This is a genomic window from Dinghuibacter silviterrae, from assembly GCF_004366355.1.
Lineage (GTDB): Bacteria > Bacteroidota > Bacteroidia > Chitinophagales > Chitinophagaceae > Dinghuibacter > Dinghuibacter silviterrae.
This window is the reverse complement of sequence record NZ_SODV01000001.1, coordinates 686628-743227: the sequence shown is the minus strand read 5'-3', so window position 1 is coordinate 743227 and position 56600 is coordinate 686628. Positions and strand designations below refer to the sequence as shown.

The following is a 56600-nucleotide window of genomic DNA, read 5'->3' as shown; positions in this document are numbered from 1 at the left end:
CATGAAGACGCTTCTACGCCCATGGCCGTGATGAATGTCCTCTACGACGTGGGGGCGAGGGATGAAAACCCGGACAAAACGGGTTTTGCCCACCTTTTCGAACACCTGATGTTTGGAGGGTCGGTGAACATCCCGGACTATGACGAGCCCCTGCAACGGGCGGGTGGAGAAAATAATGCCTATACCACCAACGACCTGACCAACTATTACCTGCAGCTGCCGGCGGACAACCTGGAAACGGCCTTCTGGCTGGAAAGCGATCGTATGCTGAGCCTGGCGTTCAGCCCGGACAGCCTGGAAGTACAGCGTAAGGTGGTCTCCGAGGAGTTTAAAGAGCACTACCTGAATAAGCCTTACGGGGACGCCTGGATGAAGATGCGGGAGATGGCGTACAAAGTACATCCCTACCGGTGGATGACCATCGGCAAGGAGCTAAGCCATATCGAAAATGCCACCCTGGAGGATGTAAAACGCTTTTTTTTCGCCCACTATCTGCCCGTCAATGCGATCCTTGTGGTGGCGGGAAAAGTGACCGCCGACGAAGTTCGCCGGTTGGGTGAAAAGTGGTTTGGCCCCATCCCCGGCGGAACGCCCTATGTCCGCGAGGTACCCCAGGAACCTATACAGCGGGAGGCCAGACGTGCATCGGTGGAGGCCAAGGTTCCCCTGGACGCCTTTTATAAATCCTGGCATATGCCCGGCCGGACCAGCACCCGCTACCACGCGGTGGATTTGCTCACCGAGGTCCTGGGCGGGGGTGCTTCCTCCCGTCTCTACCAGGCGCTCGTGAAGGAGCAAAAGCTTTTCAGCAATATCGAGTGTTATCACTTCGGTACCATGGACCCCGGCCTGGTGACCATAGAAGGAAAGCTGGTCAAGGGCGTTTCGCTGGAGACGGCCGAAGCCGCGGTGGAAGAAGTCCTCGCAAAAGTCAGGGAAGACGTGGTACCTGCCAGGGAGCTGGAAAAGGTCAAGAACAAGACGGAAAGCATGATTGCCTTTGAGGACATGACCGTCACCAACCGGGCCGCCAGCCTGGCGTTTTACGAACTTTTGGGGGACGCCGCACAGATGAATCAGGAACTGGACAAATACCGGGCTGTGGAAGCCGGCGCCCTCCTGGAGGAGGCCCGGACGGTCTTTACGCCAGAGAACAGCAATACTCTTTACTACCATGCTCAATAGAACGCAAGCCCCCCGGCTGAAAGACGCCGTCGATTATAGCCTGTCCCTGAAACCCTACCGCTTTTTCCGTTTGACCAACGGGGTGGAGGTCTATGCGGTGGATGCAGGTCCCCAGGATGTGCTCCAGATGGAAATGGTTTTTGATGCGGGCAACGCCTTTGAAAACCAGGCGCTGGTCGCGGCTTCGACCAATTACCTGCTGAAAAACGGAACCGCAGGAAAGAATGCCTTTGCCCTCAACGAACACTTCGAATACTATGGGGCCTACCTGAACCGGCACTGTTACGGGGATACGGGTAACCTCGTGTTGCATACCCTTACAAAAAACCTGGGCGAGCTCTTGCCGGTGATGCGGGAGATCCTTACCGAATGCACCTTCCCGGATGAAGAGCTGAACACCTATCGTCAGAACATGCTCCAACGCCTGGCGGTGAACCTCAAAAAACCGGATTTCGTGGCGGGCCGTTTGATCGACGTATCGCTTTTCGGCCAGGACCATCCGTACGGCCGGTTTAGCACGCCGGAAGGATACGCAGCCCTTCACCGGGACCTGTTGGTGGATTTTTACCAACGCCACTACGTCCACGGCCGCTGCCGCATCTTTGTGGCAGGCCGGGTACCCGCGGATATAGACAGCCTGCTGGAACGCAACTTCGGGGACCTGAGCCTGTCTTCGGCGCCGGTCGCGCGCCGGGATTTTGCCATACACCCCGCTACCGAAAGGGTGTCCCATCTGGTCAACGACCCCGAAGGGATACAAGGGGCGATCCGGATCGCCAGTCCTTTTCCGGACAAACACCACCCCGACTTCTCCAAAGTGCAGGTGCTGAATACCGTCTTCGGAGGATATTTCGGGTCCCGGCTGATGAGCAATATCCGGGAAGAAAAGGGCTATACCTACGGGATCCACAGCTACCTGCAGGGGTTTACCAATGTAGGCGCCTGGATGATTTCGACGGAAGCCGGCCGGGACGTCAGCGAAGCCGCCGTCAAAGAAGTATACCACGAAATGGAACGGCTGCGCGAGGAGCCCGTGGAGGAAGAAGAGCTTCACCTCGTGCGCAATTATATGATCGGCACCTTGCTGGGTGACCTGGACGGTCCCTTTCAAATCATCGGGCGCTGGAAAAACATCATCCTGCATGGATTGGACACCGGCTATTTCGACAGGGCGGTGGAGATCACCAAAACGATCACCGCCGCGGAACTGCAGGAGCTGGCACAGAAGTACCTGGTGCCGGAGCGGTTTTATGAGCTGATAGTGGTCTAAAGGGCGCCACCGGCGCCCTGCCCGAAGGGCCATCATAAGCGGTGTTGCGGCGGCGGGCTAATTTGTCCTTTTAGCCCGCCGCCGCAACTCAACGTTGGCGATTAGCACGTTTATTGTTACATTCACCGCATGGTGAAGTTCATTCTCAAGATATTCTTCACGGCAGCGGTGATCCTCGGGTTGGCGCGTTTGCTACCGGGGGTCAAAATCGACTCCTACTGGACGGCCATCATAGTGGCGCTGGTCCTGGCCGTGTTGAATGCATTTATCCGTCCCATTTTGATCTTCCTCACCCTTCCGGCGACCCTGGTCACCTTTGGTTTGTTCCTCTTCGTCATCAACGCCGGCATCATATTGCTCGACGCCTATTTTGTACACGGCTTCCATATTGATAATTTTTGGTGGGCCCTCGTCTTCAGTATTTTGCTGTCGGTGATTCTGTCGTTTTTCGACGGGTTGGAGAAGCAGCAGGAACACAAGTCGGAATAGCCCGCGCGGCGCTCGCCGCCGCGCCTCAAAAACGTTGATGCTATATGTTTTTTGACCGCAAGCACTGGTCGGATGAAGCGCTGGTCCGGACGTACCGCGCGCTCGTGTTGCCCCGGATGATCGAGGAGAAGATGCTGATCCTGCTCCGGCAGGGTAAAATCAGCAAATGGTTTAGCGGCATCGGCCAGGAAGCCATTGCGGTGGGCGCGAGCCTCGCGCTGGAACCGGACGAATGGATCATGCCCCTGCACCGGAACCTGGGCGTGTTTACCACCCGGGAAATGCCCTTGTCAAAATTGTTCCACCAATGGGAAGGGCAACCCGACGGCTACAGCCGGGGACGGGAAAGAAGCTTTCACTTTGGCAGCAGGGAGCACCATATATGTGGGATGATCTCCCACCTCGGACCCCAGATGGCGGTGGCGGACGGCACGGCCCTGGCGCACCGGCTACAGGGAGCGCCCAAAGTATCCCTGGCCTTTTGCGGGGATGGGGGGACGAGCGAAGGCGACTTTCACGAAGCCCTGAACGTGGCGGCGGTCTGGGACCTCCCGGTCATTTTTATCATCGAAAACAACGGCTACGGTCTGAGTACCCCTGTCCGGGAGCAATACCGTTGCGCCCAACTGGCCGACCGGGCCAAAGGGTACGGGATGGAAGGCGTGACCATCGACGGGAACAACGTCCTTACTGTCCTGGATACCATACAAGGCGTCCGGGAATACTGTATCCGGGAGCAAAAGCCCTACCTGGTCGAGTGTATGACCTTCCGGATGCGGGGGCATGAAGAGGCCAGCGGGACCAAATACGTGCCGCCGGAGTTGTTTGCGGAGTGGACATCAAAGGATCCCGTAGCGAATTATGAACAGTTTCTTCTTTCCGCCGGTGTGCTGGATGCTTCGGGCGTGGACCGGATCCGGGGGGAGATCAAAGAATATATAGAGCGGGAGCTGGCGGCCGCCGCCTCCGGTGACGATAGCCTGGCGCCTGCTGCTGCGGAGCTGGCGGATGTGTATGCGCCGGCCGTTGCGGTCGAGGCCGTGGTCCCGACCACGATTGTCGGTGCCCCGGTCGCTGCGATCCCGGCAGGTGTAAGCCTGACGCCGGATGCGGCCCCTGCTGCCGCCGCCCCCGACCGCGGCGTGGATAGCCCGCCTGCGGAAGGCCGCTCCAAGCGCTTTATCGACGCCATCTCCGAAGGCCTGCGCCAGTCCATGGAAGGCCACCCCAACCTGGTCCTGATGGGCCAGGACATCGCCGAATACGGCGGGGCTTTCAAGATCACCGAGGGCTTTGTCCAAACCTTTGGCCGGGACCGGGTGCGGAATACCCCGCTTTGTGAAAGCGCCATCTTAGGGGCCGCCCTTGGGCTGAGCCTGGAAGGGTTTAAGTCCATGGTGGAGATGCAGTTTGCGGACTTTGTCAGCGTGGGATTCAACCAGATCGTCAATAACCTCGCCAAGATCCACTACCGTTGGGGCCAGCCGGCCGACGTCGTCGTCCGCCTGCCGACCGGGGGCGGGGTGGGTGCCGGTCCCTTCCATTCCCAGAGTACCGAAGCCTGGTTCACCCACGTACCGGGTCTCAAGGTCGTATATCCCTCCACGCCTTATGACGCCAAGGGGCTGTTGATCGCCGCCTTCAATGACCCCAACCCGGTCCTTTTTTTCGAGCATAAAGCGTTGTACCGGAGCGTCAGCGGAGAGCTCCCGGCCGAGGCGTACGCGTTGGAGATCGGGCGGGCGCGGGCGGTGGTTACGGGGTCCGAAATCAGCATCATCACCTACGGGGCGGGTGTCCACTGGGCCCTGGAGTATATGCAGGGGCGGCCCGACGTGTCGGTCGATCTTCTCGACCTGCGGACGTTACTGCCCTTGGATGTCGACGCTATCCGGGCCTCTGTCGCCCGGACCGGGAAGGTGCTGGTCCTTCACGAAGCGACCCTGACGGGCGGGGTGGGGGCGGAGGTGTCGGCCTGGATTGCGGAGCATTGTTTCGACCTGCTTGACGCGCCGGTGATACGGTGCGCTTCGCTGGATACGCCGGTGCCGTTCCGGGTGGAGCTGGAGCGGCAGTTTCTCGCCAAGGCCAGGCTGGCAGAGGCGGTCGAACGGTTGCTGGCGTATTAAAAGGCGCCGCGAGGCCGCGGGCGCCACGGCGCCAAAGGTCTGCTATCCGAGGACCGTCTTCTCTATCACCTCCGGAAAATACCGGTGCTCCAACGCCAACACCTTAGCCGCCACGGTAGCAGGTGTATCCTCGGGCGTAAGGTCGCAGGTAGCCTGGAAAAGATGGGTGCCATGGTCGTATTGTTCGTCGACCAGGTGGATGGTGATCCCGCTGACGGGGTCACCGGCGGCGACCACGGCTTCGTGGACGAAGTGACCGTACATGCCCTTGCCGCCGTATTTGGGCAGAAGGGCGGGGTGGATATTGATGATGTGGGAAGGAAAGGCAGCGATCAGGGGGGCGGGTACTTTCCATAAAAAGCCCGCCAGGATAATCCAAGCTATTTGATGGTCAATGAGTTCGGGAAGATAAGTGTCACCCCTGAAAAAGCGGTCACGTTCGATCAGTAGGGTGTCGATGCTGGCGGCGGCCGCGATGGCCAGGACACCGGCCCCCGGTTTATTGCAAACGACCAGGGAAACCCGGATGCGGGGATGATCCCGGAAGTGGTCGATAATCTTTTGGGCGTTTGTCCCGGAACCGGATGCAAAAATCGCAATGTTAATCATCGGGCAAAACTAGGATCGTCTGTTGTACGCGGTTTGTAAAAATATTGTCATTTAATTGTCACGATCACGTCGGAAAATCGTCATGAAACGGTCGTTCATTCGTCATAGAAACGTCGGAAAATGCCTTTGCACGAATAGGACAAATTGCTTATGTAAATCCAAAAAATCCGCTGAAACCCGCATGAACACTGAATAAATTTTTTTTAAAATATGTGAATAGTTTGTCAACATCGTCCCCTAATTTTGCACAGCGTATCGGAAATATTCCAAATTCTTTACGATTCAAGTGTTTATGTTCCAAGATCGTACTATCCTACAAAAATCTCTCGCAGCATTACTGGTTGGTTGTCTTTTTTTGGTCGGCAATGTCCACGCCCAGGATGCCTCCAAGGGAAAGACATTGTTCCAATCCAACTGTACTTCCTGCCACGCCATCAATAAGGTGGTAACAGGGCCCGCCCTGGCGCACGTAGAAGACCGTTGGCCGGACAAAAAGGAATTGCATGCGTGGATTAGGAACAACGCCCAGGTTTTGGCCAGCGGTTATCCTTATGCCGTTGCCCTAAAAGATCAGTATAAAGTCGCGATGAACGTCTTTTCCGATTTTACGGACAAGGACGTCGACGATATCCTGGCGTATATCCGGGGCGAGCAGGACAAGCCGGTATCGACCCCAGGCGGAGGCGGTACAACGACGACCACGACGACCGGTGAGGGCGGCAGCAACAATTCCCTGCTGTTCGGCATCATGACCCTGGTCCTCGCGGTGATTGCCCTGATCCTTCTCCAGGTGAACAGCAACCTCCGCAAGCTGAGCGACGACAAGGAAGGCATCCGGCGCGGGGAACCCGTTCCGTTCTATAGGAACAAGGCGTATATCGCGCTTGTCGTGGTTGTCCTCTTTATGATCGGCGGCTACTACCTGGTGCAGGGCGCGATCGGTTTGGGCCGTCAGCAGGGCTACCAACCGGAACAACCCATCTTTTACTCCCATAAAGTACACGCAGGGGTCAACCAGATCAGCTGTCTGTACTGCCATAGCTTCGCTACCACCGGCAAGCACGCCAACATCCCCTCTGTCAATGTGTGTATGAACTGCCACATGAACATCAGCGAGTACTCGGGCACCGCCGGTCAGCTGTACAGGGAAGATGGTACGGAAGTCAACGGAACGGCCGAAATCCAAAAGCTATACAGCTACGCCGGCTGGGATCCGAAGACAAGGGCTTATACGGGCAAGGGTCATCCCATCGAGTGGATCCGCATCCACAACCTGCCCGACCACGTATTCTTCAGCCACGCCCAGCACACCAACGCGGGTAAGGTACAATGCCAGACCTGCCACGGCGAAATCCAGAAAATGGATGAGGTTCACCAGTTCGCCCCCCTGAGCATGGGCTGGTGTATCAACTGTCACCGCACGACGAAGGTGCAGTTTGCCGACAACGGGTTCTACAGCATCTACGAGAAGTTCCACAACGACATCCGCGACCATAAGATCGACAGCGTTACCGTCCAGATGATCGGCGGTACCGAATGTCAGAAATGTCACTATTAATCCTTTTGACTGATATACATATGCAAAAGAAAGAGCACTGGCAAAGTTTTGGACAGAAAACCGGTTCTGAAGCTTTCAATCAACTGGCAAAGGATGAGTTTCAAGAAAGTTTGCCGTTTGCAGGACCCGAAGACGAGGGACTGCTGGACGGCAAAACGCCCCGCAGGGACTTCTTGAAATACTTAGGTTTCAGCACCGCGGCTGCGGCGCTGGCGGCCAGTTGCGAGATGCCCGTCCGCAAGTCCATTCCCTTCCTGAACAAGCCTGAAGATATCGTCCCCGGAGTAGCCAACTACTACGCCACCACCTACGTACAGGACGGCGACATCGTCCCGGTGCTGGCAAAGGTCCGCGACGGCCGCCCCATCAAGGTCGAAGGGAACGAACAGTCTTCGGTCACCAAAGGGGCCACCACCGCCCGTGTTCAGGCGTCGGTGCTCAGCCTCTATGACGTCAACCGCCTCCGGTCACCCCGTCAGGGTAAGGACAACGAGCCTACGTTTGAAGCCGTCGACAAAAAGATCGCTCAGGCGCTGGCCGACAACGGGAGCAAGCCCATCGTCCTGTTGACCAGCACGATTGCTTCCCCGACCATAAAAACAGCCATCGACGACTTTACCAAAAAATATCCTTCCGCCCGCCAGGTAACGGTGGACGCCGTTTCCTACAGCGGTCTGCTGCTCGCTGCAGAGGCTACTTACGGCAAGCGTGTGATTCCTTCTTACCACTTTGAAAAGGCCAAGGTCGTCGTCTCCATCGATGCCGACTTTTTAGGTACCTGGCTGAGCCCGGTGGAATTTACCCGCCAGTATGCGGATGGCCGCCGGCTGACGGATGCCCACACGGACATGAGCCGTCACTTCCAGTTCGAAGGGACTTTCTCCATGACCGGGGCCAACGCGGACGAGCGTTATACCTTCAAACCCTCCGAAACCGGTGCGGTGGTGCTCGCGCTCTACCAGGCGCTGGGCGGTGCCGTTAGCGCTCCCGCGATACAGGACGCCCGTTTGAAAGACGGGATCGCCCAGGCTGCGAAAGAACTGAAGGCCGCCGGCGGGAACGCCCTTGTCGTTGCCGGTAGCAACGACAAGAATGTACAGATCGTCGTCAACGCCATCAACGAACTCATCGGCGCACCGGGCAAGACCATCGACTGGGCTAACCCCGTCAACTACCGCGCGGGTATCGACGCCGACATGGTAAAGCTGGTCGACGATATGAATGCCGGGAGCATCGGGGCGCTTTTTATCTACGGCCCGAACCCCGCCTATAATTATTACCAGGCCGACAAGTTCATCTCCGGTCTGAGCAAGGTACCCCTGACGGTATCCTTTAGCCAGATCCTCGATGAAACGGCTGTCCTTTGCCAATATGTGCTCCCCACCCACCACTACCTGGAAAGCTGGGGGGACACCGAAGCCAAAACAGGGTACATTTCTTTCCTCCAACCGACGATCGCCCCCTTATTCAAGACCCGTGCTTTCGCCACCTCCCTGCTGAAGTGGAGCGGCAACGACGCGGATTATGAAACGTATTTCAAGAATTATTGGGTAGCCAGGCTGGGCACGATCGAAGCCTTTGACAAGGCGCTTCAGGACGGTGTGCTGGAACCTGCACAGGAACCCGCCATGGCTGGTGGTTCGTTTGTCAGCGGTTCCGTTAGTGCCGCGCTCTCAGCCCTGGGTCAGACAAAAGCCGGCGGCCCTGTCGAAGTCGTCCTTTACCAAAAGGTATCGATTGGTGACGGCGCCCTGGCGAACAACCCCTGGCTCCAGGAAATGCCCGACCCGGTGACAAAGATCACCTGGGACAACTACGCCATCCTTTCTCCCAAACTCGCCGCCACCATGGGGATCACCCCCGGTGACCACTACGAAGTGGAGATCAACAAACCCACCGTCGACGTAAAGGTGGGGGATAAAACCTACAGGCTCGCCGCCATCATCATCCCCGGGGTACACCCGAATGTGATCGCGGTTGCCCTAGGGTATGGACGGGATCCCAAGATCGGCCGGGCCGGTGGCGGGGTCGGTCAGAACGCCTACGCTTCCGTGGGCTATGACGGGACAACCTTCTCTTATGCGGCGACGAACGCGTCCGTGTCCGCAGGGGGCGATACCTACAAGATTGCACAGACCCAACTCCATAATGTATATGAAGGCAGGACGTCCGTCATCAAGGAAGCTACCCTGTCTACCTTTACCAAATCCCCCGAAGTCTTCCAACAGCTCGACAAAGAACTGGAAGAGGACTATAACGGCGACTTCCGTGAGCAGGGTTCGCTCTATCATGACTTCGACGTCTACGACCGCCCCGGTATGGCCTGGGGAATGAGCGTGGACCTGAGCGCTTGTATCGGTTGCGGCGCCTGTGTGGTGGCCTGTAACGCGGAGAACAACGTACCCGTGGTCGGCAAGATCCAGGTCGCGAAGGCGCACGAAATGCACTGGATTCGTATTGACCGTTACTTCAGCGGGGATATGGAAAACCCGGATGTGGTCTTCCAGCCGATGATGTGCCAGCACTGCGACAACGCCCCTTGCGAAAACGTCTGCCCGGTAAACGCCACGAACCACTCCACCGAAGGGATGAACCAAATGGCCTACAACCGTTGTATCGGTACGCGGTATTGCGCCAACAACTGCCCCTTCAAGGTTCGCCGCTTTAACTGGTATGACTGGCTGGGTTCCGACAGCTTCCCCGACAACCAGCAACCCCTGGTGGACGAAGGCTGGATCGACCCGATCCTTACGGATATGAACGACCCGCTGAGCCGGATGGTGTTGAACCCCGACGTCACGGTCCGCGGCCGCGGTGTGATGGAGAAGTGCTCCTTCTGCGTACAACGTCTCCAGGAAGGCAAGCTGAATGCGAAAAAGGAAAGCCGCCCGGTGCGCGACGGCGAAATCAAGACCGCCTGTATGCAGGCCTGCCCCACCCACGCCATCGTATTCGGGAACGTCAACGACAAGTCCAGCCAGATCTATAATCTTCGTAAGAAAGAGAACAAGAACCGGGTGTACTATGCGCTGGAAGAACTGCACGTATTACCCAACGTCAACTACCTGGCCAAGGTGCGCAATACGGATCGCGAGGTGGGTATGACCATGGAAAAAGAAGCATAATAAGAGAGCTATCATCAAATAATAGAGCCCAATGTCTTTGTTAAAGTACGAATCAACGCTCAGAGAACCTTTAGTGGACGGTGATAAGGACTATCACCAGGTGTCGGAAGATATCTGCCGGCCTATAGAGGTAAAACCAAGGAAGTCATGGTATGTAGGTCTTAGCATCGCCGTTCTTCTCTTGCTGTTCGGGGTCTATTCCATTTACCGGGATGTGACTTACGGGATCGGCCAGTGGAACCTGAACCGGACGATCGGTTGGGGCTGGGACATCACCAACTTCGTGTGGTGGGTCGGTATCGGTCACGCCGGTACGTTGATCTCCGCGATCCTCCTGCTGTTCCGCCAGGGCTGGCGGACGGGGGTGAACCGCGCAGCGGAAGCCATGACGATCTTTGCGGTGATGTGCGCCGGCCAGTTCCCGATCTGGCACATGGGCCGTGTGTGGATCGCCTTTTTCGTCATGCCTTATCCCAATACGCGCGGTCCGGTATGGCCGAACTTCAACTCTCCCCTGCTCTGGGACGTGTTCGCCATCTCGACGTACTTTACCGTATCCCTTCTGTTCTGGTATTCGGGTCTGCTGCCCGACCTTGCAACCCTTAGAGACAGGGCTAAAACCAAATTCCGCAAATCTTTCTACGGGATCGCCTCCTTCGGCTGGTCCGGTTCGACCAAGCACTGGCAGCGTTTCGAGGCCCTGGCCCTGGTGCTGGCCGGTCTGTCCGCCCCCCTGGTGTTGTCGGTGCACACCATCGTATCCATGGACTTCGCCACCTCGGTGATCCCGGGTTGGCATACCCAGATCTTCCCGCCCTATTTCGTTGCGGGCGCCATCTTCTCGGGTTTCGCCATGGTACAAACCCTGCTGGTCATCACCCGTAAGGTCCTTGGTCTTGAAGACTACATCACGATCGGTCACATCGAGGCCATGAACAAGGTCATCGTGATGACGGGCTCCATCGTGGGCTGCGCCTACCTGACCGAGCTCTTTATCGCCTGGTATTCCGGCAATCCTTATGAATATGCCGCTTTCTACAAATACCGTATTGCCGGTCCGTATGTATGGGCGTACTGGACGATGATGACGTGTAACGTGATTTCTCCGCAGCTCTTCTGGTCGGCAAAACTGCGCCGCAACATCCAATTCACCTTTATCATGAGCGTGGTGGTCAATATCGGGATGTGGTTCGAACGCTTTGTGATCATCGTTACGTCCCTATACCGCGACTACCTGCCTTCTTCCTGGTCTACCTTCTACCGGCCGACCATCTGGGAAGTCGGGTTCTTCATGGGGACCATCGGGCTGTTCTTTACCTGCTACTTCCTGTTTGCCAAATACTTCCCGGTCATCGCTGTGGCGGAAATCAAGGCCGTCCTGAAAACCTCCGGGGAGAACTACAAACGGGGTATGGAAAAACTGGAACAGGAAAGTGTGGATGAGTTTATTCACAATAATGTGTCGCACGAGCACGGGCATTAATATATAAAACCGAAAGTCTGAATTATGGCAATCAAAAAGTTCGTTGTAGGCAATTTTACCGATGAGGAGGTCCTCTTCCCTGCTGTAAAGCGGGTGCGGTCCGCCGGGTACAAGATACACGACGTATATACGCCCTTTCCCATACACGGCCTGGATACCGCCCTTGGTCTTCGCCAGACCAGCCTGCATACCGCGGGTTTCATCTACGGCATCACCGGTACGACCACGGCCCTGTGCGGGATCAGCTGGGTCTTCGACGTGGACTGGCTGATGAACATCGGGGGTAAGCCCCACATCCCGCTGCCGGCGATGATCCCCATTACATTCGAGTTGACGGTGTTGTTTGCCGCCGTGGGTATGGTCTATACCTTCTGCTGGCTGTGTCAGATTGCCCCCGGTGTAAAAAAGCACGTGTTCAACCCCCGTTCCACGGACGATACTTTTACCATGGTGATTGAGTGCACGGAGCATACGAATGTGGAAGAGGTCAAGGCCTTTCTGCATACGGTCGGTGCGGCGGACATCAACGTACAGGAAGCCGAAGCCGGCTGGTGGTGGGGCACCTATGATAAAGAACAAGTTTTGTATAAAGAGGAGCTGGCCTAAAACATAAAACAACGATGAAGACGACAAATATCATTTCCAGCGTTTTGACGGGCGCCCTGGTGATCGGCCTCGCAGCCTGTAGCGGTGTGCAGCGTAATCCCGGCCGTATCTATATGCCGGACATGACCTACAGCCGTGCCTACGAGACCTATGCGTCTACGGAAGACCTGAGCAAGGAAGGCGTACACTTCGACCATCAACCGGTACCCGGGACCATCGCCAGGGGCGAGGAAATGCCTTTCCTCATCGCCAAGGACGCCCCCGGTGATTCCGTGGGTTATGTAGCTTCCAAAGCGGTGAAGGATCCCCTGGGTCCCCTGGACTCCGCCGACATGGCCGAAGCAGGACGTTTGTTCAACATCAACTGCGCCATCTGCCACGGTTCCAAGCTGGACGGCAACGGACCGCTGTACAAGGACGGTAACGGACCTTTTTCGGCAAAACCGGCCCAGCTCGTCGGAGGTGCCCAATACACGAATATGCCGGAAGGCCAGATGTTTTACTCCGTTACCTACGGGAAGAACATGATGGGTAGCTATGCTTCCCAGCTGACCCGCAAGCAGCGTTGGATGGTCATTCAGTATATCAAATCCCAACAAGCCGCCGCCTCCGGGGGTGGTGCAAAAGTGGACAGCACGGCTACAGCAAAGAAATAAAACACGATCACGTATAAAAGTATTTTAGAAGATGAAGGAACAATTCACCATACCGGCACGTTTAAAAACCTGGTCCCTGGCGCTGATCGCGGTGGGCGTGCTGACCTTGATCCTGGGGTTTATTTTCCTGCACCCGTTCTACAACGGGCCGGAGCAGCATTATGAAACCACCCGCTTCTGGGCCAGCCTGATCCAGGACAGCACCTTCTTTTTCCTGATCTCGGTAGCGGCCTTCTTTTTCATCGTGGCCCATACCCTCGCCATGGGCGGATGGCAAACCCTGATCCGCCGCGTGCCCGAAGCCATTTCCGGTTACATGGTCGTGGGCGGGATCATCCTGGCAGTGGTTTTCTTTCTCTATATTTTCGTAGCAAAAGACCACTATATATACACCTGGAAGGATCCGGGTACCGACAAGGAGCTCTTACGCAAGCACGGTTTCCAGGGTCCGGCCTTTTTTGTGGTTTCCTCCATCATTTTCATGGGTGTATGGATCCTGGCCAGGATGGCCTACCGGAAAAATTCCATCGCCGAGGACAACGGCGCCTTTGGGGACAGGAGCTACTTCCGCAAGTCCGTTACCATCTGCGCGGTTTTTGTGGTCTTCTACGCTGTTGGTATTTCTTCCGCTCCCTCCTGGTTGTGGCTGATGAGTATCGACGCCAAGTGGGCCAGCACCATGTACGGCTGGTATACCTTCGCAAGCACTTGGGTATCAGCACTGTCCTTGATCACTTTGTTCGTCATTTACCTGAAAAACCAGGGCAAGCTGGAGCTCGCCAACGAGGAGCACCTGCACGACCTGGGTAAGTATATGTTTGCGTTCTCCATCTTCTGGACGTATCTGTGGTTCGCACAGTACATGCTGACCTGGTACGCCAATATACCCGACGAAACGACCTACTTCGGCATCCGCCTCTGGGGTTCGTTCCGCCCGATCTTTTTGCTGAATTTGATCATTAACTTTGTGTGTCCGATCCTCATCCTCATGACCCGGGACGCCAAACGCAACTATGCGATGATGACGTTCATGGGTGTGCTGATCCTGTTCGGGCACTGGCTGGATTTCTACCAGATGGTTATGCCCGGTCCCCTCAAGGACCACGCCCAGATGAGCTGGTATGAGTTCGGTATCCTGGCCGGTTTTGTAGGGACGATCATCTTAGTGACCGCCAAGCAACTGGAAAAAGCTTCCCTGGTCCCCAAGAACAGTCCGTTCCTGAAAGAAAGCATTATACACCATACTTAAAAATAATTCAGATAGTATCATGTCATTCCTCCTGATTGCAACGGTTATTCTGGTTTTCGTAGTGATCTTCCAGATCGCTAAGGCCAGCGAGTATGTGAGTGTACTGAAAGGCGAAGACAAGACACGGGAGCAAAACAACCGCATCAACGCCTTCCTGATGCTCGCCTTCCTGATTCTCGGGCTCATTGGGGTGTGGTGGTGCAACGACCTGTTGTACAAAAAGACCCTCCTCCCCCTGACTTCCGCATCCAAGGAAGGGATGGACATCGACCGGATGTTGTGGATCACCCTGGCCATCACGGGCGTGGTGTTCATCATCACCCAGATCCTGCTGTTCTCCTTCGTTTACCGCTTCCAGGAAAAGCCGGGCAAAAAGGCCTTCTTTTTCCCCCATAACAACAAGCTCGAAGTCCTCTGGACCGTGGTTCCGGCCGTGTTCCTGCTGGTCCTGGTCGTTTTCGGCCTGAAATACTGGTTCCACATCACCGGTGAGGCGCCGAAAGACGCGATCGAGATAGAAATTACCGGGAAACAGTTCAACTGGATTTACCGCTACCCCGGGAAGGACGGCAAGTTTGGGAAAACCTACTTCAAAAATATCAGCGACGCCAAGGGCAACCCCCTCGGTCAGCTGTGGGACGACCCCGCCAACCAGGACGACATTGTCGTCACGGACCTGACGATGCATATCCCCGTCAACCACCCGGTAAAACTCATCATCCACTCCCGTGACGTGATCCATGACGTGGGGCTGAGCCAGTTCCGGATGAAGATGGACGCGGTCCCCGGTATCCCGACGACCTTGTGGTTTACGCCCCAGTTCACCACCGATGAAATGAAGCAGAAAACGGGGAATCCCGACTTTGTATACGAGATCTCCTGCGACCAGATGTGCGGCCCCGGCCACTTCGGGATGCGCGGCATCATCCAGGTGGACAGCGAAGCGGATTATAAGAAATGGCTGGACAGCAAAAAGGCCAACTACTATAGCGTGTTCCCGGAGAAGGCGCCTGGTGCTGCGGCCCCGGCCGATACAACGAAAAAAATTGTGGCAACTATAAAATAAGACGATCATGAGTAACGAAGCCATCCTTCAGCACGGACAAGCGGTGAGTACACACGCTCACGAGGTCCACGAGCACCATGAACACCATGAGACGTTCGTCACTAAATATATTTTCAGCCAGGACCACAAAATGATCGGCAAACAGTTCCTCATGACGGGGATGTTCTGGGCCGTGGTGGGTGGCTTGTTCTCCGTGATCTTCAGGCTTCAACTGGGTTATCCGGATCAACACTTTCCCTTCCTGGAAACCCTGCTGGGTCACTGGGCAAAGGGCGGCCGGCTGCAACCCGAGTTTTACTATGCACTGGTCACCATGCACGGGACGGTGCTGGTGTTCTTCGTACTGACCGCCGGTTTGAGCGGCACCTTCGCCAACTTCCTGATTCCCCTGCAGGTGGGCGCCCGCGACATGGCGTCTCCCTTTATGAACATGTTGTCCTACTGGTTCTTTTTCCTGGCTTCGGTCGTCATGTTCGCCTCCCTCTTTATCCAGACGGGTCCCGCCAGCGGTGGCTGGACGGCCTATCCCCCGCTGAGCGCGCTCGGCGGAGCGTCCGATGGTTCCAAGGCCGGTATGGACTTCTGGCTGATCGCCATGGCCCTATTCGTGGTATCCCAGCTCCTGGCCGGTCTGAACTATATTTCCACGGTGCTGAACATGCGGACCAAGGGGTTGAGCATGACCAAGCTCCCGCTGACGATCTGGGCCCTGTTCTTCACCGCCGTACTCGGGGTATTGTCCTTCCCGGTACTGCTCTCCGGTTTCATCCTGTTGTTGTTCGACCGTCACGCCGGTACGAGCTTCTATCTGTCCGATATTTACTTAGCCTCCGGGCAGGTGCTTCCCAACGAGGGCGGCAGCGCCATCCTCTACCAGCACTTGTTCTGGTTCCTGGGTCACCCCGAGGTATACATCATCCTGCTCCCGGCCATGGGTATGGTGTCGGAAATACTGGCCGTCAACTCCCGCAAACCGATCTTTGGGTACATGGCGATGGTGGGTTCTCTGTTCGCCATCTGTATCCTGGCGTTCCTGGTATGGGCGCACCATATGTTCGTCACGGGTCTGAACCCCTTCCTCGGGTCGTTCTTCGTACTCCTGACGCTGTTGATCGCCATTCCTTCGGCCATTAAGGTCTTTAACTGGCTGACGACGCTCTGGCGGGGGAATATCCGGCTCACGCCCGGGATGATGTTCGCCATCGGTTTCGTAAGCCTGTTTATTTCCGGTGGCCTGACCGGGATCTGGCTGGGGAACTCTGCCCTGGACATCCACCTCCACGATACCTACTTCGTCATCGCCCACTTCCACATCGTGATGGGGGTTGCCTCCTTCTTCGGGATGTTCGCGGGGATTTACCACTGGTATCCGAAGATGTTTGGCCGCTATCTGAACAATACGCTCGCATATATCCACTTCTGGGTAACGATCGCGGGCGCCTATTGCATCTTCTGGCCCATGCACTACGAAGGCCTGGCGGGCATGCCCCGTAGGTATATGGATTACAGCAACTGGGTATCGTTCAAACAGTTTGCCGGTCTGAACGAATTCATCAGCGTGGTCGCCATCATCGTCTTCGCGGTGCAGATCCTCTTCCTCTTCAACTTCTTCTACAGCATATTCAAGGGTCGTAAGGTAAGGACCCCGAATCCTTGGAACGCCACTACGCTCGAATGGACGACGCCGATCCGCCCCGGTCACGGTAACTGGCCTGGCGAGATCCCCGAAGTACACCGCTGGGCGTATGATTACGGCAAGGACGGTAGGGACTTTATCCCCCAGACCGAACCTGTAGGAGCCAACGAAAGCGCGCATTGACACAGGAGCAGACGATCGGAGGGCATGGAGCCGCCGTTTGGGTGGCCGTGAAGCAGAAGTTAAAGGATTACCTGCAGCTCGTCAAGTTGTCCCTGAGCATCATGGTGGTGTTCAGCAGCGTGGTGAGCTATGAGCTGGCGCCCAACATCGTCAGCCTGAACTGGAAGATGGTCTTGTTGCTGGCCTTGGGTGGCATCCTGGTCACCGGTAGCGCCAACGCCATCAACCAGGTGGTGGAAAAAGATACCGACGCGAAGATGAAACGGACGGCGAACCGCCCGGTCGCGTCGGGAAGGATGAGTGAGTCTGAAGCCTGGGTATTCGCTTTCCTGGCGGGTGTCCTGGGGATTGGCATATTGCAGTTCTTTTTTAGCTGGCAGGCGGCGGCACTGAGTGGGTTGAGTCTTTTTTTGTACGCGTTTATCTATACGCCGCTCAAAAAGGTAAACTCCTCGGCAGTCCTCGTGGGTGCGTTTCCGGGTGCGTTGCCCTGTCTTATCGGCTGGGCGGCAGCCTTCGACACGGGGCCGCTGTTCAACTGGACGGGTGGTCTGATCCTTTTCGGGATACAGTTCCTGTGGCAGTTTCCGCACTTCTGGGCGATCGCCTGGCTGGCGCACGGGGACTACTCGCGGGCGGGGTTCAAGCTCCTGCCTTCCGATAAGGGTCCCACGCGTTTCTCGGCCGTTCAGGCGGTGATCTATGCCCTGGCGCAGTTCCCGGTCGGTGTATTGCCCTACGCCGTTCACATGAGCGGGATCGTGAGCCTGGGGATTGTGGCCCTGGCCAATGTGTTTCTCCTGGTGCAGTGTATACGGCTGCTCAGGGAAATGTCAGCGAAAGCGGCCCGGAGGGTGATGTTCAGCAGCTATATCTATCTGCCGGTGGTGTTTTTGGCATTGTTGTTTGATAAAGTGCATCAAGTAGTTAGTTAATGAGCGCAATACAAATGGGTACAGAAAGAAAAAGGTTGCATCCGCACAAGTTCACGTTGTGGCTGGCGATCGGCAGCATCGTTATGATGTTTGCGGGGTTGACCAGTGCCGTCATCGTGAAGCGCAACCAGGCGGACTGGCAGGGCTTTACCCTGCCGACCATTTTCTGGTATTCCACGGGGGTGTTGTTGTTGACGAGCCTGACGATACAGATGTGTCTGCGGGCGTTTAAGGAAAGACAGATGCGCCGGTACCGGCTCCTCCTGAGTCTGACTGCGCTGGGCGGCTTTCTCTTCGTGGGGTTGCAGTTCCGGGGTTTTGAAACCCTTTGGGCGCAGGGGTTGCGGTTTACGAATGACGTAGCGGTGTCCTTCCTCTACATCATTTTCGGTTTGCACGCGGTACACGTGCTCGGCGGTATTGTAGCGCTGGTCGTCCAGTTTGTCCGCGCCTTTAGCGGTCGCAGCCGGAACTACAGCGCGGTGCCCATCGAGATCGTGAGCGTGTACTGGCACTTCGTGGACCTGTTGTGGTTATACCTCCTGGTGTTTTTCATAATGATTCAATAATTTTGTAGACTTTAAAACTGAATTCATGGCAACTGCTGCAGTAGCGAACGTACAAACATCGTGGAGTGGAGGTAAGAGCCCCTACAATGTGAGTTATGGTAAGCTGATGATGTGGTTCTTCCTGATGAGCGACGCGTTCACCTTTGGCGCTTTCCTGATCTCCCTGTGGACGACCCGTTTTTCACTGGCTTCCTGGCCCGACCCGAATAAAGTATTCAGTTCCGCTCCTTTTATAGAAAGCGGCGCGCCGCTGGTCTTTGTGAGTCTCATGACCTTTATCCTGATCATGAGCTCCGTTACCATGGTACTTGCTGTGAACGCCGGTCACCATATGGATAAGAACGGGGCCGCCAAGTGGTTGTTCCTGACGATCATCGGTGGTCTTTGCTTTTTGGGTTGCCAGGCCTGGGAATGGAACCACCTGTTTCACGAAGGTGCCTGGTGGGGTCGCAATCCTTTCCCCAACAGGGATGGGACGGTCGCCAGCACTGCCTTTACCAACTACTTTTTCACGGTAACGGGCTTTCACGGTTTCCACGTATTCAGCGGGGTGGTCATCAACTGTGTGATCCTCACCAACATCCTCAAAGGAACCTACGATCGCCGCGGTCACTATGAAATGGTCGAAAAGGTCGGTTTGTACTGGCACTTTGTCGACCTGGTATGGGTTTTCGTGTTCACCTGCTATTACCTGCTTTAAATCATTTTTAATAAAGATCTTATGTCCGAGAATACACAAGACAATACGCACGAGGTATTGCACGAACACGAAGGTGGTATGACCATCAAGCGTATCTGGAGGGTTTTCTGGATCCTGTTGGTGATCACCATTGCTGAAGTAGCGTGGGGCAGCATGGTGAGCCATCACATCCCCGAGAACCTGAAGTGGATCAATCCGGTTTTCTTCCTGTTCTTCACCTTCCTGAAAGCCGGGTATATCGTAGCCGAGTTCATGCACTTGCGTTATGAAGTGACCAACATGATCCGGAGCATCCTGATCCCCCTGAGCCTGTTTATCTGGTTCGTTGTTGCCTTCCTGGCGGATGGGGATTCGTGGCTGAACCTGCGGTCCAGGTATTCTCCCAGGGACGTACAAAAGGCGCCGACGGAGAAGGTGGAGACGGCACCTGCCGAACCCCTGAAATAGTGGCATTTTATGATATTGAAGAAGCCGGCCCTCTATAGCCGGCTTTTTCGCGTTTGGGCGGTATCTTTGCGGCATGAATAAAAGGTCGATGATCGTAATGTGTGTGGTGATCTTTGTACCGCTCATTTGCTATTTCCTGGTAAAGGCCTATAGCGAAAAGGCCCTGGTCATGCCCGGGCACTATATCGCGGACACGATCGTGGAGGTCACGGACCACGGCAAGCAGACGTTTGATACGGTCTGGCACGTCATTCCTGATTTTACGCTGACCAACCAGCTCGGGCAGAAGGTATCCTTACAGGACGCCAAGGGCAAGATTATCGTGGCGGACTTCTTTTTTACCCATTGTCCTTCTTTTTGCCCCACCCTGACCCGGAATATGCAACACCTCCAGCAGATGTTCCTGACCAACGATACGATCGTCCAGTTTGTTTCATTCTCCGTGGATCCCGAGCGGGACTCGGTTCCGGTGCTTAAAGAGTATGCGGACCGGTTTGGGGTGTTGCACCACAACTGGTGGATGCTCACGGGGAGCAAGGATTCGATCTATACACTCGCGGAGCGGGATTTCAAGGTGGCAGCCATGGACAGCGGGCACCAGAACTTCGTCCATACGGACCGGATGGTCTTGCTGGACAAGGACCGTTTTGTCCGGGGATATTATAACGGACAGGACACCGCGGATATGGCGCGGCTGGCGGGGGACATTGTGTTGCTGACCCTGGAGAAGAAAAAGAACGAGAAACGCAATCTTTTCAATAGAGAATGAAGAATAAGAACCTCACCCTCCCGATCATCATCGTGTCCGTTGCCGTTCCCCTGGCGGTGGCTTTCCTGATCCTGGTGCCATCGGTCAAGATAAACTTTGGATTCAATACCTCGGTATTGCCTCTTTTCCACGCGACCCTCAACGCCACGGTGGCCATCTTGCTGCTTGCGAGTCTTTGGTTTATCCGCCATGGTCAGGTGCAGGCCCACAAATGGACCAACCTGCTGGCGGTCGTCCTGAGCGCGATCTTCCTGGTGTCCTATGTGATCTATCACGCGTCCAACCCGTCTACGCTGTACGGCGACCTCAACAGGGACGGCCACCTGGATGACGCGGAAAAGGCAGCGGCGGGCGGTTTACGCTACGTCTACTATGTCATTCTCACGTCGCACATCCTTTTGTCGGGGATCATCATCCCCTTTGTCCTGTTTACGTTGCAACGCGCGTTCCAGGAAAAATTCGACAAGCACCGGAAGCTGGCGAGGATCACCTGGCCCTTATGGCTGTATGTGGCGGTAACGGGGGTGATCGTCTACGTCATGGTCAGCAAATACTACTAGCATCATGGGTAAAACGCACCAGTACAAGGTGGACCTCCTCTGGACCGGGAACCGCGGCAAGGGGACCACGGGGTATACCGTCTATGAGCGGGCCTTTACCCAACACGTCGCCGGAAAGCCGGATCTGCCGGGCTCTTCGGACCCCGCTTTCCGGGGTGACCCGGGTCGCTACAACCCGGAAGAATTGCTGGTGGCTTCGCTTTCCTCCTGTCACATGTTGTGGTTCCTTCACCTGTGTTCGGAAGCCGGGGTGTCTGTCGTCGACTATGCCGACCATGCCAAGGGTTTTATGGAAGAAACCGCGGATGGTGGTGGACGCTTCACCGAGGTGGTGCTCCACCCGACGGTGACCGTCGCGGAGCAGGCCATGGTCGCTAAGGTGGAGGCGTTGCATGACGCGGCCCACCACAAATGCTTTATCGCCAATTCGGTGAATTTTACCGTGCGGACGTTGGGGACGTGCACGGCGCTGGAGTAGGGGGCGCGCGCTCCCAATGGGCCCGCCCCGGCCCTTACGGCAGCTTCCGCACCGTGATCGAAGACGGATGTTTGGTGTCGTGGTAGAGCTTTATCGTAGCCGTCTTAAAATCCCCGGGCTTCGCCTGCGGAATATCCACAAAGGTTTGCGGATTCAAATCCACCAGGGGAAACCAGCTGCTTTGCACCTGCACCATAAGCCGGTGCCCTGCCTTAAAGGTATGGGCGATCGAGTTCAGGGCAAACGACACCCGCGTCGGCGACCCCGGGTCAAACGGCTCGGGGTGTTCCCAGCTTTTCCGGAACTTACCCCTCATCACCTCTGCCCGGACGAGCTGTTCGTACCCGCCGAGGGCTTTTTCTTCCGTGCTGGGGGCGGCGGCACCCTGAGGCTCCAACGGCAGTACGTCGATGACCTTTACGATAAAGTCGGCGTCCGTACCCGTGATAGACGCATACAGGTCTACGTCGATCTCACCGGTCAGGGTCATGTCGCTGGAAAGGACGTCGCTGGTATAGGTGAGGACGTCCGGTCGCAGGGCGGCAAACCGCTGGTCGGCGCCCATATAGTTGTTGTCCCGGCCGGATTTTACCCCATTGATGTAGGGAACAGGATGTGCGGGGTCGGAGACGTACGTATCGTAGGAGGAAGGGATCATGGGTTTGTCCGTCGAGAGGGTATGGGACGAGCCCATATACCAGGTCTGGGGGGTACTTTCATCCGGGGGCCAGGCGGTGAATTTCCGCCATTCGTTGGACCCGGTGACGAAAACCGTTGCCTTGTCCAGGTCCGGTTTGCCCGTTCCCTTCAGGTAGAAATTGAAAAAGTCGAGCTCCAGCTGCTGGAAGTACGCGCTGGTGTTGGCTCCGAACGCGTAATCCGCGTAGTGGCTCCATTCACCCCTGGCCCAGGCGCCGTGCGTCCAGGGGCCCATCAGGAGGTGGATGTCGGCTCCGGGGTTTTGTTTGTTCGCGGCCTCGAATGTCTTTAGGGCGCCAAACTGGTCCTCGGCGTCAAACCAGCCACCGACCACCAGGACCGCGGGCGTGATCCCCTTCAGGTGTGGGCGGATGTTGCGCGCCCGCCAATAGCTGTCGTAGGTGGGGTGTTCCAGGTATTCGTTCCAGATTTTGCTCTGGTTTTTGAAATAAAGGTCGTTGGCGTTTTTGACCGGACCCAGCTTCAGGAAAAAGTCGTAGGCATCGTCATACTTCACGTCGAACATCGAGGGATACTTCATCCAGGGTTCCGGCCGGGGATGGTCGAAGAAATTCATGAAGTCGAAGTTGTCCAACAGGAAAAACGCGCCCCGGTGGTTGGCGTCGTCCCCCACGAACTCGTCGGTGACGGGTGCCTGGGGGGAAACCGCCTTGATGGCGGGGTGCGCGCCCGGAAGAGAGGCCGACGCATAAAAGCCCGGGTAGGAAATGCCGTAAATACCCACCTTGCCGCTGTTGTGGTCAATATTCTTCAGCAGCCAGTCGATGGTATCATAGGTATCGCTGCTTTCGTCCACGTCCTTTTTGTTGCGCTTATTGTCGATGGCCGGCGTCATTTCCTGGAACTGTCCTTCGCTCATGTACCGTCCCCGGACGTCCTGGACGACGAAGATGTATTTTTCCCTGGGGAAAAAACGGCTGGGGCCCAGTCGCCGGGGAAAGCTATTTTCCCCGTAGGGGGCGCACGAATAAGGGGTGCGCATCATCATGAATGCGTGGTCCTCGGTGGTGTCATGGGGGATATAGATCGCCGTAAACAGTTTTACGCCGTCCCGCATCGGGATGCGGCGCTCGATCTTGGTATAGTTCGCCTGGATAAAGGCCAGGAGGGTATCAGCGTTATTTTGGGCACTGGCGATCAGGGGGCCGAGGCAGAGGGTCAGCCAAAGAATACGACGCATGGGCAATAGTTGATGGGAGAGCAATTTATGGTTTTCGAGGGACATCGCGCGGAGGCTTTGCTTGTCTCAGCTCAGTCCGCCGTGGCTCGGGCACATTTTCATACCCGAACGGGCAGTGCTTGCAGCCGCTGCCGCAACAAAACCCCCGCTTCAGGTGGTAGGTCTCCGTAAATACCATGAGGCCCTTCTCGTTGTAATAGAAGTCGGTTCCCTCAATCAACGGCATGTTGCAGCAGTTCTTTTAGCGCTTCGGCCCGCTGTTCGTCGAGCAGCGTCTCGCGCAGACCGAAACGGAGGTAGTGTACCCTTTTGGACCCGGCGATGTCCAGGCCTTCGTAATGGGTACGTATGGAAAGCTCCGGACTGACCTCGGCCCGGGCATAGATATTATCGGAGGATTCGTACAGCGGAAGGTCGTACAACCCGATCACCGTTTGGGTAAAGGCGTACAGGTCCGGTGAGTCCGTTTTGAGGTGCACCTGCCCGTCCGGACGGAGGAACTCGCGGTACTGGCGAAGGAATCGCGGATGGGTCAGGCGTTTTTTGGCCCTGGATAGCTGGAGCTGGGGATCGGGAAAGGTGATCCAGATGTCTTTGACCTCGCCCGGCGCAAAATACGTCGGCAGCAACTCGATCTGGCTCCGGAGAAAGGCGACGTTGGCAAGATTGTCCGCCAGGGCCTTGCTGGCACCCACCCAGATGCGGTTACCCTTGATATCCACCCCGATAAAGTTGCCCTCCGGGTACAGCCTTGCCAGCCCAATGGTATACTCCCCCTTCCCGCAAGCCAGCTCCAGGGTCAGGGGATGGGTATTGTGAAAGAAATCCGCCCAACGGCCGGGCATACCCTGTGGGTATTCCAGGACGTGCGGGAATTCTTTGATCGCGGCAAAACGGATCAGCTTTTTGTAGCCCATAGGGGGGCAAAGGTACGACCGCGGCGGTCTAAATGCTGTCTAAAAATGGAAGTGGTGCCGTAGCTTCTCGTAATAGCTGTACAGGTAGCACCCGGCGCAAAACCCCACCAGGGATTCCAGGAGGGCGAAACAGATCATCACGGTGGTCAGGCCGACGCTCAGAAGGGGGGACTCGAACACGTACAAACCGATGATGGCCAGGCTTAGGATGGCGCCGATCCTGGCCGCAAAAACCTTGGGCGCGGCAAAGACGGGTTTATACCGGTCATGGAAAAAGAAACGGTTGACCTGGACGGCGAGCCAACGCAGGGGGCTATAGCGGCGGAGTTCCCAACCCCGGAGGTAAAAGTCGAACAGGAGAAAAAGAGGGATGACCAACAGATGGGTGAAGGTAAAACTGATAGCCAGGACCGCTACCTCAAACGCCACGATCCTAACGACAGGTTCATTGATATGAGCGGACGGATTAGTCATAAGAAAGAATTGGACCACATCAAAGATAATAAATTTTTTGAATGTGGCCAAACAAAACTGCCCCCCTTAGGCCCCCGCAGGGGACCCCTAGGGCGCCACAGGCGCCCTGCCCGAAGGGCCATCATTAGCGGTTTTGCGCCGGCGGCCTAAATTGTCCAGTTAGGCCGCCGGCGCAAAGCAAAAAAGCCCTGTAAGAGAACTTACGCGGGCCTTTTTATCACCATCAGAGAGAGCTGTAGAGGGAGGACTCGAACCTCCACGGGGCGGTTAGCCGTAGCGCAATGTTGTGGTGGTCAACCCCAGTCGTGACTGTCGCAAGACGGACACGGCATTACTCTATGTTTTTCCCGAACTCCCCACCCCCGAGACAAGAGGGTATGTCTGCCAAATTCCATCACTCCACAGTATACAGAATCAAAAAGTCGTAATTTGCCAGTTTATACGAAAAGCGGTATATTTTTGTATCTTTTCCCGTAAAACCTCCAAATGACAAAACAAAACTAAAGGATTTCTCTGTTTCATTGGATAAAATTCAAGACAAATTTTAAAAGATTAGACATTTCTAAATTTAGGCCCTGCTTCATTGAGATTTGTCAAAAATAGCATCGTAAAATGAGCGGTAAATTGAATTTGGACAAATTGGACCTGCAGATCATCCATGCTATGATGGAAAATGCGGAAATATCCTACGCGGATCTGGGGAAGCAATTGTTCGTTTCCGGGGGAACAATACACGTGCGTATCAAAAAACTCCAGGAGTACGGGATTGTAAAAGGCACCCGTCTGACCGTGGACCTGAAGGCGTTAGGGTATGACGTCATCGCGTTCCTGGGGATCTACCTGGAAAAAAGCTCGCTCTATGACTCCGTGGCCAAGGACCTGGAAAAGATTCCCGAGATCGTCCGGCTGAATTATACGACGGGGAACTACAGCATGTTTGCCGAGATCGTGTGTAAGGACATCAACCAGCTCCGGTATGTCTTACACGATGTGGTCCAAAAGATCAAGGGGATCGAACGGACGGAGACCTTTATCTCGCTGGAGGAGAGTCTTAACCGCAACGTCCGTGTGAGCCTCGATTAAAAATATTATCTTACAGGTATGAGAACTATGCTTATGAAGATGCTGGGCGCCCTGTTGGTTTGCTCGGCCGTTGCTTGCGGAAAAGGCGGGGGCAGCACCCCGGAAGCCACCCTGGCGGTGACCACCACGCCCGCCGAAGGATCGACACAGGCCGCTGCGCCGGGTCCTACTTTTGCCCTGAATGTTACCATCACTTCCACGATGCCGCCGAAAGGCGTAACCGTTGCCATTACTGCATACGTGGATGGTCAGTCCAATCTGCCCTTCTTTACGCAAAGCGGCAGCACCACCACGGCGAGCAACAACTATACCATCACGAGTACGCCTGCGCAGGAGAGCTGCGTGGTGAGCATCACGGTAACGTCCAATACGAAATCGTCCAATACCTGGACGGGGACGTACCGGTATTCCATGAAATAGATCACGAACGCACGTCCATAGCGTCGCGCAACCCGTTGCCCAACAGGTTGAAGGCGAGGACAAGCACCATGATGGCCACCCCCGGCACGATGGCCAGGGAGGGGTTGTGGGTGATGATAAAACTATAGTTTTCCTTGATCATCAGGCCCCAGCTGGGTTGTGGGGGTTGCACGCCCACGCCGAGAAAGCTCAGACCGGCTTCGATGACGATGGCGGAAGCGAAGTTGGCCGCGGAGATGACGAGAACGGGTCCGATCACGTTGGGCAGGATGTGCCGGGTGATGATGCGGGCATCGGAAAAGCCGAGGGCCCTTCCGGCTTCGACGTATTCAATGTGGCGAAGGGCGAGGACCTGGCCTCGCAGGGTCCTCGCGACGTTGACCCACAGGGTCAGGCCCACGGCCACGAATACCTGCCAGAATCCTTTGCCCAGGGCAAATGTAATGGCGAATACCAGCAGCAGCGTAGGTATGCTCCAGACGATGTTCATAAACCAGACAATGACGTCGTCCGTTTTTCCCCCGTAATAACCGCCAAGGGCGCCTAAAAAGATGCCGATCGTCAGTGAAAGGGCGACGGCCACGAGACCGACGCTGAGGGACACCCGGGTACCGATGATCAGGCGGCTGAGGACGTCCCGGCCGAAGCGGTCGGTGCCGAGGTAGAAGCGCTGGGTGTACAGGTAGCGGCCGTTTCTGTACGGGTCGATGCTTTGCAGCGCGTACGCTTGTGGCTCGGTGAGGCCGTCGTCGATGTACTTATCGACATGAAGGGAATCGCCTGCGATGCTCCAGCGCGTGATGGGGACATAGATACAGGTATCGGGGGCGCCGCTCCAGAGCCGTTGTAAGAAATCAGTCCGACCGGCGGCGGGCCGCTTCAGGAGAAGAAATTGCTGGGTATAACCGGGCGGCTTGCCCCCGATCTCCACGACCATCCGATTGGCAAAAGGAGAGTGGTCAGGCGCCAGGAAATAGGCGAAGGCCGCGACCCCAAAGGCAAGGGCGATGACCAGGAGGCTGGCCATGGCTGCGCGCGGCAAACGGGTTATTTGACGTTTCGTCCCTTCCATTGATAGGACCCAAATTTACCCAGCCAGCCGGCAATAATGGTATAGGCAATGTGTACGGGCTCCGCCAAGGGGAATTTCCAGAGCAGGGATTTTTTTCCAAAGAAGACGGCCACGGGGTAGAGGTACCACATTTCCACGATGGTCTTGACGGCGATAAAGCCAAGCCAGGTCCTCCAAAGGCCAGGTATAAAGCACGCCGCCACACCTGCGGCGAGGAACCAGACATTCCAAAGGTATACCAGCGCCAGGACGGCGATGATGCGTTTGTCGTCGTATTTGTCGGCCTTGCTGGCCCAGCGGATCCGTTGGTTAAAAAATGCCTTCCAGGTCGGCATGGGTGCGGTCCGGATGATGGCGCCGGGGGATTTTAAAAACGAGATCCGGTCCGGGTAGCGTTGATACATCTTGTGCATCAGGAGCATGTCGTCCCCGGAGGCAATGGCGTCGATGTTCCGGAAACCGCCTACCTCATGGAAAACGGCCTTGCTGTAGGCTAAGTTGGCGCCGTTGCACATAGTATGGACCTTCCGGTACACCGAAGCGCCGGTGATCCCTTGGAGGGTCATGAAGTCGAGGGATTGGAACACCTTTAAAAAGCTGGTCTCGTCCATATACGCCACGGGGGCGGCTATAAAAACGGGTTGATGTTCCTGGTAAAAAGCCGCGATCAGGCTCAGCCAGCGGGGTTCCGCCAGACAGTCGGCGTCGGTGGTGACGATGAGCTCGCCGCGGCTGAGGGTGATGGCGGTGTCGATCGCCTTTTTCTTATAGGCATTCAGGCGTTCTCCCGGGCTAAGGTGATCGGCTAAGGTCAGGAGCCGTACATTTTTGTAGCGGCGCACGACATCGGCGGTACCGTCGGTGGAATGGTCGTCCACGACGATGACCTCGTACAACGCGGGCGGATAGTCCTGGGCAAGAAGGGTATCGAGCAACGCACCGATGTTGTCTTCCTCGTTACGGGCAGGGATGATGACGGTGATCGATGCGGCGGGCGTGAAGGAGGCCGGGACCTTGAATACAGGCAACGCCCGCCAGGCTTGCCGGTAAAATACCAGGCAGGCCGCGTATACCAAAAACAAGAACAATCCGGTCAGAAAAAATGCCATCCGTTGTAAAGTAACGAAATTAATCGGTGACGATCTGAAGACACACGGGGCTGAGCGCCACTGTCAGCAACTGGTGTCCCGCTGAAAGCTCCGTAAGGCGGCAATGCTCCCCCAGGCCTTCCTGGAAACGGTAGCCCTGGGAAGGTTGGATGATCCGGTCGTAGCGGCCGAAGATCAGCCGGACCGGGAGGCCTTGTGTGCGGATCCGGTTTTTGACGGCTTCCAGGTCGGGCCGGAACGTGCGCATACAGGTCCATATATCGTATAGTGCCTGCCGTTGGGCGGCCTCGCCCAGGTGGCGATGGACATACTTGACGATGCCGCGGTTGATCAGGTGGAGCGCACCCAGGGTGCGAATGCTTCCGAGGAACCAGGCCGGATGTTGCATCGTATACCGGAAAAGGCGGTTGCCCGTTTGGGTCTGGGTAGCCAGCCAATACCAGAAATTGACCTTCAATCCATCCGGCGCAAGCAGTACCAGGCGGTGGATGTTTTCCGGCCTGGCTTGTACGTAGGACAGACAGAGCCGTCCGCCCATGCTAAAACCGCAAAGGGTAAACGGCGTAACCGTGATTCGCCGGAGAAGCTCGTGCAAATGATCCACCGTGAACGGACCCTCCCACCGGCTGTCGCCATGAAGCGGAAGGTCGGGGGCATACAGGGAAAATCCTTCCGGGAGCGACCGGCCCCAGTGTTCAAAAGAAAGGGCCCTTTCCCCGAACCCGTGCAGGGCTATGATCACGCCCGGCCCCTGGCCCCAGCGGTAGCACGCAATGGCGCCACTCCCCAGGTGGATAACCGAACGGACGTATGTCATACAAAGAACGAATGTATTCATTTTCCCTAATGTCGTAGGTTTGTGTCTGTGAGAAAAAAACAGAAGATTCGCAAGTGGGTTCTTTGGCTGTTGCTCATTTTCGTGTTGGGTGTGGTGGCGTTGATCAATTATGAGTTGTGGCAATCGAAAGAAGACCGTTTTGTCCGTTACCAGGAATTCGGGACCGATATCCCGGTCAATTACGCCATACACGGTATCGACGTGTCCTGGCATAACGGCCGCATCAACTGGCCCATGGTCAAGTCAATGGAGGTCAGAGGGGTGCACCTGGACTTCGTGTTCATCAAGGCCACCGAAGGGTTGGGCAGGGTCGACGCCCAATTCCGGCGCAACTGGGAGGAGGCGAAAAGCGCGGGGATGATCCGTGGTCCCTATCATTTTTTCCTGGCGACGAAAAGCGGCCGGGCCCAGGCCGAAAACTTTCTGGCCACCGTCACCCTGGAATCCGGCGATATCCCCCCGGTGGTGGACGTGGAGGATACTTATGGTGTCAGGGATACCCTGATCCACCAAAGACTGCAGGAATGGCTGGACGTGGTACAGGCCAATACGGGGACAAAACCCATCATTTATACCAGCGTGGATTTCTACGACAGGCACCTGGGCAGGATGTTTGATGGATACCCTTTGTGGGCCGCCCATTACCTCCAGAAGGAAAATCCCCGGATTGCCCGGGACTGGTCGTTCTGGCAACACAGCGAATTCGGCCACGTCAGCGGGATCAACGCGGAGGTCGATTTTGACGTATTTAATGGGGATAGCCTGGCGCTGAAACAACTGTTAATGCCATAAACCGCGGCGCGCGGGCGCGCGCTTTTGATATATGCCCTCGGGAATAGAACCGGAAGTCACGAAGTTCATGTGGAGGATCGTTCGCACCCTGTCGGCCGGCCTCCTTTGGATGCTTCTCCAGGTCGTGGGAGGGATTATGCCCGGTTATGCCTTTGTCGAAGACCACCTTACCTGGGGAAACGTCTTGTACTACCTGGGGTTCCTGATCAGCCTCGGGGTGTTGATCTACTACTATTACAGGCTTTGGCGGAAGATGGGCGCCTAGCTCGTGTGGTCCACGACGATCTTCCAGTTGCCGTTTATTTTGTGGAAAAGGAGGGTGAATTGTCCACCCAGGTCTCCATTGGTGCGCGTTAGATGCCAGGCGCCGATCACGAAATAATAATCCCCGGATAATCTTTTCAATACCAGGTTGCTAAACGTCAGGGTGCCCATCGCCACCTTGTCGGGATACACTTTTTTATAGTGATCCAGGACGGGTTGCCAGCCGTAATTCGGTCCTTTGGGGCCAATAAAAATGAGGGAGTCACTTTGCCAGTAGCCTTGCATGAAGGCGGTGACGTCGGCGTTGTTCCAGGCAGTGACCTGCTGCGCCAGGACCTGGCGGATGGCCCCGTCGTCCGACGGAGCCTGGCGCGGCGCGGGCGTTGCGGGGCCGGCAGCGGCAGTCGGCCCGCCCTGGGCGCGGGTTGTTGCGGCCCACAAGGTCAGCAGGAGGAGTATTTTATACATCGCAGATCTCTATACATTTTTTGAGCGAAGCGATCTTATCCGGCACGGAAGGGACGAACTCCTGGGCCACGTGACCGGTGAATCCTGTGTCGAGAATGGCCTTCATAATGGCCGGGTAGTACAGCTCCTGGGTATCGTCGATCTCGTGACGGCCCGGGACACCGCCCGTATGGTAGTGGGCGATATACTGGTGGCTTTCGCGGATGTTGCGGATGATGTCGCCCTCGTCAATCTGCATGTGGTAGATGTCGTAGAGGAGCTTTAGGTTTTCCGAACCCGCGCGTTTGCAAAGTTCGACCCCCCAGGCGGTGTGGTCGCACATATAGTCCTTGTGGTCGATCTTGCTGTTGAGGAGCTCCATGACCAGGACCACCCCGTGCTTCTCCGCCAGGGGCAACAGCTTCTGCAGCCCGGTGATACAGTTTTTCATGCCGGTCTCGTCGTCCATCCCCCTGCGGGCACCGCTAAAGCAAATCAGGTTTTTGTACCCGGCCTTGGCGACGAGGGGGATCCACTCGGTATAATTCTTGATCAGGGCATCATGGAACTCGGGATGGCTGAACCCGTCGTATAAACCCAGCTCCGCCCCATTGCACATGGCGCAATAAATGCCGTGTTGCTGGAGGACCGGCCAGTCCTTCGGCCCGATGAGGTCGATGGCGCTTAGCCCTAACTGTTGGAGTGTACCGCAGAACTGGTCCAGGGGAATATCGTGGTAGACCCAGTAGCAAACGGACTGGTGGATGTTGTTCCGGAGGCCCAGGGGTCTGGGGGCCTTGTCCGGGGCGCTAAAAGCCGAAGCGCCAAGGGCGCTGATACCTGCTGACGTCATCAAGATATTTTTTATAGCCTGTCTGCGGGAAGAGGATTCCATCTGGAGAAATTGTGAGAGGATAAATTTAGTAACTTGTGTGGCGAAAATCAAAATAATATGAAGCAACTGATCGGTATCGTCTCGTTATTGGCATTGGCCGCCTGCGGAGGCAACTCGGGGGGAACACAGCCTTCGGCTCCAGATTCTTCCTCCGCTGTCGCCAAGGCACCGGACGCTTCCACCGGGACCGCAAGCGGCGCTGAACATACCGGTCACCCGGGGTACGGCATCATGCTGCAAAACGATTGCAAGACCTGTCACACACCCGACGCACCCAGCACGGGACCCTCCTTTGCCATGATTGCGGCACGCTACGATTCCACGAAAACAGGCACGGTAGAAAACCTCGCCAAGAAGGTTATTGCCGGCGGCAAGGGCAATTGGGGCCAGGTGCCGATGACACCTCACCCCAGCCTTTCCCAGCAGGACGCGGAAACCCTCGTCCGGTATATATTATCCTACAAGCAGTAAACCCTTGTCAATATGAAACGTTTCGTCCTTGTGTCCCTGGCGCTGGTCGCGCTGTCTGCCGCCAAGCCGGTCTCCACCGCCGTAAAGACGGTTTCCGGTGACTGGGTGTCCATTTTTGATGGCAAAACCACCCACGGCTGGCATACCTATGGTCAATCGACGGCGGGCTCCGCCTGGAAAGCCGCTGACGGTGTCCTCCACCTGGATGCCTCCTCCAGGGATGGCCGGGGTGACCTGGTCACCGATGGCGAATACGACAACTTCGACCTGAAGCTGGAGTGGAAGGAATCCAAGGGTGCCAACAGCGGGATCATGTTCGACGTCCACGAGGATCCCAGCAAGTATCAGAATACGTACGAGACGGGTCCCGAAATGCAGATCCTCGACAACGACAACCATCCCGACGGGAAGAATTTCAAACACCGCGCGGGCGACCTCTATGACCTCATCCCCTGCAAGGTACAAACGGTCAAACCGGTCGGGGAGTGGAACAAGGTAGAGATCCGCCTGAGGAACGGAAAGCTCCAGTTTTTCCTCAATGATACCGAAGTGGTGGCCACCAGGATGTGGACCGACGACTGGAATAAGCTGGTGGCCGGGAGCAAGTTTGCCAAGATGCCCGGTTTTGCCACCTTCCACAAAGGCCATATCTCCCTTCAGGACCATGGCGGGGATGAAGACGTGTGGTTCCGGGATATACAGATCAAGCAGCTTTAGGCGACGTATACCTCAGGTTGAGGTAGTGGGCTCCGACAATAAGCACGATTGCCGGAATCAGGAGCGCCACATGAAAGGTGTGAAAAACTTCTTTTAATACAAGGCAGGCAAAACCCGCCCCAAACAGCATCGCCGGCGTACTCCGCCGGTGATGTCGTTTATAACCGTGGCGAAGGGCGCTGGCCCCAACGACCCCCGCCAGGGCGATCATCCCGCCCTCAAACCAGGGATTGTGCAAAATTTCCCAGCCAAACAAGGGCAGGGCTGTCAGAAAAAGAGGCAAAACCGCGCAATGGATGGCGCAGGCGATCGACGCCGACATACCCAGCATATCCCAGTTGATTCGCATAAGGGGGCAAAGATATGAAAATGCAACTTTGTTGCAAAATACCAAAGGCTCGGCGACGGGCGCCCCGCGCCCTGCGGCGCATTTGTCGTAATTTTGTCCCATGGAAAAGAAGAAAAAAAGGATCAGGCGACTTTTATGGTACGTGGCGGGCTCGGTTGTTTTCCTTGCCATCTTTTGGATTGCCCTTTTTGCGGGTACGGACGATTATAAAGTAAAGTTGCCGGTCATCGCGGACGTAAAACCCTTTGCCTTTGTGGACCAGAAGGGGGATACGGTTACGGAGCGGGATGTGTTGGGAAAGGTGTGTGTCGTTTCCTTCTTTTTCACCACCTGTCCGGGGATCTGTCCCCGGATGAACGACAACCTCAAACACTGGGTGTACGAGCCCTTTAAGGAAGAACCGGATCTCCTGATGCTGTCCCATACCTCCGACCCGGAAAGAGATTCCGTGTCCAGGTTGAAAGTGTACGCCGACTCCATGGGTTATGACGATCCCAAACACTGGATCTTCCTCACGGGCACCAAAAAAGCGTTGTATGCCGCCGCGAGGGACAGCTACCACATCGACGATGAAAGCCACGCCAAACAAAAGATCGAAGACCAGTTCATCCACACCCAGCTCATTGCGCTCATAGATAAAAACGGACGCCTCCGCGGGATCTATGACGGTCTTACAAAGGAGGAGCTCGAAAAGCTTCAACGGGATATCAAAGCCCTGCTCAAGGAACCCAGTGGCCCGCGATTTTCCGGCGGTCTGTTCAACAACAATCCTTCGTGATGATGTCCTCCTCTGCAAAAGATGCACGTGCGCTTCTTAAGAAGCACGCTCTGAGCGTCACCGAAGGAAGGCTTCGTATCCTTGAACTCTTCCTCCGGGCCGGTGGTGCGTTGTCTCACGCGGACGTGGAAAAAGCGGATACCACCTTTGACCGGGTAACGGTCTACCGTACCCTCCAAAGCTTTGTCGAAAAAGGGCTTCTCCATACGATACCTACTTCCGAAAACAACGTGCGTTACGCCCTTTGCAATGACGCGTGTACCACGCACCGGCACCAGGACGACCATGTTCACTTCGTGTGCGATGTTTGCCGGAAGACGGTTTGCCTCGATCATGTTGCTGTGCCGGCCCTTTTATTGCCTGCCGGGTTTGTTTCGGAACAGGTGCAGGTCGTCGTCCATGGGGTCTGCGATCTTTGTGCGCGGCCGCGATAGGTTCACCCGTCTTCGATCGTTACGTCCCTCCCTCGATAGTTATTAGCGTGAACTATTCTCTTTGTGGTAATTTTTCCACAATCTTGTGGGCATATAACTACTTAATTCCACCGGGGTGCGGGGAGGATTGCTAAACAACTATCGTTGTGTAGCGAGGCCTCATTTTCTTGGGTGTTTCGGTTCTGCTACGCAAAAATAGTTGTTTAGCAATCCTCCCCGCACCCCTACGTCCCTGGCTTCAATTCATTGCTAAGTAGATTTACTAAATTGCTACAGCGTGTTAATTGCCTTACCGCCTTCGTGTGTTGATAGATCGTTTAAAATCCTCGTCTGTAGAGCGTTATAGCCAGTGAGCATACCATGGACCCGGGAGGGTCGGGGGGGCGCTCCCCCCCGATCATGATGTGGTTTTTGGGGGCGGGCCTAAGTTTTCCCAAATTAGGCCCGCCCCCAAAAACAAATAGTCCCGACGTAGAAACGCCGGGACTTTGGTTAAGGCTCTGATTAGTTTACAAATACAATTTTACTAATTCTTTTTGTATAAATTCAATTAAAGTTTTTATATGTTTTGGAGAAAAGTCAAATTGGAGTCCTGCTGAGGCATAGAGCTCCGGGAGGGTTCTCGTACCGCCCAGGCTAAGTGCCTGAATATAATTATCCAGTGCACCGGAAGGGTTCTCCTTGAACTGTTTCCACATCCCGATCGCGCCCAGTTGGGCGATCCCATATTCGATATAATAGAAGGGCACTTCGAAGAGGTGGAGCTGGCGCTGCCAGCTGCTGCCCCGGTAGTGTTCCAGACCGCTGAAGTCGACTACGTCTACAGTAAATTCACGTAGTATACGCAACCAGGCGGACTTTCTTTCTTCGAGGTTGTGCGTGGGATTTTCGTACACCCAGTGTTGGAATTTATCGATCGTAGCAATCCATGGGAAGATCGTAATAACACGCTCCAGCTGCAGGATCCGGGCTCTCCGAAGTTCTTCGGGGTCCTGGAAAAAAATATTCCAATGTTCCATGCTGAACAACTCCATCGACATGCTGGCGACTTCGGCGATCTCCATCGGATACTCCTTGAAAGCCGACAGCGCAAGCGGGTGGGAGAGGAAGGAATGGATCGCGTGTCCACCCTCATGCACCATTGTGGTGACGTCGTGCATCTGCCCGGCGGCGTTCATAAATATAAACGGGGCGCCGCTTTCCGCGAGGGGACAGTTGTACCCGCCGGGGGCTTTTCCTTTCCTGCTGTCGAGGTCCAGGTGGCCAAGCGTGTCCATTTTCCGGAGACAGTTTCCAAAAAACGGATTAAGGTCATCAAGACACTTCTCCGTTTTTTGTAGGAGTTCGTCTCCGTTTTTAAACGGATGCAGCGGCTCTTCTCCTTCCGGTACCGCCTCGGTATCCCAGGGCCGCAAGGTGTCCAGGCCGAGCCGGGTTTTCTGGCGTTCATACACCTGCCGTACAAGGGGAAGGATGTGTTGTTTGACCGCCTCGTGGAACTGGAAGCAGTCTTCCTTGTTGTAGTCGAAGCGGCCAAGCTCCGCGAAACGGTAATCCCGGTAGTTGGAAAAACCGGCATTTTCCGCCACTTGCTGACGCTTTGAGATGAGCTGGGTATACAGGTTGTCGAGGCTGTCCAGGTCTTGCAGCCGCCGGTCGTTGATGGCCCGGTAGGTGCGTTCCCTCATGGCGCGGTCGGGCTTTTCAAGGAACTTGGCGGCCTGCTGGAGGGTGTATTCCTGCCCATCCAGGACGACCGTCATCTTGCCCGCGATGGCCCCGTATTGTTGTTGGAGGACGTTCAGTTCGGCCTGTATGGGCACGTTGGCCTCGCGGAAGAGCTCGATGCTTTTCCGTACGTTGCGCAGGTACGTGAAATAGGTCTTCTGATCGAGCCCGGCGGTGAGGGGGCTGTCGATGAGCTTCCGGTTCAGCTTGTCGGCGTACGGCTGGAGACGGGGTTGTATCTCCATACAGAAAAAAACAAAGGCCTCTTCCAAGGCCTTGTTTTCCGTATCGCAGGTCATTTTTATTTGTCTCCAGCAGGAATCTTCGCTGACCACTGCCTCCAGTTCGCTCATGTCCCCGAGCCAGCGCTCCAGGTCTTTGTCCGTTGTCAGCGGCCGGTCCAGGAGGTCGATAAAAAAGGGCTCCAGGTGTTCCCAGTCCGTGACTTTGAAGTCCGCCGGCAGGAACCGCCGGGGTGTTTTTTGAATATCTGCGGTATAGGTCATAGCTATTTTTTCTTGGGAGCAGCCTTCTTTTTGGGGGCTTCTTCCGCGTCTTCGGATTTTTTCGCCGCGGGTTTTGCGGCTTTCTTTTTGGGGGCTTCTTCCGCCGGGGCTTCCGCGGAGGCGGCAGCTTCCGCCGGGGCAGCTTTGGCAGCCTTCTTTTTAGGCGCCTCTTCCTTGGGCTTTTCCGGCCCGGGTGCTTCCACTACCGCTGCTTCCACCTCGGCTTCGTCTTCTTCCTCAACGGCAGACAGCTTCAGCTCGACGCCGTTGCCGCTCAGCAAGGCGTACCACTTCACCATCTTCTTCATGTCGCTGTTGTAGATGCGCTCGAAGTCCAGGTCGGGGTACACCTTTACAAAAAAGGCCTTTACGGCGGCGGCGTCCTTGTCCGGGGGGAGGGTCGTACCGCTGCTTTCGATGGCCTTGAAAAGGTCTACGAGGTTGATATTTTCCCTTTTGGTGTATACTTCTATGCTTTCCAGGTGGGAGAAATTGTGGACCCGGGAAGAGACAAATCGGGTCTGTTGATCTTCCAGGGACTTGACGATGGCCCCGTCCGACTTGCTGCTCAGCAATTCGAAAAGACCGCCCAGTCCCGTAATGGCAATGATCCTGTTGTATTCCATATTGGTGAAATTTTGGCCGTGCAATATAATTTACATTGGGCAAACGGGAAAGAAATAGGCGCCCGCCTGTGTAATTGGGTCGGTACCTGCACCTTAACACCATGAGATGGACGCTTTGCCTTACCCTGATCCTGCCGCTGGGGGCCCTGGCCCAGGCCAGTCTGAAAAACATGCACCGGGATAGTTACGAAGAATTTGTATACCGCATCGACGCCGCCAAGGCCCAGTGGTGTATCCGTCATGACAGCATACCCCTGGATGAACTGCTGGAGGGAAAACCGTTTGCCGCCTTTCCCGCAGGGAGCGTTGACCGGAACCGGTTACCCGCCGGTCAGTATATCGACGTACGGGTGGTTGATAACCGGTTGATATCCGTGCTTTTAAGTATAACGGATCTGATGGTATACCCGGTCAGTGACGGCGGGAGAATGCGACTGATGGTGCGCCGGCGGGAGACCCCCGACAGCACGGTAGACGGGGCAGATGTCCGGGTGAACGGGCGGAAGGCGGTTTTCCTGGCTGCCGGCCATTGTTATCTGCCTGGCCGGGTGGCCGGTGGTTTTGTCCGGGTAGCCGTTCCCGGAGATACCACCTTTCAACTGCTGGAGCAGAAGGTGGAAGACCGGCCGTACCGCTACCGGCCTCGCGGGCAGGGCCCGTGGGCTAAGATCCGGCGGTGGTTCACGAAGAGCCATTACGGCCAGGCGGGTGTGGGGACCATGCTGTTTAGCCAGCCCAAGTATAAACCCATGGATACGGTCCGCTTAAAGGCCTATATCCTCGACCGTAAAGGCAGGCGTTGGCGTACACCGCTCGACCTGTATCTGGAGTATGTCCACGATGGCGCCCCGGTCAAACATCCGCTGGGTCTTAGCACGCCTGCGGTCCCCGGTTCGTTTGCATACGAATTCCCCTTGCCGGATACCCTGCCCAGGGATACCCGGTATACGGTTTCCTTCCGGAACCGGCGTGGGGAGGTTGTTTTCAAGGGCTATTTCTCCATCGAAGAATACCTGTTGAACCAGGTGACCGACTATCGGTTCCGGGCGGAAAGGACGACCGTCTATGCGGGTGATTCCGTCCGGTTACTGGCGTCCGCCTCCGACGCAAACGGCTTGCCTATCCTCGACGCCAGGTTCCACGTGGCGTTGCTTCGTGGCGAGGTGAGGGATTTTGGCCAGGACACCGTCTACGTACCCGACACGTTATACACCGCGGAAAAACCCCTGTCGACGGAAGGGGAAACCGTTTTGGGTAGCGATACGCGCAGGCTGCCGGAGGTGGTCATGGACCTACAGGCAAACGGGAGTATCATCGATGCTTCGGGCGAACGGCATGATCAAACCGACGACGTGACTTATGCACCCGGACAAGCGAAGCTGGACGTCCGCATGGAGGGGGATTCCGTGCTGGCCACTTACCAGGTCAATGGCCGGCCGGTGGCCCGGGACGGTTTTTTGCGCATCCAGGGCGTGGACTTGCCGTTATTGCCTGTCCACTATCCCGTGGCCAGAAAGGTGGAGCCTTTTGCGGAAAGCTATCACTTCTATATCGGTAAACCCGGCGCCTTTACGGATTCAACGGAGGACGAGCCGGAAGCCTACGAGGTGAACGGGTATCCCAATTGCAGGAACGATACCCTTGGATTCCTGCTGGACAACCCCAGGCGGGTCCCCGTGGCCTATACCGTGTGGATGGGAAACAGCGTCCTGGAGCGGGGCTGGAGCAATGACCGGGAGGTCAGCTGGGCGCGGCGTTCACCCCGGGTGCACGATACATACCAGGTAAGATGGACTTACATCTGGGGAGGGAAAGAACGAAAAAACGACCTGACGCTTCGGACTCCTTACCGTGTACTGACGGTGCATCTCGATGGGAAACAAACGATATACCCGGGTCAAAAGGATACCCTTCACATCAGGGTCACCGACGCCTGGGGCCGGCCCGATCCGGGAACCGACCTGACGGCCTACAGTTACAACAGCCAGTTCCAGGGCGCCATACACAACCCTTTCCTGACGCTTTTCGGCCGGTACCACAACCGTTCGCTGCACAGCCGGCCTGGGTTTGACACAGACGACCCCCAACCCGGACACTGGATACCGCTGGGAGCGCACCAGGGTTGGATAAAGCCCTTTGGCCTCGATTCTTTACCCTATTACAACATGCTTTATCCCCGGGCCGCCGGGTTTATGCTCAACACACACCTGCCCGACTTTATCCCAAAGATTGCCGTATACGTGGTCCGGAAAGGGGTCCCCCAGCGGATCTACCTGTTGTACCTCAACAAGCAACTGGTGTATTACGACGGCGTCACGGACCCGCTGCCGTACGTCTTCGACGTGCCCCCGGCGTATACCCGTATCGGGGTGCGTTTGTACGACCGATACCTGGAAATAGACAGCGTATATGCCCAACCCTTTTACCGCCGGGATGTCGTCATCGACCTCGATCATTTGCCCAAAATGGCCCGCTCCCGCCCCATGCCGCCCTACCTGACTTGGGAAGAGACGGACCTGTTGTCCGGCAGGCTCTGGCAAATGCAGTCCACAAGCCTTACCCAATATGGGTATATCTACCAGGGCGACCGGGGGACACAGCTCCGGCAAGGGAACCACCACCTGGTCGGACCCTTCGAACCCACGGACAGCCTTCGCTTTTTGGCGCCCGGTTTTTTTGAAAGCCACTTCCTGCTGGAACCGGTGTATGAATATATGTTGTCCCCCCAGTTCTTCCGGCTTGAAAAGACCGACCCCTTGCATCGTATCGGCGGTAAAGCCTGGCTTGCGCCACCGGGGAACGGGCAATGGGTGTTGGGGGATACCCTGACAGCTCCCCCCGTCCTGCATTCTCCCCAGGCCGGGCAGGAAGAGCGCTTTATCTTCCTGGAGGCAGGGCATACAAGGGAACAAAGGATACCCGGGTATGGCCAGTTGTTGGTCCGCTGGGACAAGGATACCGTGCTCCAGTACATGGTGCTATACCCGGAAAAGGAAGCGACGTCCCCATTGGTGCTTGGGCCGATCCGCGAAGCGATCGAAAACGTTGTCCCGGGTACCTATACCCTTTTGCTGGTGGATACGCATTTCCGGACCCTGGAACGTCAACACCTGCGTATCCTGCCCGACCAGTTGTTGTGTATGCACACCGAAGGGTTGTTGTTCCGGCCGGACAACCCGGTCATCACGCGTCTTGCAGACGAATCCCTGGAACGCCTAAGACGGCAGTGGGCCGCTGAAGTAAAAACACCGCTTCAGACACCCGCCGGCGAAAAGCCGGCGTATACGCCGGACTTCCCTGCGGGAACAGCCATGGTGTGGGGCCGGGTGATCGATGCACACGGCGGATTAGGGATTGCCGGCGCCAGCGTCATGGTCACGGGGACAAAAACGGGTTGTGTGACCGATGGCAACGGCTATTTCCAGCTGCGGTCGGTCCGGGCTGGCCGGCTGAGTCTTACCGTCCTGTCGGTGGGCTATGCGACAAACAGGCTGGACGCAGACGCCGTGGACAACGCCGCCCAACCGGTCATCGTCAAGCTCGATGTCCGCGACCAGGGGCTGGCGGATGTGGTGGTGACCGGGTATGGCGAACAGCGCAGAAGCCTGTCTTATTCGGTCACGACGGTAGCCGGGGTTTCGCTGGAAGGCCGCATACCCGGTCTGAACATCCAGGAAGCTTTGGACACCATTGCCCTTAAGGATGCGGGCGCAAAGGCCTTCCGGGATACGTTCCGGGATTATGGCTTCTGGAAGCCCCGGATCCTTATGGATGACAATGGCCGCGCAGCGGTCGAGGTCACGTATCCAGACAACATCACCCGATGGAGAAACTTTGTCGTGGGGATGGACCGGTACAACCGGATGGGGGTGGCGACGAGCCCGGTCATCTCTTTTAAACCCCTGGTGGCTTCACTGAGCACGCCCGCTTTTTTGGTGGAAGGAGACTCGGCGGACCTGGTCGGCAAAGTATTGAACTATACCAACCGGTCCTACCCGGTCCGTTCCGGTTTTGAAGAAGAGGATGCGGTGGATACCGTGGGAGGAAAATCCTCCGTCGTCCGTTTTCACAGGGTGGCGGGGACCGGGGACAGCCTCAAGGCAAGCTTTGTGTTACAGACCGGGGCCTACAAGGACGGGGAAGAGAGGCGGCTGCCGGTTTACCCGGTAGGGGTAAAAGAAACCGGCGGCCGGGTTTTCGTACTCGAAGGAGACACGACCGTCATTTACCCATTCACAGGCAGACCCGCGACCTTATATGCCCGGGGGAATATGCTCGACGTTTTGCAGGACAGGCTGCGCTACTTAAAGGAGTATCCTTATTTCTGTATGGAACAGACATCGTCTAAGCTGACCGGACTGTTGGCGGAGCGGCGGATGGACGTTCTTTTACACAAACGCTTTGACGGGGATAAAGACGTAGATGCTTTGGTCCACCGGTTGGAAAAGAACCAGCTCTTTTCGGGCGGCTGGAGTTGGTGGGGCGGCGGCAGCGCCAGCCTCCGGATGACTTGTTATGTCATCAGGGCGTTGCTGCCGCTGCGTAGCGACCCGCTGGTGGGGGTAGCCCTCCGGGAGGGCTTGTTGTACCTTCAAAACAGCCTTCCCTCCTTACCGTGGCGGCAATTGCCAGATCCATTGCGGACGATGGCGGAGGCCGGACATGTTATGGACTATACCCCGTTGATCCGGAAGATCGTTTTCGATTCCCTTGATCAGCACAACGGGTGGACGTATGTGCGCCTTTTGCAACGGCTGGGCCTTGACTACCGGGAACCCATGCAAAAACTTCTTCGAAAGGCCACGCCCGGTATGTTGGGCAGCATTCACTGGGGGGATGCGGACGGCAGGTGGTATGGCAACGACATCGCCACGACCGTGCAGGCCTACGAGGTGTTGTCTGCCGATACGACCCAACGGTCCTTGTTGCCTGCTGTCCGGTTGTTTTTGCTGGGCGATCACGCACCGTATGCGTACAACACGGTGGAGGCTGCTACCGTCGTCAGCACACTACTGCAGGACGCACTTGTCGCCAACCCCCGTTTGGCTACCCCCATCCAATTGCGGATCACCGGAGATACGACCTGTACCCTTACGCGTCTCCCCGCCACCTTTCAATACAGCGGGCAGCGTCCGCTCGTCCTTTCCAAAATAGGGGGCGGGACGGTTTATGCCACCGTTTACGAGGAGCACTGGAACCCCTCGCCCTTCAAGGTGGACAGCCTGTTTGCCGTGCACACCTCTTTTATACGCGACGGGAGGGAAACGAGGGCGCTGAAAGTGGGTGAACGGGTCAACCTCCGGGTCCGTATCGAGGTCAAAAAGGAGGCGGAATATACCATGATAGAGGTCCCCATCCCGGCGGGTTGTACGTTCGGCGACAAGCCCTTCGAGTACGAAGTGCATAGGGAATACTTCAAAGACAAGGTCGTCTTGTTCACCGACTGGCTCAGCCGTGGGGTACACGAATTCAATATTCCCCTGGAAGTCCGGTACGGCGGTCGGTTTACGCTCAACCCCGTCCGGGTGTCCTTGATGTATTTCCCGGTTTTGTATGGCAGAAATGCGCTGGAACAGGTGACTATAACGCACTAAAGGCGTCCAGGTATTCGCGGATATGGGCTTCTTTGTGCTTCAGCCGGTATTGCATGATGTAGCGGGGGTGGGGAAGCGGAACGATCTTTTCGAAAAAGTGGTGACGGCTGTTGAGCTTCTCCAGGTATTTGAAATTCTGTCCCCCACCCAGACAAAGAGCGACGGCGGTATTCATACCCCAGGACAGCTGTTTTCGGAGACAATCCACCGCAAAAGGTTCTATCGTTTTGAGGAGGTGGGTGTCGTCGTAATAGTTGAGGTTCTTCCCATCAAGGGTAAAACCCAACGGGCTTACGGAGGTGATGTACACCTTGCCGTAAAAGGCTTCCGGGCCACCGCAGGCATGTATCATCTCGTACATAAACACCGACGACAGCTCCTGCCGGGCCGGCCAGGGGTTGTCGATGCCGCAGGGGTCCTTGAGGCGGATGGGATCGGTAAACGGGATTCCCGTGGTGCCCGCCCCAAAGCGGCCGGGGTTGATTCCGATCATAAGGGTACGGGGGCCGCCGGCATAGAATTTCTTATAAAAAGCCTCGCAAACGGTCCAAACCTCCGGGTCCGAAAACGGGTACAGCACCTCCACGCCCTTCGGAAGTTTGCCTTCCCACGCGAGGTGGCGAAGAAAACCGAGTATGTGTGTGCTCAGCGCCATCAGTGCTCCGGTTCCACCTGGTGGGTCACCTTATCCGCAAACTTTTCGTAGCTGTCCTTTTCCACCTCGGTCACGATGAGGCGGTCTTTTTTGTGGGCGTGTTCTTCCGGGAAAACGACGAAGTAGCTGGTGTCTTTAAAATTTACCAGGGGTTGCACGCTTTCTCCCGTGACCCTGCGGTTTTCGATCCTGACCTGGACGCTGTCGGCCCTGAAGTGCAAGACCGCGTAGGAGGCATTGGGGAGCGACAGGCGCCGTCCGTTGATGTCCACCCTGATCTTTGCCAGGGCACCGATATACTGGCTGGGCCGGACGACGTATACGGTACGGGCGGGCAGGCTCGTGTCTTCCTGTGCGCTGGCGCGACAGGCGAGCAGCGTCAGGCCTATCAAAAGGATCGTTCTCATGCTAGTGTGCTTCCAACCAGTTTTCGCCAAACCCAACTTCCGCAATCACGGGCACGCTGTTGGGCAACGGCAGCGCGCCTTGCATACATTCCAGGATGACGGGTTTGATGCGCTCGACCTCGTCCCGGGGGGCGTCAAAGACCAATTCGTCGTGTACCTGGAGGATCATTCTCGACCGGAAACGTTCCTGCCGGAAGGCCTCGTGGATGCGGGTCATCGCGAGCTTGATCATATCGGCGGCCGTCCCCTGTATAGGTGAGTTGATGGCGTTTCGCTCGGCAAAACCCCTTACGGTGAAGTTCGCCGAATGGATGTCCCGGAGCCAGCGTTTGCGGCCCATCAGGGTCTCCACATACCCGTTCTCCTTGGCAAAATTGATGGTGTCATCCATATACCGCTGGATGCCGGCGAACTGGCGTTTATAGTTGTCGATGATTTCCTTTGCTTCGGTCCGGCTGATCTTCAGGTTGTCGGCCAGGCCAAAGGCGCTCTGTCCGTAGATGATGCCGAAGTTCACGCTTTTGGCCTTGTAGCGCTCGACCTTCGTGATCTCGTCCTCCGCCTTGTTGTAGACCCGGGCCGCGGTCGCTGTATGAATGTCCTTCCCCAAACGGAAGGCTTCGCACATGGCCGGGTCGCCGCTGATCGCGGCGACGATGCGCAGCTCTATCTGGGAATAGTCCGCGCTGACGAGCACATGATCCGAATCCCGGGGGATAAAGGCCTTCCGGATCTCCTTCCCCCGATCGGTACGCACGGGTATGTTTTGAAGGTTGGGGTTGTTGGAGCTCAAACGCCCGGTAACGGCGACAGCCTGGTTGTAGGACGTATGCACCCTCCCCGTCTTGCGGTTGATCATGCCGGGAAGCGCGTCGACATAGGTGGACTTCAGCTTTGTCAGTTCCCGGAAGGCAAGGATGTCGTCCACGATCTGGTGGCCCGAGTGTTTCAACAATACATCTTCGCCCGTGGCGTATTGACCGGTTTTGGTCTTTTTGGCTTTGGGGTCCAACTGTAATTTTTCAAAAAGAACCTCCCCCAATTGTTTGGGGGATGCGAGGTTAAACCGCACGCCGGCGTGTTTGTACACCCGTTCCTCGGCCTCCCGCGCTTCCCGGTCCAGTTCCTTTGAATAGTCGTTCAGAAAGGCCTCGTCCACGCGGATGCCTTCGTACTCCATGTCCACCAGGACTTTGACCAGCGGGTTTTCGACTTTCTGAAAAACTTCCTCGACGGCCTTCTCCTTCAGCATAGGGGCAAAAACCTGTTTGAGCTGGAGCGTGATGTCTGCGTCCTCCGCGGCGTAGTCCTTGATCTTCTCGTATGGGACGTCCCGCATGTTTCCCTGGTTCTTGCCTTTTTTCCCGATGAGCTCTTCGATGTGTACGGGCTCGTATCCCAGGAACTTGTTGCTGAGATAGTCCATATTACGCCGGCCCTCCGGCTCGATGACGTAGTGGGCCAGCATGGTATCGAAAATATCCCCGTCCAGGCCGGTCGCATACCATTTGAGCATGATCAGGTCATACTTGAGGTTTTGACCCACCCAGCGGATCTCCTTTTTGGAGAACAGCGGTTTGAACTTTTCGAGCAGTTTTTTTGCTGCGTCTTGCTCTTTAGGCGCGGGAACGTACCACCCCTGCCCGGGTTTTATGGCAAAGCTCATCCCCACGAGTTCGGCTTCGTTGGGATCGGTGCCGGTGGTTTCCGTGTCGAAACAGATCTCTTCTTTTTTTATCAGTTGTTTTACCAGTGCGTCGATCTCCTCCGGCGTCTGGACAAGGATGTATTCGTGAGGGGTGTTGTGGATGTTTTTGTCGGCGATGAGCGGGGTGTCGTCGCCGGGTTCGGCGCCGTCTTCGGCTGTTCCGGCCGCCGCGGCACCTTCCGCCGGGCCGGCCTCCATCGAGCCGGTCTTCGTCGAGCCGGCCTCTGCCGGTGCGCCGAACATATCGAGCTGCCCCGTGGGCGCCGCGGCCTTTTTCCCCCCGCGCGTCGGCGGGGGCGGCGCCTCGACGACGCCGGTTCCGCCAAAGGCGTCGCCTAGAATTCTTTTCCCCAGGGTCTTGAACTCCAGATCTGTAAAGAGAGCGACCAGCTCGGGGATATTCCATTCCTTCAACCGGAAGTTCTCCTCGTGGAATTCCACCGGGACGTTGGTGATGATGGTTGCCAGCTTTTTGGAAAGGATGGCATTGTCCGCACCGGCGCGGACCTTCTCACCCAGCGCGCCCTTGATCGACGCGGCGTTGGCCAGGACGTTTTCCAGGGTGCCGTATTCGGCCAGGAGCTTGGCGGCTGTTTTTTCCCCCACCCCCGCGATGCCCGGGATATTGTCCACCGCGTCGCCCATCAGCCCCAGGATGTCAATGACCCGGTCAACGGAGGGAATACTCCATTTCTCGCAGACTTCCTTTGGACCTAAGATTTCCTCTTTATTCCCCATATAGGGGGGTTTATATATAAAGACTTTATCCGTGACGAGCTGTCCATAGTCCTTGTCCGGGGTGACCATAAAGACTTCGTACCCCGCCGCTTCCGCTTCCCAGGCGAGGGTACCGATCACGTCGTCCGCCTCGTACCCGTCAACCTCCACCACGGGAATGTTGAACCCCTGGATGATGCGCTTGATGTCCGGAAGGGCGTCCAACAGATCCTCCGGCGCCTCCTGGCGGTTGGCCTTATAGGCGACGAAGTCGGTATGCCGTTCCGTGGGCGCCTCCGTGTCGAAGGCCACCGCCAGGTGTGTCGGCTTTTCCTTATTGATCAGGTCGTAGAGCGTGGTCGTAAACCCGAACTGTGCATTCGTATTGCGCCCTTTGGAGGTCAGCCTCGGATTCCGTATCAATGCGTAATACGCACGATAGACGAGCGCCATGGCATCCAGGAGGAAGAGTTTTTTGGACATGGTGCTAAGGTAGGGATTTTATCGCGGCCCCGGCTCGACGTGCGACGTCAGGTAATTAATCCAAAGCGTCTGCAGGTGCTGCGTCGTCCCCGGCCCCTCGAAGATCCCGTGGGTCCGGTTGGGATACGCCATGAAAGAGAATTGTTTGTTGTACTTCACGAGCTCGTTGACGAGCGCTTCCGCGTTTTGATAGTGGACGTTGTCGTCACCGGTGCCGTGGATATACAGGAGGTTGCCCTGGAGGTTTTTAGCGTAGGTGATGGGGGAGCCCTTGGCGTAGTCGGCCGCAGCTTCGGAGGGCAGGCCCATGTAGCGCTCTTCGTAGATGTTGTCGTAGAAGCGGAGGTTGGTCACGGCGGCTACGGCGATACCGGTTTTGTACAGACCGGGGTATTGGAACATGAGGTTGAGCGTCATGGAACCGCCGCCGCTCCAACCGAAGACGGCGGTGCGGGTGGAATCGAGCCAGGGCCATTTGAGGACCTCGCGGGTGGCCATGGCCTGGTCGTGGGCGTTGATAAAACCCACGTTCCGGTAAATGGACTTACGCCAGGCGGCGCCTTTGGGGGCCGGGGTGCCGCGGTTGTCCATGGTGATGACGACATAGCCCTTGGCGAGAGCGGACATAAGCATGCCGTTGCGTTGGGGAACGTCCTTGGCGGTGGCGCTGGCGGGTTCGCCATACACATAGAAAAGCACGGGATATTTACGGGTCGAATCGAAGCCTGCGGGCAGGGACAGGATACCGTCCATGGTGACATTATCCGCGGTCGTGACCTTGAATTTGCGGTAGGTAAATTCGGATTTGAGGGGTTTGCGATCGTCGGCGCCCTCGGGGTAGATCTTTGTGTTGCCGGGTAGCGCTACGAGACGGAGGTTGGGCGCGATGTTCAGGCTCATGTTGGTATGGACGGCGTAGCGGGCGTCGGGTGAAATATTGTAGTTGTTGGTTCCGTCAAACACAGCGGGGGTGACGCGAATGGTATCCGGTTTGGAAAGACCGGTTTTGTACAGGTAGTTCTGGGTGGCGTCGTAGGGGGTGGCATAAAAATATACTGTGCCCTTGCCTGTTTCATCTACGGCGGCGAAGTCTGCGTCAAAGCTCCCTTTGGTCAGGAGGGTTTCCTTGCTTCCGTCCCGGCTGATGCGGTAGATGTGTCTCCAGCCGTCCTTTTCGCTTGTCCACAGGAAGGATTTTCCGTGATCGACCCAGGTCCAGGGGGCGGAGTCGTATTCAAAGGGACCGGACACATCGATCCAGGAATCCGAGGTTTCGTGATAGATGGAATGCGCGGCACCGTCCGCCACGGTGCAAAGGAATACGTTCACTTCGTTCTGGTGACGGTTCAGTTGGGCGACGATGAGCTCGTTGCCGTTCCCGGCCCAGTCCATACGGGGGAGATAGTGTTGTTTCTGATCGCCGGGTATGTCCATCCAGCGGGTGCTCCCGTTGGCCACGTCGATCACGCCGATGCGGGCGGCGGAAGGATCTTCCCCGGTTTTGGGGTATTCGACGGGTACGACAAACGAATACAGGGAATCGGTATTGTCGATCATGTCGAAGAAACGGATATCGGTCGCATCGATCCGCCAGAAGGCGATGTGTTTGCTGTCCGGGCTCCAGCGGAAACCGTCGCGGCAGGCGAGCTCTTCCTCATAGGCCCAGTCGAAGGTGCCGTTGATGATCTTGGCGGTGCCGTCGGTCGTGAGGGGCGTGATGGCTCCGCTGGAAAGGTCTTCCACGTAAATGTTGTGTTTGCTCACATAAGCGGCCTTTGTACCGTCCGGGGATATTTTTGCAAACATCAAAGACGAGACGGGCAGCCCTTTCCCCAGCTGGTGGCCTTGTTTGGTGGAGAGGTCGTAAAGCCAGTAGTCACCGCGGGTCCTGGCCCTCCATACACGTTGGGTATTGGTAAAGATGAGCACCTTTGTTTTGTCGTCGGACCATACGAGGTGGTCGATCTCGGTGGGTAACCCGGCATTTTTGAGGTCCTCTGCTGTAAAGAGGGTATGGGTTTGCATTTGGGCGGAGGGATCCACGGTGGTCATGCCTTGATTCGAGCTCCAGGTCCACAACAGGTGGGAGTCCGGAAACCACTGGGCCCGGGAGAGGGAAACCGTGGGCGCCTGGGCAAAAAGGCCCGGGGCGGTACCCAGCAACAGGAAGGTCGCTAAAGAAAGTTCGCGTAGTCTCATGTGTCGATGATTTGAGAAGGCGATAAAACTAGGTATTAATTGCGCACACCCGGGACCTTTTTCCTGAAGAGGCCGAATTTATAGTGGAGCGGTTCGCCGTCCCGGTTAAAGGCATGTACGAAAAGACTCGGTCCGTGGTGAGCATAGGCGCCGGCGTTGTCGGGCAGACCCTTTTGTTTTTTCAGGTTGGTAAAAGGGATCTGTATGTCGGCGTCGGTATAGCTTCCGTCTAGCTTATAGGCCCCGGCTACGAACATGTCCAGGACGGTGGATTGGATCTCCATCCGGTCGAAAACGAGGGTGTCTCGCGAAAACCGGAAGGTGTCGTAGAGCCTGGAAAAATAGATGTTTGACAGGTCCCTATTCTTTAGCGCAAAACTGCTCAGCCTGGTAAGGGGGGTGAAACCCAGCAGTGCGCCGTCGGTAATCGCGAACCGGAGCGTGCCGTCCAGGGAGCCGGGGATCTTGTGGCCCTTGTCCGTGAGGCGGATCGACAGATCCGCCCGGGCGTTGAGGGTGCCGGCGAGATTCCTGGCGGAAAGCGAGGCCTGGCCGAAGTCGTCAAAGTCGCGGAAAAGGGACGGGAGGTCAATATGGCTAAAGGTAGCGTTGAACCGGACCAGGTTGTCGTCTACAAAGGGGCGGATACTGCCGGTGGCGTCCAGGCTGCCCTTGGCGGTATGCAGGTCAAGATGCTGAAGCGAAAAGACACCTTTATCTAAGACAACGGCGGCGTCGACACCGGTGGCAACAAAGTTTTTATAGGTGAGCTGGTCGACCCGGAGACCCGTATGGATACGGCAGTTGTGCGCGTACCGGTCTATCATGTGGCCGACGAAACTGCCATCTGGCGGGGCGCCCCGGGTTGCTTCGCCCACGGCGCCTCGGGCCGCTTTGCCCGCGGTACGCCGGTGGCCGCCTTTTCCAAGAAAATGAAGCAACTCCATTCCGTCCAGGGCAGGAGAATAAACGTGCCAGTCCAGGACCATCTTCCCGGTGTCCGTGGCCGCCAGGGCCAGGAAGTGACGGGCGGCCCCACTGATGACCAGCGGGCTTTTGCCGATGTATCCGCTGATGCGTTCCAACAGAAGGTCCTGGTGTTCCAGGCGGAGATGGGCCTGCCCACCGGTGATGACGACGTTCCGTGGTTCGTAGGTGATGACCACATCGCGAAGATCGATCCGGCCGTCCAGGTCGGGTGACACACCGCTGCTGTCGCTAAGGGGGTAATGGCCGCGGAGGTCGACATCGACCCGGCCTTTGTCAAAGGACAAGTCTTCACCCTGGAGAAGGTCACCCCAGTCCGGGACGGTATCGTGTATGGAGAGATCGAAGGCGAGGATGGCGGTGTCCAACCGCAATATTTCCAGCCGGCGGGTTTTAAATGGGATGCTTCCCTCGTATTTGCCCACCAGGGAGTCGGCCCGGATGGTGGAATTGGCGTCACCGGGTGACAGGCTGTCGTTGACGTGGTTGTTGAAAAAGCCCGTAAAGGAGCAGTCTTCGACCGTGCCGATAAAGCCTGTGACCGTGTTGTGGGCCACGGTCCAGCGTACCAGGATGCGCGGCTCATCCCCGGGTGTCATAAAACCCTCTATCGTGGCTTCCACGGCGAGCGCTTTATCAAAGCGCATGGGGGCCAGCTTCCGTTGGATCTTTGGGGTGAGCCAGGAACGGCCGGAGGCGAAGACCAGCGAAGGCGCCGAAACCCGTAACCGGAACGACCGGGTAGTATCAAACCGGAAGTCCCCATCTGCCAGGAGTGCCTGGCGGTCTATATGAAGCGCAAGGCGGCGGAAGGATAGCAGCCGGTTACCCGGCGCATAGCCAAGGGTGCCCTGCGCGCGGACGTCCTGGTCCTGGAGAAAACCTCCCTTGGCCGTGTTGAAGGCAAGGGAGTGGACTGTCACGTCCATGTCGAGACGCCAGGTGGAGGAGTCCGTGTAGGTCCCGTTGTGGTCCAGGAGGAGGCGGTGGAAGTCGAAAGCGTACAGCTTGTGCCTGACCGAGTCGGCGATCATCAACTCCACACGGTAAAATTCCACGTGAAAGGGGAGGGATGGCCTCGTGCTGTCTTTTGGGGGCCGGCTTTGCTTACCCACCCAGACGTAACCATTGTCATAACCGCCGGGACCCCGGTACAGGTAGAGCCAGCCCCCGGCCACGACCACCTTGCGGATCACGGGCCTTCCCCGCCAAAGCCCCTTCAGCCCGGGTACGATGCGCACCCGCTCCAGATAAACGGTATGCTGCCCCCTGACCGCATAGACCGAGTCGTCCACCGTTACCCCGTTGACCTGCACGGCGGGGTAGGGGAAATTACTTAAGACATTGAGACTTATATTGTTGATATGAATCTTGCCCTGGAAACGGCGGTTCAGGAAGGCATTGGCCCTGGCGGTCAGCGCTGCTTTGTTCAGGCTGAAAAGCACATAGGCACTGACGAGGAGGATCAGCCAGAGGGAGAGGAAGCCGAGGAGGATGCGCGCGCCGTATCGTAGGAGCTTCGCCATAGCGTAAACCTACCAATTTGCGGGCCACAGGGGGCGCGTCAAAGCACCCCTTCCTTGATCTCCGCCCAAAGGTCGCGGTAACACTGGGCGGCGTAGCTGGAACGGGCAAAAACTTCCACAGGCGCCTGGTAAATCCCCATTTTCTCGACGTCCGAGAGGTAAGGAATATAGCTTTGAAAGAAGTGTTTGTCCTTGTACAGCGTTTCCATGATCTCGTTGTGCAGGTTTTTGCGGAGGTCCACCATGGTAAAAAAGCAGGTCAGCTTTGCGGGGTCGAGTTCTTTTTCCTTGAAAAAAGACTTCACCATCTCATACGTTCGCGCCGAAAGGGTCGTGGGGATGACGGGCATGAGGATGATGTCGGCGGCCATAACGATGTTTTCCGCCAGGACCGAAAGCCCCGGCGGGCAGTCCATGAAGACGAAATCGTAGTCCTTTTTGAAGGTGTGGATGACGTTTTTGAGCTTTTTCCTCGAATGTTTCATCTCCTCAATCATGACGTCCAGGCTTTTGGCAGACTGGTCGGCCGGGATGATGTCGAGGTGGTCATAGTCCGTATTCATGACGGCTTCCTCAAGGTCTGAGGCCTGTGTGATGAAATTCTTGATGCCGCCCTTCAGCTTTGGCTTTACCTGGTAATAAAACGTCGTCGACCCCTGCGGATCGAGGTCCCAGAGCAGCGTCTTATACCCGTCCAGGGCGGACAAATAGGCGAAATTGACACAGCAGGCGGTCTTGCCCACGCCCCCTTTCAGGTTATACAAAGCTATGGTTGTCATGCCCTAAGATAAGATTTTTATTAACACCAAAGGTCGCTGGAGGCGACCTGCCCGAAGGGCAATCATCAGAGGTGTTGCCGCGACAGCCTAATTTAACCTTTTAGGCTGTCGCGGCAACTCCAATTTCGGAATAAGTGCTGTAAATTGCATGGAAATTCTTATTGTACTTTTTATGGAAAACAACATTAATCTTTCCAAAGACAACTATCGCACCGAGAAGGTAACGGTCCTGAGCGAGTTCGAACGGGGAGCGGTAGCCAAGTCTTTTATGTCGAACGTATTTCTCTGGATGTTCGGCGCCCTTGCGATCACCGGTGTCACCGCCTATATTTTTGCCAGCAATGCCGACACGCTGTTGAGCTTTATGTTTGCCCCGAACGCGGTTGGCCGGCTTGTTCCCACAGGTCTTGGCTATCTTGTGATTTTTGCCCCCCTGGGTTTTGTGTTGCTGATGTCTTTTGGCTACCAGCGACTGTCGGCCTCCGTTATGGCCCTGCTCTTTGTCCTGTATGCCCTGATCAACGGGATCAGCTTTAGCGTCATCCTGCTCGGTTATACGGCGTCCTCCGTTGCGACCTGCTTCTTCTCTTCCGCCGCCATGTTCGGCGTGATGGCCGTCATGGGGTATACCACGAAAAAGGACCTGACGGGTTTCGGCTCGATCATGATCATGGGGCTTATCGGGATCATCGTCGCTTCCGTCATCAACATGTTCCTCCACAGCTCCCAGATGGAATACGTCATCAGCTTTATCGGGGTACTGGTTTTCACGGGTCTTACCGCATACGACGTGCAAAAGCTGAAAAATATCGGGGCCGGGGTCAATGTAGAAGATCCCACGATCAGGAAGGTCGCCATCATGGGCGCCCTGAACCTGTACCTGGACTTCATCAACCTCTTCCTGATGATGCTGCGCCTGTTTGGCCGCCGCAGGTAGTATATATTTTTTGGAAAAATAAGACAAGCGGGCCGGGATCTTTTCCGGCCCGCTTTATATTTGCGCATAATGCATACGTGCGATCCCAACCTGTGGGTTGACCAATACGCGGACCTCCTGTACCGTTTCGCCCTTGTCCGGGTGAGCGATGGAGAGCTGGCCAGGGACCTGGTCCAGGAGACGTTTATTGCGGCCTGGAAGGGGTTGGGGTCCTTTGAGGGACAGGCGTCCGAAAAGACCTGGCTGTACAGCATCCTGCGCAACAAGATCGTGGACCACTACAGGGCCGAGGCCCGGAACATTGTGGGGAGGCTGGAAGAAAGCCGGGAAGACGAACACGTCTTTTTTGACGAGGCCGAGCACTGGAGGGGGGATACGGCACCCCGGGATTGGGGCGGTGCCCATGGTTCTTCTGTAGAAAAAAAGGAATTTTATGGGGTCCTGGAGCGTTGTAAGGAAAAGCTGGCCCGGATACAGGCGGCGGTGTTTACCATGAAATACCTGGACGACCTGGATTCGGAGGACATCTGTAAGGAGTTGTGTATTTCGTCGTCTAATTATTGGGTACTGCTCCACAGGGCAAAGCTCCACCTGCGGCAGTGCCTCGAAAGGAATTGGTTTGTATGAGGTTGATGGTCACATGTGAAGAAGCCACCGATTGGATCTCCCGGAGGGAGGAAGGGAAGCTGACGCTGTCCCGCGGGCTTCGTCTGCGCCTTCACCTCTTCCTTTGTGTGTTCTGCAGGCGCTTCAACCGGCAGAACAAAATATTGATTCATCACGTTCACCATCATAATGATGCGACCCTCTCCGACCAGGAGAAAAAAGCAATGGCCGACCGCCTCCGGGGCCTTTAACAAAACTTTGCAAACTTCCTTGTAAGGAATCAGATGTGTTGTCGTCTACCCGGAAAACACATCTTTATGTCGAATCTGACACAACAACACGCTGCCAAATTTCTTGTTGCCGGAAGCCTGATCGCCGGCTCTTTGTTCGGTCTTCAAGGGAATGCCGAAGCCGCCTCTTTACATTTTAAGACCCTGGGAAGCGGGGTCGAGCTCAGGAGCGGCCTGCTCGAAGGCACTTGCGGTGCCGGGAAGTCGGATACGACGAAATCGAAGGACCATAAGTGCGCAGCAAAGAAAGACAGCAAGAGCAAAGGCAAGGGCAAGGACGGCAAGTGCGGCCAGGGAAAATGCGGGGGTAATTAATCCTTTGAGCGGAGCTCGTTGCGGGCTCCGCTCACTCTTACAAAAAATTCTGCTATGAATACTTATGTCGGTCTTGGTCTCCGCAAGGAATTCTCCGCGGATTTCCTGGACAAGGGTATACTGCAACCGGCCTTTTTCGAAGTAGCCCCAGAAAACTGGATGAACATCGGTGGTTTCTGGGCTAAGAATTTCAGGGAAGTCCGCGATCGGTTCCCGGTACACGCCCACGGCCTGTCGCTGTCCATCGGGAGTCCGGACGCCCTGGACCGGAAATTTTTATCCCAGGTTCGTTCCTTTTTGAGGGACTACGACATCCGCGTCTATACCGAACACCTCAGCTTTTCCAAGTGTGACAACGCGCACCTGTACGACCTGCTGCCCATCCCCTTCCGGCGGGATGCGGCGCAACATGTGGCCCGGCGGGTCCAGGAGGTCCAGGATTTTCTGGGCATGCCCCTTGGTTTAGAGATCGTTTCCTACTATACACCGGTTGCGGCCGAAATGAGTGAAGTCGACTTTATCAACGAAGTCGTGCGCCTCTCCGGTTGCGGGCTTCTGTTGGACGTCAACAATGTTTTTGTAAATGCGTTTAACCATGGGTACGACGCATTCACCTTTATCGATGCCCTTCCGCTGGACAAGGTGATGTACATCCACATGGCCGGGCACGAGCAGGTGTCTCCCGATTTGATCATCGACACACACGGGCAGCCGATCATCGACCCGGTCTACGACCTTTTCGACTACGCCATCTCTCGCCTGGAGCGGCCGGTGCCGGTGTTGCTGGAGCGGGATTATAATATTCCGGAGCTCTCTGAGCTACAGGCGGAGCTTGATCGCCTGGAGGGGATTTGCGCTAAAAACTGGAGCCATGAGGTCGCTGTCGCTTGAAACGCTGCCGCCGCAGGATACGCTGTTGCCTGTAACGCTGGCCGCGCAGCAGGCCCTGGCCCGGTATTGCCGCAGCGACGAGGCCGCCGGGGTCCCCGGAGCGCTGCCCGACCGCCTGGAACAGTATCGCCGCCTCGCGCGGAACGTCATCGCCGACGGCCTTGAAAGCGCCTACCCGCTGACGGTCGCGGCGCTCGACCCTTTCGACTGGGAGACGCTGGTCTACCGGTTTTTTGCGGAACACGATTGCCAGGAGGCCCAGGTGTGGCGGATGCCGATGGAGTTTATGGAGTTTGTTCAGGGGATCGCGGAGGCCCCAGGCCGGCCGGCCGGGCTCCTCGACAAATACCCCTTCCTTTTGGAACTCCTCTTCTTCGAATGGACCGAAATCGAGCTGTATATGATGGAAGACCTGCCGGTTCCCGCCTACGGGCCCGTTCGCAACTGGACGCAGGATACCCTTGTTTTTCACCCTGAACACCGGTTGCTCCTGTTTTCTTACCCCGTCCACCTCGGTAAGCCGGATGCGGAACCGGGACAATATGCGGTCCTGGCCTTCCGCGACCCCGAGACCGGTGAGGTGCAGTTCATCGACCTGTCGCTGACATTCGCGTGGCTGCTGGACGGGCTGATCACGACCGGCTGTTCGCTGGCCGCTTTCCTGGAACAACACCCTGAGGCACCGGCAGCGCTTTTGCTGGCGGAAGCACCTGCTTTTTTTCAACACTTATCCGGGCTCCGGTTTATCCGTGGCGCCCGACGCTAAAAAAACTTTCTATGTATCAACGCATGATCCGCAGGGTCGAGACCCTGCAGCCGATCCTTCTTTTGGCTATCCGTCTCGTTTTGGGGTATGGCTTTTATACTACGTGCATCGAGAAGTGGAAAAATATTTCCGATGTGGCGGAGTGGTTTGCGTCGCTGCACATACCGGCGCCGTTTTTAAACGCGTACCTGTCGGCAACGACGGAGGCCGTGGGTGTC

General features: G+C 56.4%; 54 protein-coding genes (2 of these 54 cut by a window edge). 35 read left to right on the top strand and 19 right to left on the bottom strand.

All coding sequences use genetic code 11. From position 1 onward, the window contains the following. The 4 genes from EDB95_RS03275 to EDB95_RS03260 form a co-directional block, all read left to right on the top strand. Nucleotides 1-1185: the 3' portion of a M16 family metallopeptidase gene (locus tag EDB95_RS03275; protein ID WP_133990538.1), read on the top strand. Its footprint begins 51 nt before the window's first position; the window shows 1185 of its 1236 coding nt (coding positions 52-1236); its start codon lies off the left edge, out of view; its stop codon occupies nt 1183-1185. Next, nucleotides 1175-2455, top strand: a complete 1281-nt coding sequence (locus tag EDB95_RS03270; protein WP_133990536.1) for a M16 family metallopeptidase — start codon at nt 1175-1177, stop codon at nt 2453-2455. The genes EDB95_RS03275 and EDB95_RS03270 overlap by 11 nt, the downstream gene beginning before the upstream one ends. 129 nt (nt 2456-2584) lie before the next feature. Continuing rightward, nucleotides 2585-2944, top strand: coding sequence for a phage holin family protein (locus EDB95_RS03265; RefSeq protein WP_246073486.1), 360 nt, complete (start codon nt 2585-2587; stop codon nt 2942-2944). A gap of 44 nt (nt 2945-2988) precedes the next feature. Next, nucleotides 2989-5073, top strand: a complete 2085-nt coding sequence (locus tag EDB95_RS03260) for an alpha-ketoacid dehydrogenase subunit alpha/beta (RefSeq protein WP_133990534.1) — start codon at nt 2989-2991, stop codon at nt 5071-5073. A 42-nt stretch (nt 5074-5115) separates the two neighbouring features. Here the strand turns inward: EDB95_RS03260 and purN are convergent, their stop codons facing one another. After that, entirely contained in the window at nt 5116-5682 is a 567-nt protein-coding gene (gene purN, locus EDB95_RS03255; RefSeq protein ID WP_133990532.1) for a phosphoribosylglycinamide formyltransferase, read from the bottom strand. Nucleotides 5683-6037: 355 nt separating this feature from the next. On the opposite strand from purN, the gene EDB95_RS03250 reads away from it, so the two are divergent. From EDB95_RS03250 to EDB95_RS03180, 15 genes are all read left to right on the top strand, one after another. Beyond that, nucleotides 6038-7240, top strand: coding sequence for a c-type cytochrome (locus EDB95_RS03250; RefSeq protein WP_246073484.1), 1203 nt, complete (start codon nt 6038-6040; stop codon nt 7238-7240). 20 nt (nt 7241-7260) lie between these two features. Continuing rightward, the gene (locus tag EDB95_RS03245) at nt 7261-10365 is read left to right on the top strand and encodes a TAT-variant-translocated molybdopterin oxidoreductase (RefSeq protein ID WP_162852469.1); all 3105 of its coding nucleotides are present in this window, start codon (nt 7261-7263) and stop codon (nt 10363-10365) included. A 31-nt stretch (nt 10366-10396) separates the two neighbouring features. Beyond that, nucleotides 10397-11848, top strand: a complete 1452-nt coding sequence (gene nrfD / locus EDB95_RS03240) for an NrfD/PsrC family molybdoenzyme membrane anchor subunit (protein WP_133990526.1) — start codon at nt 10397-10399, stop codon at nt 11846-11848. 24 nt (nt 11849-11872) lie between these two features. Continuing rightward, nucleotides 11873-12454 carry a DUF3341 domain-containing protein gene (locus EDB95_RS03235; protein ID WP_133990524.1) on the top strand — a complete coding sequence of 194 codons (582 nt, stop codon included), beginning with the start codon at nt 11873-11875 and terminating at the stop codon, nt 12452-12454. 14 nt (nt 12455-12468) lie between these two features. Then, complete coding sequence (locus EDB95_RS03230; RefSeq protein WP_133990522.1) at nt 12469-13110, top strand: c-type cytochrome; 642 nt, start codon at nt 12469-12471, stop codon at nt 13108-13110. A gap of 31 nt (nt 13111-13141) precedes the next feature. Then, on the top strand, nt 13142-14359 hold the full coding sequence (locus EDB95_RS03225; RefSeq protein WP_133990520.1) for a quinol:cytochrome C oxidoreductase: 1218 nt from the start codon (nt 13142-13144) through the stop codon (nt 14357-14359). Between the two features lie 19 nt (nt 14360-14378). Next, the gene (locus EDB95_RS03220) at nt 14379-15425 is read left to right on the top strand and encodes a cytochrome c oxidase subunit II (RefSeq protein WP_133990518.1); all 1047 of its coding nucleotides are present in this window, start codon (nt 14379-14381) and stop codon (nt 15423-15425) included. Nucleotides 15426-15432: 7 nt separating this feature from the next. Continuing rightward, the gene (locus EDB95_RS03215) at nt 15433-17244 is read left to right on the top strand and encodes a cytochrome c oxidase subunit I (RefSeq protein ID WP_133990516.1); all 1812 of its coding nucleotides are present in this window, start codon (nt 15433-15435) and stop codon (nt 17242-17244) included. Further along, nucleotides 17241-18179: a heme o synthase gene (cyoE, locus tag EDB95_RS03210; protein ID WP_246073482.1), complete on the top strand. Its 939-nt coding sequence runs from the start codon at nt 17241-17243 to the stop codon at nt 18177-18179. The genes EDB95_RS03215 and cyoE overlap by 4 nt, the downstream gene beginning before the upstream one ends. Before the next feature lie 14 nt (nt 18180-18193). After that, complete coding sequence (locus tag EDB95_RS03205) at nt 18194-18748, top strand: cytochrome c oxidase subunit 3 (RefSeq protein ID WP_246073479.1); 555 nt, start codon at nt 18194-18196, stop codon at nt 18746-18748. Nucleotides 18749-18773: 25 nt separating this feature from the next. Further along, nucleotides 18774-19448, top strand: coding sequence for a cytochrome c oxidase subunit 3 (locus EDB95_RS03200; RefSeq protein WP_133990514.1), 675 nt, complete (start codon nt 18774-18776; stop codon nt 19446-19448). 21 nt (nt 19449-19469) lie between these two features. Then, a complete protein-coding gene (locus EDB95_RS03195) occupies nt 19470-19895 on the top strand; it encodes a cytochrome C oxidase subunit IV family protein (protein ID WP_133990512.1) in 426 nt (141 codons plus the stop codon). A gap of 73 nt (nt 19896-19968) precedes the next feature. Continuing rightward, nucleotides 19969-20664 (top strand): SCO family protein, encoded by a 696-nt coding sequence (locus EDB95_RS03190; RefSeq protein ID WP_133990510.1) that lies wholly within the window; start codon nt 19969-19971, stop codon nt 20662-20664. After that, nucleotides 20661-21224, top strand: a complete 564-nt coding sequence (locus tag EDB95_RS03185) for a DUF420 domain-containing protein (protein WP_133990508.1) — start codon at nt 20661-20663, stop codon at nt 21222-21224. The genes EDB95_RS03190 and EDB95_RS03185 overlap by 4 nt, the downstream gene beginning before the upstream one ends. Before the next feature lie 4 nt (nt 21225-21228). After that, nucleotides 21229-21702: an OsmC family protein gene (locus EDB95_RS03180; protein ID WP_133990506.1), complete on the top strand. Its 474-nt coding sequence runs from the start codon at nt 21229-21231 to the stop codon at nt 21700-21702. A 34-nt stretch (nt 21703-21736) separates the two neighbouring features. On the opposite strand, the gene EDB95_RS03175 is transcribed toward EDB95_RS03180, so the two are convergent. From EDB95_RS03175 to EDB95_RS03160, 4 genes are read right to left on the bottom strand one after another with little or no spacing between them, the layout of a single operon-like run. Then, the gene (locus tag EDB95_RS03175; protein ID WP_133990504.1) at nt 21737-23602 is read right to left on the bottom strand and encodes a CocE/NonD family hydrolase; all 1866 of its coding nucleotides are present in this window, start codon (nt 23600-23602) and stop codon (nt 21737-21739) included. Between the two features lie 25 nt (nt 23603-23627). After that, nucleotides 23628-23780: a DUF5522 domain-containing protein gene (locus EDB95_RS03170; protein WP_246073669.1), complete on the bottom strand. Its 153-nt coding sequence runs from the start codon at nt 23778-23780 to the stop codon at nt 23628-23630. A 34-nt stretch (nt 23781-23814) separates the two neighbouring features. Next, nucleotides 23815-24519, bottom strand: coding sequence for a tRNA (guanosine(46)-N7)-methyltransferase TrmB (gene trmB, locus EDB95_RS03165; RefSeq protein WP_133990500.1), 705 nt, complete (start codon nt 24517-24519; stop codon nt 23815-23817). A 39-nt stretch (nt 24520-24558) separates the two neighbouring features. Further along, on the bottom strand, nt 24559-24993 hold the full coding sequence (locus tag EDB95_RS03160; protein WP_133990497.1) for a DUF4395 domain-containing protein: 435 nt from the start codon (nt 24991-24993) through the stop codon (nt 24559-24561). 630 nt (nt 24994-25623) lie between these two features. Here EDB95_RS03160 and EDB95_RS03155 point away from each other — a divergent pair. Then, complete coding sequence (locus EDB95_RS03155; RefSeq protein ID WP_246073478.1) at nt 25624-26076, top strand: Lrp/AsnC ligand binding domain-containing protein; 453 nt, start codon at nt 25624-25626, stop codon at nt 26074-26076. An 18-nt stretch (nt 26077-26094) separates the two neighbouring features. After that, nucleotides 26095-26496, top strand: a complete 402-nt coding sequence (locus tag EDB95_RS03150; RefSeq protein WP_133990494.1) for a hypothetical protein — start codon at nt 26095-26097, stop codon at nt 26494-26496. Nucleotide 26497: 1 nt separating this feature from the next. On the opposite strand, the gene EDB95_RS03145 is transcribed toward EDB95_RS03150, so the two are convergent. From EDB95_RS03145 to EDB95_RS03135, 3 genes are read right to left on the bottom strand one after another with little or no spacing between them, the layout of a single operon-like run. After that, nucleotides 26498-27568 carry an ABC transporter permease gene (locus EDB95_RS03145; protein ID WP_133990492.1) on the bottom strand — a complete coding sequence of 357 codons (1071 nt, stop codon included), beginning with the start codon at nt 27566-27568 and terminating at the stop codon, nt 26498-26500. Next, a complete protein-coding gene (locus tag EDB95_RS03140; protein WP_133990490.1) occupies nt 27544-28677 on the bottom strand; it encodes a glycosyltransferase family 2 protein in 1134 nt (377 codons plus the stop codon). Before EDB95_RS03140 ends, EDB95_RS03145 begins: the two co-directional genes overlap by 25 nt. Before the next feature lie 19 nt (nt 28678-28696). Then, the gene (locus EDB95_RS03135; protein WP_162852468.1) at nt 28697-29494 is read right to left on the bottom strand and encodes an alpha/beta fold hydrolase; all 798 of its coding nucleotides are present in this window, start codon (nt 29492-29494) and stop codon (nt 28697-28699) included. Nucleotides 29495-29542: 48 nt separating this feature from the next. Here EDB95_RS03135 and EDB95_RS03130 point away from each other — a divergent pair, with 48 nt between their 5' ends. Further along, nucleotides 29543-30307 carry a glycoside hydrolase family 25 protein gene (locus tag EDB95_RS03130; protein ID WP_162852467.1) on the top strand — a complete coding sequence of 255 codons (765 nt, stop codon included), beginning with the start codon at nt 29543-29545 and terminating at the stop codon, nt 30305-30307. Between the two features lie 31 nt (nt 30308-30338). Continuing rightward, on the top strand, nt 30339-30572 hold the full coding sequence (locus EDB95_RS03125; RefSeq protein WP_133990484.1) for a hypothetical protein: 234 nt from the start codon (nt 30339-30341) through the stop codon (nt 30570-30572). On the opposite strand, the gene EDB95_RS03120 is transcribed toward EDB95_RS03125, so the two are convergent. Continuing rightward, nucleotides 30569-31039 (bottom strand): YybH family protein, encoded by a 471-nt coding sequence (locus EDB95_RS03120; protein WP_133990482.1) that lies wholly within the window; start codon nt 31037-31039, stop codon nt 30569-30571. The genes EDB95_RS03125 and EDB95_RS03120 overlap by 4 nt on opposite strands. Beyond that, the gene (locus EDB95_RS03115) at nt 31032-31871 is read right to left on the bottom strand and encodes a hydroxypyruvate isomerase family protein (protein WP_246073475.1); all 840 of its coding nucleotides are present in this window, start codon (nt 31869-31871) and stop codon (nt 31032-31034) included. The genes EDB95_RS03120 and EDB95_RS03115 overlap by 8 nt, the downstream gene beginning before the upstream one ends. A 99-nt stretch (nt 31872-31970) precedes the next feature. On the opposite strand from EDB95_RS03115, the gene EDB95_RS03110 reads away from it, so the two are divergent. Together EDB95_RS03110 and EDB95_RS03105 are read left to right on the top strand one after the other, a co-directional pair. Continuing rightward, a complete protein-coding gene (locus EDB95_RS03110) occupies nt 31971-32384 on the top strand; it encodes a c-type cytochrome (RefSeq protein WP_133990478.1) in 414 nt (137 codons plus the stop codon). A gap of 12 nt (nt 32385-32396) precedes the next feature. Beyond that, nucleotides 32397-33101, top strand: a complete 705-nt coding sequence (locus EDB95_RS03105; RefSeq protein ID WP_133990476.1) for a 3-keto-disaccharide hydrolase — start codon at nt 32397-32399, stop codon at nt 33099-33101. Here EDB95_RS03105 and EDB95_RS03100 read toward each other — a convergent pair. Continuing rightward, nucleotides 33088-33450 carry a MerC domain-containing protein gene (locus EDB95_RS03100; RefSeq protein WP_133990475.1) on the bottom strand — a complete coding sequence of 121 codons (363 nt, stop codon included), beginning with the start codon at nt 33448-33450 and terminating at the stop codon, nt 33088-33090. The two genes, EDB95_RS03105 and EDB95_RS03100, sit on opposite strands and share 14 nt — an antisense overlap. A gap of 100 nt (nt 33451-33550) precedes the next feature. Here EDB95_RS03100 and EDB95_RS03095 point away from each other — a divergent pair, with 100 nt between their 5' ends. Both EDB95_RS03095 and EDB95_RS03090 read left to right on the top strand, forming a co-directional pair. Next, nucleotides 33551-34228 (top strand): SCO family protein, encoded by a 678-nt coding sequence (locus EDB95_RS03095; protein WP_133990473.1) that lies wholly within the window; start codon nt 33551-33553, stop codon nt 34226-34228. Beyond that, complete coding sequence (locus EDB95_RS03090; RefSeq protein WP_246073474.1) at nt 34228-34662, top strand: Fur family transcriptional regulator; 435 nt, start codon at nt 34228-34230, stop codon at nt 34660-34662. Before EDB95_RS03095 ends, EDB95_RS03090 begins: the two co-directional genes overlap by 1 nt. A gap of 509 nt (nt 34663-35171) precedes the next feature. Here EDB95_RS03090 and EDB95_RS03085 read toward each other — a convergent pair. Together EDB95_RS03085 and EDB95_RS03080 are read right to left on the bottom strand one after the other, a co-directional pair. Then, nucleotides 35172-36896 carry a M3 family oligoendopeptidase gene (locus EDB95_RS03085; RefSeq protein WP_133990471.1) on the bottom strand — a complete coding sequence of 575 codons (1725 nt, stop codon included), beginning with the start codon at nt 36894-36896 and terminating at the stop codon, nt 35172-35174. A gap of 2 nt (nt 36897-36898) precedes the next feature. Next, nucleotides 36899-37522, bottom strand: coding sequence for a DUF5606 family protein (locus tag EDB95_RS03080; RefSeq protein ID WP_133990469.1), 624 nt, complete (start codon nt 37520-37522; stop codon nt 36899-36901). A 101-nt stretch (nt 37523-37623) separates the two neighbouring features. Here EDB95_RS03080 and EDB95_RS03075 point away from each other — a divergent pair, with 101 nt between their 5' ends. Beyond that, on the top strand, nt 37624-43116 hold the full coding sequence (locus EDB95_RS03075; RefSeq protein ID WP_133990467.1) for an alpha-2-macroglobulin family protein: 5493 nt from the start codon (nt 37624-37626) through the stop codon (nt 43114-43116). Here EDB95_RS03075 and EDB95_RS03070 read toward each other — a convergent pair. Genes EDB95_RS03070 through EDB95_RS03045 form a run of 6 tightly spaced genes read right to left on the bottom strand, consistent with a single transcriptional unit; the run spans nt 43103 to nt 52577 of the window. Further along, complete coding sequence (locus EDB95_RS03070) at nt 43103-43771, bottom strand: uracil-DNA glycosylase family protein (protein WP_133990465.1); 669 nt, start codon at nt 43769-43771, stop codon at nt 43103-43105. The genes EDB95_RS03075 and EDB95_RS03070 overlap by 14 nt on opposite strands. Further along, on the bottom strand, nt 43771-44178 hold the full coding sequence (locus tag EDB95_RS03065; RefSeq protein WP_133990463.1) for a hypothetical protein: 408 nt from the start codon (nt 44176-44178) through the stop codon (nt 43771-43773). The genes EDB95_RS03070 and EDB95_RS03065 overlap by 1 nt, the downstream gene beginning before the upstream one ends. Before the next feature lies 1 nt (nt 44179). Then, complete coding sequence (gene polA / locus EDB95_RS03060; RefSeq protein ID WP_133990461.1) at nt 44180-47086, bottom strand: DNA polymerase I; 2907 nt, start codon at nt 47084-47086, stop codon at nt 44180-44182. 18 nt (nt 47087-47104) lie between these two features. After that, on the bottom strand, nt 47105-49285 hold the full coding sequence (locus tag EDB95_RS03055) for a S9 family peptidase (protein WP_133990459.1): 2181 nt from the start codon (nt 49283-49285) through the stop codon (nt 47105-47107). Nucleotides 49286-49320: 35 nt separating this feature from the next. Then, nucleotides 49321-51798 (bottom strand): AsmA family protein, encoded by a 2478-nt coding sequence (locus tag EDB95_RS03050; protein WP_133990457.1) that lies wholly within the window; start codon nt 51796-51798, stop codon nt 49321-49323. Nucleotides 51799-51836: 38 nt separating this feature from the next. Continuing rightward, nucleotides 51837-52577, bottom strand: a complete 741-nt coding sequence (locus tag EDB95_RS03045) for a ParA family protein (protein ID WP_133990455.1) — start codon at nt 52575-52577, stop codon at nt 51837-51839. Between the two features lie 172 nt (nt 52578-52749). Here EDB95_RS03045 and EDB95_RS03040 point away from each other — a divergent pair, with 172 nt between their 5' ends. From EDB95_RS03040 to EDB95_RS03010, 7 genes are all read left to right on the top strand, one after another. After that, the gene (locus EDB95_RS03040) at nt 52750-53514 is read left to right on the top strand and encodes a Bax inhibitor-1/YccA family protein (RefSeq protein WP_133990453.1); all 765 of its coding nucleotides are present in this window, start codon (nt 52750-52752) and stop codon (nt 53512-53514) included. Between the two features lie 69 nt (nt 53515-53583). Next, on the top strand, nt 53584-54141 hold the full coding sequence (locus tag EDB95_RS03035) for a sigma-70 family RNA polymerase sigma factor (protein WP_133990451.1): 558 nt from the start codon (nt 53584-53586) through the stop codon (nt 54139-54141). Then, a complete protein-coding gene (locus EDB95_RS03030) occupies nt 54138-54371 on the top strand; it encodes an anti-sigma factor family protein (RefSeq protein WP_133990449.1) in 234 nt (77 codons plus the stop codon). Before EDB95_RS03035 ends, EDB95_RS03030 begins: the two co-directional genes overlap by 4 nt. A 66-nt stretch (nt 54372-54437) precedes the next feature. Further along, nucleotides 54438-54725, top strand: a complete 288-nt coding sequence (locus EDB95_RS03025; RefSeq protein ID WP_133990447.1) for a hypothetical protein — start codon at nt 54438-54440, stop codon at nt 54723-54725. Nucleotides 54726-54779: 54 nt separating this feature from the next. Then, the gene (locus EDB95_RS03020; protein WP_133990445.1) at nt 54780-55616 is read left to right on the top strand and encodes an HvfB family MNIO-type RiPP peptide maturase; all 837 of its coding nucleotides are present in this window, start codon (nt 54780-54782) and stop codon (nt 55614-55616) included. Further along, nucleotides 55597-56382, top strand: a complete 786-nt coding sequence (locus tag EDB95_RS03015; protein ID WP_133990443.1) for an HvfC/BufC N-terminal domain-containing protein — start codon at nt 55597-55599, stop codon at nt 56380-56382. Before EDB95_RS03020 ends, EDB95_RS03015 begins: the two co-directional genes overlap by 20 nt. Nucleotides 56383-56393: 11 nt before the next feature. After that, nucleotides 56394-56600: the start of an HvfX family Cu-binding RiPP maturation protein gene (locus EDB95_RS03010; protein WP_133990441.1), read on the top strand. It continues 219 nt past the right edge of the window; the window shows 207 of its 426 coding nt (coding positions 1-207); it begins with the start codon at nt 56394-56396; the stop codon falls past the right edge of the window.

Excerpts from the sequence above, each read along its gene's own strand:
- EDB95_RS03015 (WP_133990443.1), top strand. The coding sequence starts at position 55,597 with ATGAGGTCGCTGTCGCTTGAAACGCTGCCGCCGCAGGATACGCTGTTG.
- EDB95_RS03160 (WP_133990497.1), bottom strand. The coding sequence starts at position 24,993 with ATGACTAATCCGTCCGCTCATATCAATGAACCTGTCGTTAGGATCGTG.
- EDB95_RS03225 (WP_133990520.1), top strand. The coding sequence starts at position 13,142 with ATGAAGGAACAATTCACCATACCGGCACGTTTAAAAACCTGGTCCCTG.
- EDB95_RS03190 (WP_133990510.1), top strand. The coding sequence starts at position 19,969 with ATGAATAAAAGGTCGATGATCGTAATGTGTGTGGTGATCTTTGTACCG.
- EDB95_RS03095 (WP_133990473.1), top strand. The coding sequence starts at position 33,551 with ATGGAAAAGAAGAAAAAAAGGATCAGGCGACTTTTATGGTACGTGGCG.
- EDB95_RS03070 (WP_133990465.1), bottom strand. The coding sequence starts at position 43,771 with ATGGCGCTGAGCACACACATACTCGGTTTTCTTCGCCACCTCGCGTGG.
- EDB95_RS03100 (WP_133990475.1), bottom strand. The coding sequence starts at position 33,450 with ATGCGAATCAACTGGGATATGCTGGGTATGTCGGCGTCGATCGCCTGC.
- EDB95_RS03265 (WP_246073486.1), top strand. The coding sequence starts at position 2,585 with ATGGTGAAGTTCATTCTCAAGATATTCTTCACGGCAGCGGTGATCCTC.
- EDB95_RS03090 (WP_246073474.1), top strand. The coding sequence starts at position 34,228 with ATGATGTCCTCCTCTGCAAAAGATGCACGTGCGCTTCTTAAGAAGCAC.
- EDB95_RS03055 (WP_133990459.1), bottom strand. The coding sequence starts at position 49,285 with ATGAGACTACGCGAACTTTCTTTAGCGACCTTCCTGTTGCTGGGTACC.
- EDB95_RS03025 (WP_133990447.1), top strand. The coding sequence starts at position 54,438 with ATGTCGAATCTGACACAACAACACGCTGCCAAATTTCTTGTTGCCGGA.
- EDB95_RS03230 (WP_133990522.1), top strand. The coding sequence starts at position 12,469 with ATGAAGACGACAAATATCATTTCCAGCGTTTTGACGGGCGCCCTGGTG.
- polA (WP_133990461.1), bottom strand. The coding sequence starts at position 47,086 with ATGTCCAAAAAACTCTTCCTCCTGGATGCCATGGCGCTCGTCTATCGT.
- EDB95_RS03220 (WP_133990518.1), top strand. The coding sequence starts at position 14,379 with ATGTCATTCCTCCTGATTGCAACGGTTATTCTGGTTTTCGTAGTGATC.
- EDB95_RS03175 (WP_133990504.1), bottom strand. The coding sequence starts at position 23,602 with ATGCGTCGTATTCTTTGGCTGACCCTCTGCCTCGGCCCCCTGATCGCC.
- EDB95_RS03195 (WP_133990512.1), top strand. The coding sequence starts at position 19,470 with ATGTCCGAGAATACACAAGACAATACGCACGAGGTATTGCACGAACAC.
- EDB95_RS03075 (WP_133990467.1), top strand. The coding sequence starts at position 37,624 with ATGAGATGGACGCTTTGCCTTACCCTGATCCTGCCGCTGGGGGCCCTG.
- EDB95_RS03035 (WP_133990451.1), top strand. The coding sequence starts at position 53,584 with ATGCATACGTGCGATCCCAACCTGTGGGTTGACCAATACGCGGACCTC.
- EDB95_RS03270 (WP_133990536.1), top strand. The coding sequence starts at position 1,175 with ATGCTCAATAGAACGCAAGCCCCCCGGCTGAAAGACGCCGTCGATTAT.
- nrfD (WP_133990526.1), top strand. The coding sequence starts at position 10,397 with ATGTCTTTGTTAAAGTACGAATCAACGCTCAGAGAACCTTTAGTGGAC.
- EDB95_RS03140 (WP_133990490.1), bottom strand. The coding sequence starts at position 28,677 with ATGGCATTTTTTCTGACCGGATTGTTCTTGTTTTTGGTATACGCGGCC.
- EDB95_RS03180 (WP_133990506.1), top strand. The coding sequence starts at position 21,229 with ATGGGTAAAACGCACCAGTACAAGGTGGACCTCCTCTGGACCGGGAAC.
- EDB95_RS03030 (WP_133990449.1), top strand. The coding sequence starts at position 54,138 with ATGAGGTTGATGGTCACATGTGAAGAAGCCACCGATTGGATCTCCCGG.
- EDB95_RS03050 (WP_133990457.1), bottom strand. The coding sequence starts at position 51,798 with ATGGCGAAGCTCCTACGATACGGCGCGCGCATCCTCCTCGGCTTCCTC.
- EDB95_RS03105 (WP_133990476.1), top strand. The coding sequence starts at position 32,397 with ATGAAACGTTTCGTCCTTGTGTCCCTGGCGCTGGTCGCGCTGTCTGCC.
- purN (WP_133990532.1), bottom strand. The coding sequence starts at position 5,682 with ATGATTAACATTGCGATTTTTGCATCCGGTTCCGGGACAAACGCCCAA.
- EDB95_RS03145 (WP_133990492.1), bottom strand. The coding sequence starts at position 27,568 with ATGGAAGGGACGAAACGTCAAATAACCCGTTTGCCGCGCGCAGCCATG.
- EDB95_RS03260 (WP_133990534.1), top strand. The coding sequence starts at position 2,989 with ATGTTTTTTGACCGCAAGCACTGGTCGGATGAAGCGCTGGTCCGGACG.
- EDB95_RS03115 (WP_246073475.1), bottom strand. The coding sequence starts at position 31,871 with ATGACGTCAGCAGGTATCAGCGCCCTTGGCGCTTCGGCTTTTAGCGCC.
- EDB95_RS03200 (WP_133990514.1), top strand. The coding sequence starts at position 18,774 with ATGGCAACTGCTGCAGTAGCGAACGTACAAACATCGTGGAGTGGAGGT.
- EDB95_RS03020 (WP_133990445.1), top strand. The coding sequence starts at position 54,780 with ATGAATACTTATGTCGGTCTTGGTCTCCGCAAGGAATTCTCCGCGGAT.
- EDB95_RS03150 (WP_133990494.1), top strand. The coding sequence starts at position 26,095 with ATGAGAACTATGCTTATGAAGATGCTGGGCGCCCTGTTGGTTTGCTCG.
- EDB95_RS03040 (WP_133990453.1), top strand. The coding sequence starts at position 52,750 with ATGGAAAACAACATTAATCTTTCCAAAGACAACTATCGCACCGAGAAG.
- EDB95_RS03135 (WP_162852468.1), bottom strand. The coding sequence starts at position 29,494 with ATGACATACGTCCGTTCGGTTATCCACCTGGGGAGTGGCGCCATTGCG.
- EDB95_RS03205 (WP_246073479.1), top strand. The coding sequence starts at position 18,194 with ATGGGTACAGAAAGAAAAAGGTTGCATCCGCACAAGTTCACGTTGTGG.
- EDB95_RS03110 (WP_133990478.1), top strand. The coding sequence starts at position 31,971 with ATGAAGCAACTGATCGGTATCGTCTCGTTATTGGCATTGGCCGCCTGC.
- EDB95_RS03125 (WP_133990484.1), top strand. The coding sequence starts at position 30,339 with ATGCCCTCGGGAATAGAACCGGAAGTCACGAAGTTCATGTGGAGGATC.
- EDB95_RS03120 (WP_133990482.1), bottom strand. The coding sequence starts at position 31,039 with ATGTATAAAATACTCCTCCTGCTGACCTTGTGGGCCGCAACAACCCGC.
- EDB95_RS03170 (WP_246073669.1), bottom strand. The coding sequence starts at position 23,780 with ATGGTATTTACGGAGACCTACCACCTGAAGCGGGGGTTTTGTTGCGGC.
- EDB95_RS03065 (WP_133990463.1), bottom strand. The coding sequence starts at position 44,178 with ATGAGAACGATCCTTTTGATAGGCCTGACGCTGCTCGCCTGTCGCGCC.
- EDB95_RS03185 (WP_133990508.1), top strand. The coding sequence starts at position 20,661 with ATGAAGAATAAGAACCTCACCCTCCCGATCATCATCGTGTCCGTTGCC.
- EDB95_RS03080 (WP_133990469.1), bottom strand. The coding sequence starts at position 37,522 with ATGGAATACAACAGGATCATTGCCATTACGGGACTGGGCGGTCTTTTC.
- EDB95_RS03235 (WP_133990524.1), top strand. The coding sequence starts at position 11,873 with ATGGCAATCAAAAAGTTCGTTGTAGGCAATTTTACCGATGAGGAGGTC.
- EDB95_RS03245 (WP_162852469.1), top strand. The coding sequence starts at position 7,261 with ATGCAAAAGAAAGAGCACTGGCAAAGTTTTGGACAGAAAACCGGTTCT.
- EDB95_RS03085 (WP_133990471.1), bottom strand. The coding sequence starts at position 36,896 with ATGACCTATACCGCAGATATTCAAAAAACACCCCGGCGGTTCCTGCCG.
- trmB (WP_133990500.1), bottom strand. The coding sequence starts at position 24,519 with ATGGGCTACAAAAAGCTGATCCGTTTTGCCGCGATCAAAGAATTCCCG.
- EDB95_RS03215 (WP_133990516.1), top strand. The coding sequence starts at position 15,433 with ATGAGTAACGAAGCCATCCTTCAGCACGGACAAGCGGTGAGTACACAC.
- EDB95_RS03045 (WP_133990455.1), bottom strand. The coding sequence starts at position 52,577 with ATGACAACCATAGCTTTGTATAACCTGAAAGGGGGCGTGGGCAAGACC.